The sequence below is a fragment of the Nocardia exalbida NBRC 100660 genome, assembly GCF_000308575.1.
GTDB classification, from domain to species: domain Bacteria; phylum Actinomycetota; class Actinomycetes; order Mycobacteriales; family Mycobacteriaceae; genus Nocardia; species Nocardia exalbida.
On the sequence record NZ_BAFZ01000116.1, the window covers coordinates 1 to 55,873 of the forward strand.

General features: G+C 68.3%; 57 protein-coding genes and 4 tRNA genes (1 of these 61 cut by a window edge). 21 read left to right on the top strand and 40 right to left on the bottom strand.

All coding sequences use genetic code 11. The features are described 5' to 3' along the window. The 25 genes from ON29_RS25835 to ON29_RS25955 all read right to left on the bottom strand — a co-directional run. Positions 1–1,902, bottom strand: a 1,902-nt coding sequence (locus tag ON29_RS25835) for an RNA polymerDNA-directed RNA polymerase subunit B (protein WP_040870433.1), incomplete at its 3' end; no start/stop codon positions are given. Between the two features lie 409 nt (positions 1,903–2,311). Next, entirely contained in the window at positions 2,312–3,043 is a 732-nt protein-coding gene (locus ON29_RS25840; RefSeq protein WP_040870305.1) for a hypothetical protein, read from the bottom strand. A gap of 10 nt (positions 3,044–3,053) precedes the next feature. Further along, complete coding sequence (locus tag ON29_RS25845) at positions 3,054–3,824, bottom strand: hypothetical protein (RefSeq protein WP_245549113.1); 771 nt, start codon at positions 3,822–3,824, stop codon at positions 3,054–3,056. A gap of 106 nt (positions 3,825–3,930) precedes the next feature. Next, positions 3,931–5,172, bottom strand: a complete 1,242-nt coding sequence (locus ON29_RS25850; protein WP_040870306.1) for an MCE family protein — start codon at positions 5,170–5,172, stop codon at positions 3,931–3,933. Next, entirely contained in the window at positions 5,169–6,407 is a 1,239-nt protein-coding gene (locus ON29_RS25855) for an MCE family protein (RefSeq protein ID WP_051175591.1), read from the bottom strand. Before ON29_RS25855 ends, ON29_RS25850 begins: the two co-directional genes overlap by 4 nt. After that, positions 6,404–7,636, bottom strand: a complete 1,233-nt coding sequence (locus tag ON29_RS25860; RefSeq protein WP_040870439.1) for an MCE family protein — start codon at positions 7,634–7,636, stop codon at positions 6,404–6,406. Before ON29_RS25860 ends, ON29_RS25855 begins: the two co-directional genes overlap by 4 nt. 37 nt (positions 7,637–7,673) lie before the next feature. Further along, positions 7,674–8,684, bottom strand: a complete 1,011-nt coding sequence (locus ON29_RS25865) for an MCE family protein (protein WP_040870307.1) — start codon at positions 8,682–8,684, stop codon at positions 7,674–7,676. Beyond that, the gene (locus ON29_RS25870; RefSeq protein WP_174371861.1) at positions 8,684–9,760 is read right to left on the bottom strand and encodes an MCE family protein; all 1,077 of its coding nucleotides are present in this window, start codon (positions 9,758–9,760) and stop codon (positions 8,684–8,686) included. Before ON29_RS25870 ends, ON29_RS25865 begins: the two co-directional genes overlap by 1 nt. Then, positions 9,757–11,106 carry an MCE family protein gene (locus tag ON29_RS25875; protein ID WP_040870309.1) on the bottom strand — a complete coding sequence of 450 codons (1,350 nt, stop codon included), beginning with the start codon at positions 11,104–11,106 and terminating at the stop codon, positions 9,757–9,759. Before ON29_RS25875 ends, ON29_RS25870 begins: the two co-directional genes overlap by 4 nt. Beyond that, positions 11,103–11,966, bottom strand: a complete 864-nt coding sequence (locus ON29_RS25880; protein ID WP_040870310.1) for an MlaE family ABC transporter permease — start codon at positions 11,964–11,966, stop codon at positions 11,103–11,105. Before ON29_RS25880 ends, ON29_RS25875 begins: the two co-directional genes overlap by 4 nt. A 3-nt stretch (positions 11,967–11,969) precedes the next feature. Next, positions 11,970–12,764: an MlaE family ABC transporter permease gene (locus tag ON29_RS25885; protein ID WP_051175592.1), complete on the bottom strand. Its 795-nt coding sequence runs from the start codon at positions 12,762–12,764 to the stop codon at positions 11,970–11,972. Positions 12,765–12,775: 11 nt separating this feature from the next. Then, complete coding sequence (locus ON29_RS25890; RefSeq protein ID WP_040870444.1) at positions 12,776–13,852, bottom strand: ABC transporter ATP-binding protein; 1,077 nt, start codon at positions 13,850–13,852, stop codon at positions 12,776–12,778. A 241-nt stretch (positions 13,853–14,093) separates the two neighbouring features. Then, complete coding sequence (rplL, locus tag ON29_RS25895; protein ID WP_039802004.1) at positions 14,094–14,474, bottom strand: 50S ribosomal protein L7/L12; 381 nt, start codon at positions 14,472–14,474, stop codon at positions 14,094–14,096. Positions 14,475–14,528: 54 nt separating this feature from the next. After that, positions 14,529–15,068 carry a 50S ribosomal protein L10 gene (gene rplJ / locus ON29_RS25900; RefSeq protein WP_040870314.1) on the bottom strand — a complete coding sequence of 180 codons (540 nt, stop codon included), beginning with the start codon at positions 15,066–15,068 and terminating at the stop codon, positions 14,529–14,531. A gap of 419 nt (positions 15,069–15,487) precedes the next feature. Beyond that, positions 15,488–16,027, bottom strand: a complete 540-nt coding sequence (locus ON29_RS25905; RefSeq protein ID WP_040870315.1) for an NADPH-dependent FMN reductase — start codon at positions 16,025–16,027, stop codon at positions 15,488–15,490. Positions 16,028–16,126: 99 nt separating this feature from the next. Continuing rightward, positions 16,127–16,840 (bottom strand): 50S ribosomal protein L1, encoded by a 714-nt coding sequence (rplA, locus tag ON29_RS25910; RefSeq protein WP_040870317.1) that lies wholly within the window; start codon positions 16,838–16,840, stop codon positions 16,127–16,129. Positions 16,841–16,992: 152 nt separating this feature from the next. Continuing rightward, positions 16,993–17,427 carry a 50S ribosomal protein L11 gene (rplK, locus tag ON29_RS25915; RefSeq protein WP_040870318.1) on the bottom strand — a complete coding sequence of 145 codons (435 nt, stop codon included), beginning with the start codon at positions 17,425–17,427 and terminating at the stop codon, positions 16,993–16,995. Positions 17,428–17,522: 95 nt separating this feature from the next. Then, positions 17,523–18,320 (bottom strand): transcription termination/antitermination protein NusG, encoded by a 798-nt coding sequence (gene nusG / locus ON29_RS25920; RefSeq protein ID WP_040870319.1) that lies wholly within the window; start codon positions 18,318–18,320, stop codon positions 17,523–17,525. A 120-nt stretch (positions 18,321–18,440) separates the two neighbouring features. Beyond that, complete coding sequence (gene secE, locus ON29_RS25925) at positions 18,441–18,839, bottom strand: preprotein translocase subunit SecE (RefSeq protein WP_040870321.1); 399 nt, start codon at positions 18,837–18,839, stop codon at positions 18,441–18,443. Positions 18,840–18,947: 108 nt separating this feature from the next. Then, positions 18,948–19,020, bottom strand: a tRNA-Trp gene (locus tag ON29_RS25930). A gap of 221 nt (positions 19,021–19,241) precedes the next feature. Further along, positions 19,242–20,309 carry a fused (3R)-hydroxyacyl-ACP dehydratase subunits HadA/HadB gene (locus ON29_RS25935; protein ID WP_051175603.1) on the bottom strand — a complete coding sequence of 356 codons (1,068 nt, stop codon included), beginning with the start codon at positions 20,307–20,309 and terminating at the stop codon, positions 19,242–19,244. Between the two features lie 183 nt (positions 20,310–20,492). Then, positions 20,493–20,663, bottom strand: coding sequence for a 50S ribosomal protein L33 (gene rpmG, locus ON29_RS25940; RefSeq protein WP_011211653.1), 171 nt, complete (start codon positions 20,661–20,663; stop codon positions 20,493–20,495). 43 nt (positions 20,664–20,706) lie between these two features. Beyond that, positions 20,707–20,782 (bottom strand) — tRNA-Met (locus ON29_RS25945). A 76-nt stretch (positions 20,783–20,858) separates the two neighbouring features. Continuing rightward, positions 20,859–20,931 (bottom strand) — tRNA-Thr (locus tag ON29_RS25950). A 658-nt stretch (positions 20,932–21,589) separates the two neighbouring features. Next, positions 21,590–21,672: transfer RNA gene (locus ON29_RS25955), tRNA-Tyr, on the bottom strand. 174 nt (positions 21,673–21,846) lie between these two features. Between ON29_RS25955 and ON29_RS25960 the strand changes: the two genes are divergently transcribed. Continuing rightward, positions 21,847–22,338: a YajQ family cyclic di-GMP-binding protein gene (locus ON29_RS25960; protein WP_040870325.1), complete on the top strand. Its 492-nt coding sequence runs from the start codon at positions 21,847–21,849 to the stop codon at positions 22,336–22,338. Here ON29_RS25960 and ON29_RS37680 read toward each other — a convergent pair. Continuing rightward, complete coding sequence (locus ON29_RS37680; RefSeq protein WP_063825379.1) at positions 22,329–23,354, bottom strand: nitroreductase/quinone reductase family protein; 1,026 nt, start codon at positions 23,352–23,354, stop codon at positions 22,329–22,331. The two genes, ON29_RS25960 and ON29_RS37680, sit on opposite strands and share 10 nt — an antisense overlap. A gap of 123 nt (positions 23,355–23,477) precedes the next feature. Between ON29_RS37680 and ON29_RS25970 the strand changes: the two genes are divergently transcribed. Continuing rightward, positions 23,478–23,942, top strand: coding sequence for a MarR family winged helix-turn-helix transcriptional regulator (locus ON29_RS25970; protein WP_040870326.1), 465 nt, complete (start codon positions 23,478–23,480; stop codon positions 23,940–23,942). A gap of 12 nt (positions 23,943–23,954) precedes the next feature. On the opposite strand, the gene htpX is transcribed toward ON29_RS25970, so the two are convergent. Next, a complete protein-coding gene (gene htpX / locus ON29_RS25975; RefSeq protein WP_040870327.1) occupies positions 23,955–24,836 on the bottom strand; it encodes a zinc metalloprotease HtpX in 882 nt (293 codons plus the stop codon). Positions 24,837–24,944: 108 nt separating this feature from the next. Next, positions 24,945–25,985, bottom strand: coding sequence for a polyprenyl synthetase family protein (locus ON29_RS25980; RefSeq protein ID WP_051175604.1), 1,041 nt, complete (start codon positions 25,983–25,985; stop codon positions 24,945–24,947). 223 nt (positions 25,986–26,208) lie between these two features. Here ON29_RS25980 and ON29_RS25985 point away from each other — a divergent pair, with 223 nt between their 5' ends. From ON29_RS25985 to ON29_RS25995, 3 genes are read left to right on the top strand one after another with little or no spacing between them, the layout of a single operon-like run. Next, positions 26,209–27,477 (top strand): geranylgeranyl reductase family protein, encoded by a 1,269-nt coding sequence (locus tag ON29_RS25985; protein WP_040870449.1) that lies wholly within the window; start codon positions 26,209–26,211, stop codon positions 27,475–27,477. 14 nt (positions 27,478–27,491) lie between these two features. Further along, a complete protein-coding gene (locus ON29_RS25990) occupies positions 27,492–27,920 on the top strand; it encodes a helix-turn-helix transcriptional regulator (RefSeq protein WP_040870329.1) in 429 nt (142 codons plus the stop codon). A gap of 58 nt (positions 27,921–27,978) precedes the next feature. After that, positions 27,979–28,416, top strand: coding sequence for a VOC family protein (locus ON29_RS25995; RefSeq protein WP_040870330.1), 438 nt, complete (start codon positions 27,979–27,981; stop codon positions 28,414–28,416). Between the two features lie 45 nt (positions 28,417–28,461). Here ON29_RS25995 and ON29_RS26000 read toward each other — a convergent pair whose 3' ends face one another. Further along, positions 28,462–28,968 carry a DUF2505 domain-containing protein gene (locus ON29_RS26000; RefSeq protein ID WP_040870332.1) on the bottom strand — a complete coding sequence of 169 codons (507 nt, stop codon included), beginning with the start codon at positions 28,966–28,968 and terminating at the stop codon, positions 28,462–28,464. 39 nt (positions 28,969–29,007) lie between these two features. Here ON29_RS26000 and ON29_RS26005 point away from each other — a divergent pair, with 39 nt between their 5' ends. The 5 genes from ON29_RS26005 to ON29_RS26025 all read left to right on the top strand — a co-directional run bounded on the left by ON29_RS26005 (position 29,008) and on the right by ON29_RS26025 (position 36,233). Next, a complete protein-coding gene (locus ON29_RS26005; RefSeq protein WP_083864084.1) occupies positions 29,008–29,463 on the top strand; it encodes a DUF3592 domain-containing protein in 456 nt (151 codons plus the stop codon). A gap of 88 nt (positions 29,464–29,551) precedes the next feature. Further along, on the top strand, positions 29,552–30,694 hold the full coding sequence (locus tag ON29_RS26010; protein WP_040870333.1) for a glycosyltransferase family 4 protein: 1,143 nt from the start codon (positions 29,552–29,554) through the stop codon (positions 30,692–30,694). Positions 30,695–30,767: 73 nt separating this feature from the next. Further along, positions 30,768–31,472, top strand: coding sequence for a demethylmenaquinone methyltransferase (locus tag ON29_RS26015; RefSeq protein ID WP_040870334.1), 705 nt, complete (start codon positions 30,768–30,770; stop codon positions 31,470–31,472). A 114-nt stretch (positions 31,473–31,586) separates the two neighbouring features. Continuing rightward, positions 31,587–35,777 carry a bifunctional nitrate reductase/sulfite reductase flavoprotein subunit alpha gene (locus ON29_RS26020; protein ID WP_051175605.1) on the top strand — a complete coding sequence of 1,397 codons (4,191 nt, stop codon included), beginning with the start codon at positions 31,587–31,589 and terminating at the stop codon, positions 35,775–35,777. Positions 35,778–35,882: 105 nt separating this feature from the next. Beyond that, positions 35,883–36,233: a hypothetical protein gene (locus tag ON29_RS26025; RefSeq protein ID WP_040870335.1), complete on the top strand. Its 351-nt coding sequence runs from the start codon at positions 35,883–35,885 to the stop codon at positions 36,231–36,233. 10 nt (positions 36,234–36,243) lie between these two features. Here the strand turns inward: ON29_RS26025 and ON29_RS26030 are convergent, their stop codons facing one another. Further along, a complete protein-coding gene (locus tag ON29_RS26030; protein ID WP_040870455.1) occupies positions 36,244–37,278 on the bottom strand; it encodes an aldo/keto reductase in 1,035 nt (344 codons plus the stop codon). A 113-nt stretch (positions 37,279–37,391) separates the two neighbouring features. Here ON29_RS26030 and ON29_RS26035 point away from each other — a divergent pair, with 113 nt between their 5' ends. Continuing rightward, positions 37,392–38,021, top strand: a complete 630-nt coding sequence (locus ON29_RS26035; protein ID WP_040870337.1) for a TetR/AcrR family transcriptional regulator — start codon at positions 37,392–37,394, stop codon at positions 38,019–38,021. On the opposite strand, the gene ON29_RS26040 is transcribed toward ON29_RS26035, so the two are convergent. Together ON29_RS26040 and ON29_RS26045 are read right to left on the bottom strand one after the other, a co-directional pair. After that, complete coding sequence (locus tag ON29_RS26040) at positions 38,018–38,620, bottom strand: TIGR03086 family metal-binding protein (RefSeq protein WP_040870456.1); 603 nt, start codon at positions 38,618–38,620, stop codon at positions 38,018–38,020. The two genes, ON29_RS26035 and ON29_RS26040, sit on opposite strands and share 4 nt — an antisense overlap. Positions 38,621–38,720: 100 nt before the next feature. Next, on the bottom strand, positions 38,721–39,179 hold the full coding sequence (locus ON29_RS26045) for a MarR family winged helix-turn-helix transcriptional regulator (protein WP_040870339.1): 459 nt from the start codon (positions 39,177–39,179) through the stop codon (positions 38,721–38,723). 63 nt (positions 39,180–39,242) lie between these two features. Here ON29_RS26045 and ON29_RS26050 point away from each other — a divergent pair, with 63 nt between their 5' ends. The 3 genes from ON29_RS26050 (at position 39,243) to ON29_RS26060 (ending at position 40,441) form a co-directional block, all read left to right on the top strand. Then, complete coding sequence (locus tag ON29_RS26050; RefSeq protein WP_040870340.1) at positions 39,243–39,743, top strand: SgcJ/EcaC family oxidoreductase; 501 nt, start codon at positions 39,243–39,245, stop codon at positions 39,741–39,743. Between the two features lie 92 nt (positions 39,744–39,835). Next, complete coding sequence (locus ON29_RS26055; RefSeq protein ID WP_040870341.1) at positions 39,836–40,084, top strand: DUF8836 family protein; 249 nt, start codon at positions 39,836–39,838, stop codon at positions 40,082–40,084. A 129-nt stretch (positions 40,085–40,213) separates the two neighbouring features. Beyond that, positions 40,214–40,441, top strand: a complete 228-nt coding sequence (locus tag ON29_RS26060; protein WP_040870342.1) for an Rv3202a family protein — start codon at positions 40,214–40,216, stop codon at positions 40,439–40,441. Positions 40,442–40,450: 9 nt separating this feature from the next. Here the strand turns inward: ON29_RS26060 and menD are convergent, their stop codons facing one another. From menD to ON29_RS26075, 3 genes are all read right to left on the bottom strand, one after another. Next, entirely contained in the window at positions 40,451–42,094 is a 1,644-nt protein-coding gene (gene menD, locus ON29_RS26065; protein ID WP_040870343.1) for a 2-succinyl-5-enolpyruvyl-6-hydroxy-3-cyclohexene-1-carboxylic-acid synthase, read from the bottom strand. A gap of 639 nt (positions 42,095–42,733) precedes the next feature. Continuing rightward, positions 42,734–43,180 carry a DUF6918 family protein gene (locus tag ON29_RS26070; RefSeq protein WP_040870344.1) on the bottom strand — a complete coding sequence of 149 codons (447 nt, stop codon included), beginning with the start codon at positions 43,178–43,180 and terminating at the stop codon, positions 42,734–42,736. 74 nt (positions 43,181–43,254) lie between these two features. Continuing rightward, a complete protein-coding gene (locus tag ON29_RS26075) occupies positions 43,255–43,911 on the bottom strand; it encodes a PaaI family thioesterase (RefSeq protein ID WP_040870345.1) in 657 nt (218 codons plus the stop codon). 94 nt (positions 43,912–44,005) lie between these two features. Between ON29_RS26075 and ON29_RS26080 the strand changes: the two genes are divergently transcribed. The 5 genes from ON29_RS26080 (at position 44,006) to ON29_RS26100 (ending at position 49,017) form a co-directional block, all read left to right on the top strand. After that, a complete protein-coding gene (locus ON29_RS26080; protein ID WP_040870346.1) occupies positions 44,006–44,899 on the top strand; it encodes a 1,4-dihydroxy-2-naphthoyl-CoA synthase in 894 nt (297 codons plus the stop codon). 1 nt (position 44,900) lies between these two features. Next, entirely contained in the window at positions 44,901–45,293 is a 393-nt protein-coding gene (locus tag ON29_RS26085; RefSeq protein ID WP_040870348.1) for a VOC family protein, read from the top strand. A gap of 338 nt (positions 45,294–45,631) precedes the next feature. Then, positions 45,632–46,792 carry an o-succinylbenzoate--CoA ligase gene (gene menE, locus ON29_RS26090; protein ID WP_040870349.1) on the top strand — a complete coding sequence of 387 codons (1,161 nt, stop codon included), beginning with the start codon at positions 45,632–45,634 and terminating at the stop codon, positions 46,790–46,792. 330 nt (positions 46,793–47,122) lie between these two features. Further along, positions 47,123–48,115: a daunorubicin resistance protein DrrA family ABC transporter ATP-binding protein gene (locus tag ON29_RS26095; protein WP_040870350.1), complete on the top strand. Its 993-nt coding sequence runs from the start codon at positions 47,123–47,125 to the stop codon at positions 48,113–48,115. Positions 48,116–48,183: 68 nt separating this feature from the next. Next, positions 48,184–49,017, top strand: a complete 834-nt coding sequence (locus ON29_RS26100) for an ABC transporter permease (protein ID WP_040870457.1) — start codon at positions 48,184–48,186, stop codon at positions 49,015–49,017. A 131-nt stretch (positions 49,018–49,148) separates the two neighbouring features. Here ON29_RS26100 and ON29_RS26105 read toward each other — a convergent pair whose 3' ends face one another. Then, entirely contained in the window at positions 49,149–52,484 is a 3,336-nt protein-coding gene (locus tag ON29_RS26105) for an AfsR/SARP family transcriptional regulator (RefSeq protein ID WP_040870458.1), read from the bottom strand. Between the two features lie 132 nt (positions 52,485–52,616). Between ON29_RS26105 and ON29_RS26110 the strand changes: the two genes are divergently transcribed. Beyond that, on the top strand, positions 52,617–53,081 hold the full coding sequence (locus ON29_RS26110; RefSeq protein ID WP_040870352.1) for an SRPBCC family protein: 465 nt from the start codon (positions 52,617–52,619) through the stop codon (positions 53,079–53,081). 57 nt (positions 53,082–53,138) lie between these two features. After that, positions 53,139–54,008 (top strand): 1,4-dihydroxy-2-naphthoate polyprenyltransferase, encoded by an 870-nt coding sequence (locus tag ON29_RS26115; RefSeq protein WP_040870354.1) that lies wholly within the window; start codon positions 53,139–53,141, stop codon positions 54,006–54,008. A gap of 56 nt (positions 54,009–54,064) precedes the next feature. Here ON29_RS26115 and ON29_RS26120 read toward each other — a convergent pair whose 3' ends face one another. The 4 genes from ON29_RS26120 to cds1 all read right to left on the bottom strand — a co-directional run. After that, positions 54,065–54,448, bottom strand: coding sequence for a phage holin family protein (locus ON29_RS26120; RefSeq protein WP_040870356.1), 384 nt, complete (start codon positions 54,446–54,448; stop codon positions 54,065–54,067). Positions 54,449–54,522: 74 nt separating this feature from the next. Further along, positions 54,523–55,104: a Clp protease N-terminal domain-containing protein gene (locus ON29_RS26125; protein WP_040870357.1), complete on the bottom strand. Its 582-nt coding sequence runs from the start codon at positions 55,102–55,104 to the stop codon at positions 54,523–54,525. Further along, positions 55,104–55,325: a helix-turn-helix domain-containing protein gene (locus tag ON29_RS26130; RefSeq protein WP_040870358.1), complete on the bottom strand. Its 222-nt coding sequence runs from the start codon at positions 55,323–55,325 to the stop codon at positions 55,104–55,106. The genes ON29_RS26125 and ON29_RS26130 overlap by 1 nt, the downstream gene beginning before the upstream one ends. Positions 55,326–55,449: 124 nt before the next feature. Then, positions 55,450–55,873: the final stretch of an L-cysteine desulfhydrase Cds1 gene (gene cds1 / locus ON29_RS26135; protein ID WP_040870360.1), read on the bottom strand. The gene runs 662 nt beyond the window's last position; only the last 424 of its 1,086 coding nucleotides appear in the window; its start codon lies off the right edge, out of view — the gene reads right to left on this strand; its stop codon occupies positions 55,450–55,452.

The window sequence follows — 55,873 nt, forward strand, 5'->3', positions numbered from 1 at the left end:
GGGCTTCTCGTTCACCACCACGTCACCCGCGTCCACGGCCGCGCGCAGCTCCATGCCGGTGCCCACGATCGGGGCCTCGGAACGGATCAGCGGAACCGCCTGACGCTGCATGTTCGCACCCATCAGGGCGCGGTTGGCGTCGTCGTGCTCGAGGAACGGGATCATCGCCGTCGCGACCGACACCATCTGACGCGGCGACACGTCCATGTAGTCGACCTCGTTGGCGGCGACGAGCTCGTTCTCCTCATTGCCACGCCGGCACAGCACGCGGTCCTCGAGGAAGCGGCCTTCGGCGTCGACCGGCGAGTTGGCCTGCGCGCGAACGTGCCGGTCCTCCTCGTCGGCGGTCAGGTAACGAACCTCGTCGGTCACCCGGCCGTCGACGACCTTGCGGTACGGCGTTTCGATGAAGCCGAACGGGTTGACCCGCGCGTACACCGACAACGAGCCGATCAGGCCGATGTTCGGGCCTTCCGGGGTCTCGATCGGGCACATCCGGCCGTAGTGCGACGGGTGGACGTCACGGACTTCCAGGCCGGCGCGCTCACGGGACAGACCACCAGGGCCCAGCGCCGAGAGGCGGCGCTTGTGGGTCAGGCCCGACAGCGGGTTGTTCTGGTCCATGAACTGCGACAGCTGGGAGGTTCCGAAGAACTCCTTGATCGCGGCGACGACCGGGCGGATGTTGATCAGGGTCTGCGGCGTGATCGCCTCGACGTCCTGAGTGGTCATCCGCTCGCGGACCACACGTTCCATACGGGAGAGACCGACCCGGATCTGGTTCTGGATCAGCTCGCCGACGGTGCGCAGGCGACGGTTGCCGAAGTGGTCGATGTCGTCCACTTCCACCGGAACCTCGGCGCCACCGGGGGCGGTCATGGTCTTGTCGCCCGAGTGCAGGCGGACCAGGTACTCGATGGTGTTGACGATGTCTTCCTTCGTCAGCACCGAACCGACGACCTGCTCGCCCACGTGGATGCCGAGCTTCTTGTTGATCTTGTAGCGACCGACGCGCGCCAGGTCGTAGCGCTTCTCCTTGAAGAACAGGTTCTCCAGCAGGGTCTGCGCGGACTCCTTGGTCGGCGGCTCACCCGGACGCAGCTTGCGGTAGATGTCCAGCAGCGCCTCGTCCTGACCGGCGGTGTTGTCCTTCTCCAGGGTCGACATCATGATCTCGGAGAAGCCGAAGCGCTCGACGATCTCCTCGGTGGTCCAGCCCAGCGCCTTCAGCAGCACGGTGACCGGCTGGCGGCGTTTGCGGTCGATGCGCACACCCACGGTGTCGCGCTTGTCCACGTCGAACTCCAGCCACGCACCGCGCGACGGAATCACCCGCACACTGTGCAGATCCTTCTCCGTGCCCTTGTCGACACTGTGGTCGAAGTAGACACCCGGCGAACGCACCAGCTGCGACACCACGACACGCTCGGTGCCGTTGATGATGAACGTGCCCTTGTCGGTCATCATCGGGAAATCACCCATGAAGACCGTCTGGCTCTTGATCTCACCGGTGTTGTTGTTGATGAACTCCGCCGTCACGAACAGCGGAGCCGCATACGTCATGTCCTTGTCTTTGCACTCATCGATCGAGGCCTTGACCTCCTCGAAGCGCGGGTCGGAGAACGACAGCGACATGGAGCCGGAGAAGTCCTCGATCGGCGAGAGTTCCTCGAGCACCTCCTCGAGGCCACCGACTAGGCCGACGTCGCCGCGGGCCGCGGCTTTCTCACGCCAGTCAGCTGAACCGATCAGCCAAGAAAACGAGTCCGTCTGTAGATCGAGAAGTCCGGGCACCTCCAAGGGTTCACGGATCTTCGCGAAAGACACCCGCAACGGGGCTCCGGGGATTCCGGCAACTGCCTTGGTCTGGGTGGAGACTGCCAAGATGCGTCCTTCCAGCACCTCACGCGCGTCGCGTGGTGGTCCGCGACCGTCGCTTGTCTGCTACGAATTCCGCTGGTTACTACCCGAACGAAACTCGAAACAGGCACCAACGGAAGTAACACCGGAAGGGTGAACTCACGAGTGCGATTCGAGGTATGGACAGGAGGCAGCCAGCGCAACGTCCAAACCTACACCCAAGTACACGGGGGTGTCAAAGTACCACCCGTGTGATCGTCCGCATGGCTGGCGCGCCGGGCCGAATTCGCTGGCTGCGTCGTGAGCCGCGGTGCGCTGGAAGCCACTGTGACAGCTGCCGCTGTTGTGAATAGCGTGACGGTTCGGGCGAAACTCGTCAAGTGGCAGGCCCGGTCCGGGCGCCGTCGAGATCGCCTGCCGCGCTGCGTCATCCCGGCCGTCGCGGTAGCGGCTACTGGTCGACGATGTCGCTGGCCAGCCAGCGTCCGTCCACCTTCTGCATGTGCAGGACCACGGGTCCGGCGACGCTCTGCTGCGCCACGCCGTCCTTGGTGGCACTGACCACCAAGTTGACGATCAGCTCCGCGCGATCATCCGTGAGCAACGTCACAGCAATCGGGTCAGCTTTCGCGTCGGCACTGGTCCGCGCCTGTTTGACGGCCGAAATCGTGGTGTCGGCGTACTTGTCCAGATCGGCGAGCATCTTTCCGGTGAGCACCTGCTTCGCGGTGTCCCGGTACCCGTCGATGTTCTTCACGTCATAGGCGTAGACGGTCCGCAGCGCGTTGTCGGCGGCCGCCCGCACCTCCTGGGTGGCCTCGTTGTCCACATACGCCTGATTCGACGTGTTCACCCCGGGCTGCTGCGCGGCGAGCCATGCGAAACCGCCCAGCAGGACCGCGGCGATCAGCATGGCCGCGCTGACGCCCCAGCGCGCACGCCCGGCGGGCCGCCGCCGCGGGCGGCCGTTCCCACGCGACGCGATCGTGCGCCACCACGACGAACCGGGCGCGGCCACAGACCGCTGTTCGGCGCGCAGGGTGTCCTGTCCCGCGGCGGTACGGGAAACTCCCGCCACGCGCGGTTTGCGGGCCGCTGCGGGCCGCGCGGACGCGGCGCGCGCCGTTTCGGTGGCGGGCCTGCGCTTGGAGGTGACCCGGTTGACCGGTCGGCGAGACGTCATGGGTGTCCTCCTACGATCCCGGCTTCGGCACGGCGGGCGACTGCTCGCCCGCCGGTGCGGACGTCTGCGCGGCGGGGCCGCCGCTCAGCAACACCGGCTGGCCGAGCGAGGAGATCTGCTCGGCCTTCCAGACGTCGCCATCCTTGGCCACGTCGACGGTCCAGGTGTAGCGGTAGTCGGCGGCGGGCTTGTCCTTGCCGTTCTCGGTGACTTGCAGCACGACCAGCGCCGATGCCTTGTCCTCCTCGCTGTTGAGCGAGGTGAGCGCGGCGCCGAGCACCTTCGAGTTCATCGCGACCCCGCTCTGCTGGGCCAGCTTCTCCGCCTGGTCCTTGTTCTTCGTGGCCGAGTCCAGCAGCGCGCCGGTCATCGAGGACCTGGCCAGCGCCAGCGAGCCGGGCACGTCGTCCAGGTTCATCGAGGTCATGTTGATCGCGGCTTGACGGGCGGCGTCCAGCGCGGTGTCGCGGGCGTCCGCGCGCGGGCCGTCGGTGAGCGCGGCCCGCACCCAGCCCGCACCGAACCACGCGGCGCCGGCCAACGCGATCACGAGCACCACGGCGGAGCAGACCAAGGCCACCCGGCCGAGCCCGGAGGCGCCGACCACGTGCTCGGACGCGCCGCCGGTCCGCTCGGCAGACTTCCGATCGCTCGCGTCCGGCTTCGCGGAGGGGCTCGCGTCCGGCTTCGCGGAGAGGGCGGACGTGTCCGCCGCTGTCGTCGCGGTGTCCGGCGTGTCCTGCGACGCCGAATCGGACCGCTTGGTCTGATCGGCGGTCACGACATCGCCTCGCCGTCGGTCGGCTCGGTCGCGCCCCAGGGCCTGATGGCCGTGGTTCGCTCGCTGCAGTCACTCACGCGAGACACCCTAACGTCATTGCTCCTGGTCACCGCTTCGGCGTGACCCCCAGCAGGGTCGACAGCTGCACGGCGGCAGGAGTCAGGTTCAGCTTTTCCGGATCGGTTTTGGGGTTGGAATCCCAGGGCTGGACGATGGCCGGATCGGCGTATTCGGCTCGCGCGCCACCCCGGACGGCGGTCGGATTACCGAACGGCACAAGACATCTGGCGTCTTTGTTGAAGGGGAACTCGTCGCGCGTGTCGTCGAAGTCCGGGTTCTGCGCCTTCATCTGTTCGAGAATCCGATGCGTGCCCTCGTAGCCCACGGTACAGGTGGGTGGGTTGTTCACCTCGAGCACCAGGCCGAAGTGGCTGGTCCCGTCGCCGGGCGCGGTGGAAGAGCCGCCGATCGACAACTGCGGGAGCATCTGCAGCAACGGCTTGATCGCGTAGAACTTCGGCGAGATCGCCTGCAGCAGCAGCCGCAGGTTGGCCAGGTCCTGGGTGAGCGAGCCACCGCTCTCGTCGATCAGCGCGCCGAGCTGCTCACCCGCGTCGGTTCCGGTGCCGATGAGCCTGCGCACATCGGGGTCGCTGGAGCGCAACTGGGCGGTGAGCTTGTCCAGGCCGTCGCTGAACTCGCGGATCTGCGAGGACTGCTCGGCCTGCGTGCCCAGGGCGATGCGGCCGTCGCGGATCAGCTGAACGGTCTGCGGCAGCGTCGCGTGGAAGGTCTCGGTGAATTTGTTCAGCGAGTCGATCAGCACTTGCAGATCGTCGCCCTTGCCGTCGAACGCTTTGCCCAGTTCGCGAACCGTCGTGTTGAGCGCGTTCAGGTCCACCGAGTGCGCGAAGGTGTCCACGCTGGACACCAGCTCCTCGACCGGCACCGGCAGGGTCGCCGAGGTGATCACGGAGTTGTCGCGCAGGTACGGGCCCGCGTCCGAGTCGGGCTGCAGGTCGACGTACTGCTCACCGATCGCGGACCGGTTGGCCACCACGGCTTTCGCCGACGCCGGGATCTTCGGTGAACTCGTGTCGATGACGAGATTCATCACGACGCCCTCACCGGTGAGTTCCAGCTCGCCGACCCGGCCCACCGGGACGCCGCGGTAGGTCACCTCGGCGCCCTTGTAGATGCCGCCGGTCTGGGCCGCCCGCAGCTTCACCGTGTACTCGTTGAGCCCGAACATGTGGTCGAGCCGGATGTACCGGCCGCCGACGTACACGACGCCGAGCACCGCGATCACCACGAACGCGATGAGCTGCCACCGCACCAGACGGGTCATCGCGGACCACTCCCTACGCCGAGTTGCTCGAGGATCGCCCCGACCGGACCGGGCACGCCGGGTGCGGGCGGCTGCGCCATCAGCGGCGGCAGCGGCAGGATCGACACAGTGGGCCAGCCCGGACGCGGGCCGTTGCCGTTGTAATACGGATTGGTCGGGTTCACCGGCACGGGCGGACCGACCGGCGGGATGTACACCGGATCGGGCTTGCCCACACCGAGATTGCTGAGCGTGACGCCGATCTGCTGATCCACCGACAACCACGTGTTCACGCTGCCGCCGAAGGTGCTCTCCAGCGCCGAGTCGGGGAACGGATAGGTCGGGATCAGCGGCACCGCCGTGACCAGATCCGGCGCGGCGCGCCCCAGCTCCTGCAATGTCGGCCGCAGCGAGGTGAGGTCGCGGATCAGGTCGTCCTTCGAGGTGTTCAGCACATCGAAGCCCGCCTGACCGAGCCGGTCCAGCTGGGCCAGCAGGGCGATCAGTTGCGGGCGCTGCTCCTCCAGGATCTTGATGCCCTGGGGCAGCTGGTCGAGGATCTTGCCGATCTGATCGGTCTGCCTGCTCACCCGGCTGCTGAGCACGTCGAGGCCGTCGAGCGCGCGGGTGATGTCGTCCACCTGCTGGTTCAGGCCGCCGATCAGCGTGTTCGCCTGCTCGATCAGCGAGCGCACCCGGTCTTCCCGGCCGCCGAATGTCTTGTTCAGTTCGGTGACGATCGGCTGCAACTGCGCGACGCCGCCGCCGTTGAGCAGCAGCGACAGCGCGCCGAGCACCTGTTCGATCTCGGTGGCGTGCCGGGTGCGGTCGACCGGGATCACCGAGCCGTCGGCCAGCCTGCCGGGTTCCGGATCGGCCGAGGGGCGGGACAGCTCGATGAACTTCTCGCCGAGCAGGTTCGACTGCCGGACCTCGGCGTGCGCGTTCGCGGGCAGGCTCACCGACGAGTTGACCAAGGCGCGCACGGTGGCGGTCCACTGATCCTTGCCGATGCTGATCTTCTCGACCCGGCCCACCGGCACGCCCTCGACCTTGACCGCGGACTGCGGGACCAGATCGAGGACGTCGTCGAACTGGATGTCGATGTGCATCGGGTGCTCGCCCACGTCGGCGCCGCCGGGCAGCGGCACGCTGTAGATGCCGTCGGAGGCACACGAGGTGACCAGCGTCGCGGACAGGCCGAGCGCCAGCACCGCGCCGAGACCGCGTGCGACGGAACGGATTCGAATGCTCATCGCTCCCCTCCCTGCGACGGCGGAAGCCGGTCCGACGGCGTGCCGGGCACGGTGCCCGGGACCGGGTCACGCTGCTGGTTCTCGCCGCTGAGGATGCCGAACGGCAGGTTCAACGTCGGAGTCTGCACCCCGGCGGTGATCTGGTCGGTGATCTCCTTGCAGTGGTCCAGGATCGGCCGCATCTGCTTGCCGAGCGCCTCGAACTTGGGATCGCCGGGCATCAGTTTGGACAGGTCCAGCATCTTGCACACCGCGCCGAACGGGTCCTGGGTTTCGGGGAAGTTCGCGCGCATGTCGAGGGTGCCCGATTCGGCATTGTGCACGTTGATCAGGTTGCTCAACGCCAACGGCAGGACAGGCAGCAGGGCTGCCACGTCGTCGCGCTGATCGGACAGCGTCTTGGTGAGCTGGATCAGCCCTTCGGCATTGCTCGCGATCAAGCCCCGGTTGTCGTCGATGAAGCGCGCGACGTCGCCCAGCGCGATCGACAGCAGATTCAGTGCCGCGCCGAGATCCTGCCGCTCGTCGGCGAGGAACGTCGACAGGTCGGCCAGCTGCGTGTTGAATTGCCGCACCTGCTGGTCGTTCTGGGCCAGCATGGTGATGAAGGACTGCAGGTTCTTGACCGTGTCGAAGATGTCGCCACGCGCGTCCGACAGGTAGCGGGCCGCCCGGGACAACTGGGTGAGGCTGTTGGCCAGCGCCTCGCCGTTGCCCGCCAGGTTCGCCGCGCCGGTGCGCACCAGGTCGTTCACCGCTCCGTCGGCGTTGGCGCCGTTGGGTCCCAGCGCCTCGGAGAGTTCGGTGATGCTCTTGTACAGCTGGTCCACTTCGACGGGCGTGGCTGTGCGCTCGCGGGGAATAGTCGCGTCGCGCGCCATCTTCGGGCCACCGGTGTAGACGGGGGTGAGCTGGATGTAGCGGTCCGACACGATGGAGGGCGTGATCTGCGCGGCCCGCGCGCCCGCGGGCACGTCGTACTTGCGGTCCACGCTCATCACGATCTTGACCTGATCGCCTTGGGGCTCCACCGAATCCACCGAACCGACCGGCACGCCGAGGATCCGGACGTCCGAGCCCTCGTAGATGCCGACCGAGCGATCGAAGTAAGCGGTGATCTTGGTGGTGGTCAGCCGGTTGAACAGCCACCACAGCACCACCGCGACCAGCACGGCGAGGACGAGGACCAGCGCGATGCCCACCTTGGCGCCGCGGCTGGAACCGCGCACCGCGCCGACCGGATCGCTACGCCAGTTGTCCGCCACGTCAGTTACCTCCCAGAGTGCGGATCGGCTGACGGTAGCCGGGGATGTCGGGCAGGGCGGGCGGCAGCACGTTGACGATCACCGCGTCGAACCAGCGTCCGGTGCCGAGCACGTTGGCGTAGAGGCTGTAGAACGGCGCCGCGAGTTCCAGCGTCTTGGAGACGTTCTGCTGGTTGGAGTTGAGCAGATCGATCGCGGCGCGCAGATTCTTCAGCGCCGGGCCGATCTGCTCCTCGTTGTCGTGCACGAGGGCGCTCAGTTCGGTCGACACCGTCTGCGCGCCGACCAGCAACTGCTTGATCGACTGCTGCCTGATGTTCAGCTCGGCCAGCAGCTGGCCGCCGTTGGCCAGCAGCCGCTCGAACTCGGCGTTGCGGTCGGCGAGGATCTGGGTGGTCTGCCTGGTCGCGGCGAACAGCTTCTTCAGCTCCTGATCGCGTTTGGCCAGCGTCTCCGACAGCCGGGCGACACCGTCGATGGACCCGCGGATCTCCGGCGGCGTCGTCTCGAACGCCTCCGACAGCACTTGCATGCTCTTGGCCAGCTGCGTGGTGTCGATCTGGTCGAGGGTTCGCGCGGCGTCGGTGAACGCGTCCACCACGTCGTACGGGGAGACGGTGCGCGAGAGCGGGATCCGCGAACTCGGCGTGGCCGGCTTGGAACCCCTCGGGTCGAGCGCGAGGTACTTCTGCCCGAGCAGCGTCTTGATCTGGATGGACGCGGTGGTCTCGTTGCCGATCCAGGTGTCCTTGGTGCGGAAGTCCACGAGCACGCGGTCCCCGTCGAGCCGGACATCGGACACCGAGCCCACCTTGACGCCCGCCACCCGGACTTCGTTGCCCTTCTTCAGGCCCGCCGCCTCGCTGAATTCCGCGGTGTACTTCGTCCCCGCCCCGATGATCGGCAACCGATCCAGGAAGAAGGCCGACACCGTCACCAACAGCACGACGGCGATGCCGAGCGCGCCCAGGAACGCCGGGCTGCGCTTGCCGAGCAGAATGCGGTCGTCCATCAGCGAGCCTTCCCGTGGCAGCGCGGCGCGGCGTTGGTGTACAGCGGCTGATTGATCGTCGGCATGCCCGCGGGCAGGTTGAGTTGCGGCGCGTCGACGGCGCCCGGTCCCACGACGATGTCGATGCCGCACAGATAGAACTGGAACCAGGAGCCGTAGCTGGCGGCGCGGCCGAGCTTCTCCATCTTCAGCGGCAGGTTGTACAGCGCTTCGTTCACCTCGTCCTGGCGCTCGTCGAGCGTGCCGGTCAATTGGCTCAGGCCCGCGATCGACCCTTGCAGCGTCGGGCGCACCGGGACGAGCAGGTCGGACGTCGCCGAGGTCAGGTCGGCGAGCGAGGTCACCGAGCGCCCGATCGTGTCGCGCTCGGCGTTCAGGCCGCTGATCAGCGCCTCGGTGTTCACGATCAACTGGTCGAACTGATCGTCGCGCTGGTTCACGGTGTCCAGCACGGCGGTCAGGTTGCGGGTCAGCTCACCGATCACCGCGTCCTTGTCTGCGATCTTGTTGGTCAGGTTCGCTGTGGTCGCCACCAGATCGTGAATGGTGCCCTGCTCGCCCTGGAAGACCTGGATGATCTCGAACGACAGCTTGTTGACGTCGTCGGCGGTCAGTGTGCGGAACAGCGGCCGGAAGCCGTTGAACAGCGTGGTCAGGTTCAGCGCGGGCCTGGTGTGCTCGAGCGGGATGGTGCCGCCCTCGTTCAGCTTGCGGCCCTGCTCGCCGGTCCCCTGCTCAAGCGCGATGTAGCGCTGGCCGACCAGGTTGCGGTACTTGATCGTGGCGGTGGTCGATGACGGCAGCCAATCCCGGTCGCTGAGTTCGAACTTCACCTCGGCCAGGCGCTTGTCCACGATCGAGACGTCGGTGACCTTGCCGACCCGAACGCCCGCGATGCGGACCTCGTCGCCGGGATTGAGCGCGGTGACGTCGGTGAACCTGGCCTTGAACCCGGTGCCGCCGCCGCTGTAGTTGGCGATGGACAGCGCGAGCATGACCGTCACGAACAGGGTCACCACGACGAAGATGACCAGCTTGGTCAGCGGGCCGCCCAGGCCGCGCAGATGCTGCTTCATCGCACGCTCACCTCGCTTCCGCGGAACGCGGGCGCACCGGCCCTGGTCACCCAGCCGGGCACCTGATCCGGAGCGACGCCATTGGCCGCGCCGTAGATCGCGCCGAGCGACTGCTGCTCCATGGGCGAACCGGCGATCGTCGGCATCTTGCTCGCCGGGTGGACGCCGAACTGCGGCGGTTCCAGATTTCCGATCTGCTGGTCACCGGGGTTGCGGCTGGGGACGGCGTAGGAGCCGTCGTTGTTCGGGCCGCCGGTGTATTGGCCGGGGTCGACGCCCAGCGGCATCTCTGGGATGCACCACGGCCCCCTGGGGTCCAGCCAGCGCGGTTCGTCCTGGTTGGGCAGGTACTTGCCGCGCGTGTTGGTGAGTTCGATGGTCACCCGCGAGCCGGGCAGGTCGGTGCCCTTACCGAAGATCCGATCGATGCGCGGCTTGAGCTGTGCGAAGTTCGCCAGCGAGCAGGCGTAGTTCGGCGAGTAGTAGGCCAGCTGCTCCAGCGCGGGCCGGGAATCGGCGGCCACGTCGATGATGTTGTCGCGGTTGGCGATCAGGAAATCGGTGGTGGTGGCCGCGGTCGGCGTCAACGTCGCGTAGAGGACGTCGATGTCGGTGCGCCGCTGCACGATGGTGGCGTTGGTCGTGCGCAGGTTGTCCAGTGCCTGGATCAGCTGGGGGGCAGCGTCGGAATAGGTGGCCGCCACCTCCGCGAAGCTGCGCAGGTCCGCCTGCAGGTCCGGCAGCACCACGTTGACCTGACGGAAGGCGTCGTCCAGCTTGTCCACGGTCTCGCCGAGCGCGGAGCCCCGACCGGCCAGCGCCTGCGACAGCGCGCCGAGGGTGGCCGCGAGATCCTGCGGCGGGATGGACTGCAGCAGCGGGAGCAGGTCGTCGAGCAGTTTGCTCAGCTCGATGGCGTTGCCGCTGACGTCCTGGTGCAGCGTCAGGCCGTCGGTCAGATGCTGGGGGCTCGGGTTCTCCGGGATCACCAGATCCACATAGCGCTCGCCGAACAGCGTCTTGGGCAGCAGGCGCGCGGTCGCGTTGGCCGGGATCTGCTGCGCCTTGTCCGGATTGATGGCCAAGTCCAAGGTCACCTCGCCACCCTCGGAACTGCTCGAGCGCACCTCGCCGACGGTGATGCCGCGCACCTTCACGTCGGCATTGCGGGTCAGCGCGTTGCCCACGCTGTCGGTGATCAAGTCGACGTGCACGGTGCGCACGAACTGCTTGTTGTAGATCGCGACGGTGGTCCAGAGGAACAACGCGACCACGACGAAGAAGGCGATCCCCAGCACTCGGATGCGTAGTTTCGCGGTCGAGCGCAAGGCCTGGGTGCGGCTCATCCGGCCACCCGCACCGTGGTGGTGGTGCCCCAGATCGCGAGGCTGAGGAAGAAGTCGAGCACATTCACCAGGACGATCGCGGCGCGGACCGCGCGGCCGACCGCGACGCCGACGCCTGCCGGTCCGCCGGTGGCGTGGAACCCGTAGTAGCAGTGCACCATGATGATCACGAAGGCGAAGACCAGCACTTTGAGGAACGAATAGAGCACGTCCTCCGGTGGCAGGAACAAACTGAAGTAGTGGTCGTAGGACCCGCTGGATTGCCCGTTGAACCAGATGCTGATCGCCCGCGACGCCAGGAACGTGCCGAGCAGCCCGACGATGTAGAGCGGGATCACCGCGAGGAATCCGGCGATCACCCGGCTGGTCACCAGGAACGGCACGCCCGGCACCGCCATCACCTCGAGCGCATCGATCTCCTCGGAGATCCGCATGGCGCCCAACTGCGCGGTGAAACCACAACCGACCGTGGCGGACAGGGCGAGCGCGGCGACCAGTGGCGCGATCTCGCGGGTGTTGATGTAGGCGGTGAGGAAGCCGGTGAGCACCGAGCTGCCGAGCGCGTCGAGGGCCTTGAAGCCCTGGAGCCCGACGACGACACCGACGGAACCGGACATGAACACGATGACGCCGATGGTGCCGCCGATCACCGCGAGAGCTCCGGTGCCGAAGGTGACCTCGGCGAGCAGCCGCATGACTTCCTTGCGGTAGTGCACCGCGGTCCGCGGGATCCACGCGATGGCTCGCGTGTAGAACGACATCTGCTCGCCCGCGCGATCGATCACGTTGAGCGGCATCCGAGCGATTTCACCCACCCGGCGCATGGACTTGGCGACCGGGGTTCGGTACGACGTGGCCATCGGTCAGGCGCCCTTGGCCGGAACGACCTGTAGGTACACCAGGGTCAGGATGAGATTCACGAAGAACAGCACCATGAACGTGATCACCACGGATTGGTTCACCGCGTCACCGACTCCTTTCGGGCCCCCCTTGGGATGCAGCCCCTTGTACGCGGCGATGACGCCGGCGAGCAGACCGAACACCGCCGCCTTGATCTCGCCGATCCACAGGTCTGGCAATTGAGCGAGCGCGGAGAACGACGCCAGGTAGGCGCCGGGCGTGCCGCCCTGCAGCAGCACGTTGAAGAAGTACCCGCCCGCGATGCCGACCACCGAGACCAGGCCGTTGAGCAGCAGCGCGACCAGCATCATGCCGAGCACGCGCGGCACCACCAGCTTTCGGACCGGATCGATGCCGAGCACTTCCATCGCGTCGATCTCCTCGCGGATGGTGCGCGAGCCGAGATCGGCGGCCACCGCCGACCCGGCCGCGCCCGCGATGATCAGGGCCGTCACGACGGGAGCCGCCTGCTGGACGGTTGCCAGCACACTGGTCGCGCCGGTGAACGATTCCGCGCCGAGCTGTTTGATCAGCGAACCGGTCTGCAGTGCCACGACCGCGCCGAACGGAATCGCGACCAGCGCGCTGGGCAGGATCGAGACACTCGCGATGAACCACGACTGCTCGATGAACTCCCGCCACTCGAAGGGGCGACGGAATGTCTTCCGCAAAACGTCGATGAGCAGCGCAAAGATATTGCCGGCCTGGGCAAACCCCGACTCCAGGGGAGTTCGCAATCGCGCCAGGGTCGAATTCACGATCGCAGATGTTACCCGTTAGTTGTGTTGTGTCGCACGGTGGTGTCGTACGAGCCGCCCTGATAATTAGCCAGGTCGCCGCTGTTGTACGCCATCACCTGCGTATCGTCGTTCTCCGCAAGTGATTCGCGGATCGCGACCTGGGCCGCATGCGGCAGCGTGTGCATGATTTCGCGCACACGTTCCTTGCGGCGAAGCACGCCCTGGCGCACCGGCATACCCGGGGTCGCGCGCATCTGCGGGATGATGCCCTCGACCTCCTCGGCGCCGCCGTGGTGGTGCCCGGCGTCCACGAGCGCCTGCTCGCGCGCCATCTGCGCCTCGTCCTTCTCCTCGGACATACCGATCGGGCCGATCATGCGGCCGTTGAGGAACTGCTTGACCACCGGCTCGTCCGAGGTGAGCAGCACCTCGCGGGGGCCGAACATGACCAGCTGGCGGCGGAAGAGCATGCCGATGTTGTCCGGCACCGTGCGCGCCAGGTTGATGTTGTGCGTGACGATCAGGATCGTGGCGTCGATCTGAGCGTTGATGTCGATCAGCAGCTGGCTCAGGTACGAGGTGCGGACCGGGTCCAGACCCGAGTCCGGCTCGTCGACGAGGATGATCTGCGGATCCAGCACCAGGGCGCGGGCCAGTCCGGCGCGCTTGCGCATACCGCCGGAGATCTCGCCGGGCAGCTTGCCCTCGGCCCCGAGCAGACCGGTGAGCTCCAGCTTCTCCATGACGATCTTCTTGATCTCGGATTCGCTCTTCTTGGTGTGCTCGCGCAGCGGGAAGGCCACGTTGTCGAACAGATTCATCGAGCCGAACAGCGCGCCGTCCTGGAACAGCACGCCGAAGAGCTTGCGGATCTCGTAGAGCTCCTTGTTGGAGCAGGTGGTGATATCGGTGCCGTCGATGTAGATCGAGCCGCGCTCGGGGCGCAGAAGTCCGATCAGCGACTTCAGGAACACCGACTTACCGGTGCCCGATGGGCCCAGCAGCGCGCTGACCTCGCCCGAGGGCAACGTCAGAGACACGTCCTGCCAAATTCGCTGGGAACCGAAAGACTTGGTTACACTCTCGGTCCTGACCTCGACGCCCACGCCAACCTCCACAATTCTCAGCGAGCTGCCCACCGGCGAACCGCGCGCTCGGATATCGCGGTGCGTCACGTCACAGTGGGTTCGGTCACTGTAACTCATGGGACAGATCGGGCACACCCCAACCTGACTGCGTAGTAACTCCGCAATAGTTTCGGTATCGACGATAGCGGCGAGATTGCCGGAAAACGCGAACGGGCGATCCCCCACAGGGGATCGCCCGTTCGGCGTGTTCGGTCGTGAATTACTTGACCGAGACCTTGGCGCCGGCCTCTTCCAGCTTCGCCTTGGCGGCCTCGGCGGCGTCCTTGGCGACCTTCTCCAGGATCGGCTTCGGGGCGCTCTCGACCAGGTCCTTGGCTTCCTTCAGGCCCAGGCCGGAGACGATCTCGCGGACCACCTTGATGACCTGGATCTTCTTGTCGCCCGCACCCTCGAGCACGACGTCGAACTCGTCCTGCTCCTCGACGGCCTCGGCCGGAGCGGCGGCACCGCCGACGGCGGCGACGGCGACCGGAGCAGCCGCGGTGACCTCGAACTTCTCCTCGAACTTCTTCACGAAGTCCGACAGCTCGAGCAGGGTCATGTTGCCGAAGGTCTCGAGCAGTTCGTCAACGTTGGCCATTGTTGTTTTCCTTTCGGTAGTGAATGTCTGAGCGGGGAGTCGTGCCACACGGCATTACTCGGCGGCAGATCCGCCTTCTTCGGCCTGCTTCTTCTCCTGCAGCGCGGCGGCCAGGCGGGCCACCTGCGAGGCGGGAGCGTTGAACAGACCGGCGGCCTTTGCGAGGTTGCCCTTGAGCGCGCCGGCCAGCTTGGCCAGCAGCACCTCACGGGTCTCCAGGTCGGCGATCCGCTCGACCTCGGACACGGACAGCGGCGCGCCGTCCATGTAGCCGCCCTTGATGATGAGCGCCTTGTTGTCCTTCGCGAAGGTCTTCAGGGCCTTGGCCGCGTTGACCGGCTCACCGGTGATGAAGGTGATCGCGGTCGGCCCGACGAACAGTTCGTCGAGGCCTTCCACGCCCGCCTCGGCGGCGGCACGCTTGACCAGGGTGTTCTTGGCGACGGAGTACGTGGCGTCGGCGCCGAGCGCGCGCCGCAGCTCGGTGAGCTTGCCGACCGACAGGCCACGGTATTCCGTGACGACGGTGGCCGTCGAGCTCTTGAACTGCTCCGCGATCTCCTCGACCGCGGTGACCTTCTCGGGTTTTGCCATACTTCGCCTCCTCTCTGATTGGTCGGTTCGTGTACGCGAACTACCGATCAGGGGCCGGCGACAAAACAAACGCCCCGAACGCAGAGCGTTCCGGGGCGCAACAGAAAACCGAGCCGGGACGTACCCGGATCAATTCCCAGCCTCGGCTCTCCCTGCGTGGGCCGCCGGCAATGTCGCCGGACCTTCGACCGAACCCATGCGGGCTCGGCGACCAACGGTCTTCGGTAGAACGGATTGGGTAGCGATCGAACTCGTCGATAACTGGTGTCCAATGTACCCGGACGGGTTCCCATCTGCCAAAACGGGCCCGGGCAGGACGCCTGACCGAAACCTGCCGGTCGTCGAATCGTTGTGCGGCGCCACGCCTTTCCGTCACGCCCGTTCGATGCCAGCCGCTCCGCACCTGCCGGTGACTCTTCTCACGGCGTCGCGCTTTCCGCGAACCGGGCGAGCCCGCGCAACGCGGCCACGGCGCCGGACCGGAATTCGGCGTCGGCGATCAGCCCGTCCGGGCCGACCTCCTCGCGCAGCACGGGCAATCGCCGGCAGACATCCGGATCGATCTCGGCCCCGACATAGCCGAGCACGCTGCGCAGCGTCGCGGTCGCGCCGTCACCACGCCCAGGGGCCGCCACGGTGATCCAGGCGACCGGCTTGCGATAGAGATCACCGGTCCCGACGGTCCAGTCCAGCAGGTTCTTCAGGCTGCCCGGCAAGGTGCCCGCGTATTCGGGGGTGCAGAACAGCACGGCGTCGGCGCGCGAAAGGTGTTCGCGCAGCGCGACGACCGAGGGATGAGCGGTGCCGTCGTCGTCCGGGTTGAACGCGGGCAAGTCCGCGAGACCGTCGTACCAGACGGTTTCGACGCCGTCCGGGGCGACGGCCGAGGCGGACCGGAGCGCGGCGGCATTGGTGGAGGCGGCGCGAGTGCTGCCGGAGATCAGAAGAACGACGGTCACACCGAACCCCAACCACGCCGCCGGGCGGATTAGTCCGCAAACGCGCGACGGCGGGAACGCATTACGCGTTCCCGCCGTCACGGTCGGCTCAGCCGCTGTTTACGCGTCCTCGTCGAGGAGGTTGCGGGTGCGGTTCGGGTCCACCGGGATGCCCGGTCCGGTGTTCGTCGAGACCGTCACCTTCTTGACGTAGCGGCCCTTGGCGGTCGACGGCTTGGCACGCAGGATCTCGTCCAGCGCGGCGCCGTAGTTCTCCACCAGCTTGGCGTCGTCGAAGGACGCCTTGCCGATGACGAAGTGCAGGTTGGCCTGCTTGTCGACGCGGAAGTTGATCTTGCCGCCCTTGATGTCGTTGACGGCCTTGGTCACGTCGGTGGTGACCGTGCCCGTCTTCGGGTTCGGCATCAGGCCGCGCGGGCCGAGAACACGCGCGATCCGGCCGACCTTGGCCATCTGGTCCGGGGTGGCGATCGCGGCGTCGAAGTCCAGCCAGCCGCCCTGGATCCGCTCGATCAGGTCCTCGGCGCCGACGGCATCCGCGCCAGCGGCCTCGGCTTCGGCGGCCTTCTCGCCCGCGGCGAAGACGATGACGCGGGCGGTCTTACCGGTGCCGTGCGGCAGGTTGACCGTGCCGCGGACCATCTGGTCGGCCTTACGGGGATCCACACCGAGACGCACGGCGACCTCGACGGTCGCGTCCGTCTTGGTGCTGGCGGTCTCCTTCGCCAGGCGCGCGGCGGCCAGCGGAGAGTAGAGCTGGGTGCGATCGACCTTCTCGGCCGCGGCGAGGTACGCCTTGCTTCGTTTTGCCATGATTCTCTGTCCTGTTCGATCCGCGGCGCTCCCGGGACTCTGCGTGGTCACGCAGGCTTCCGCCTGGCGAGTCCATCGCTCGCGCCGCTGTGTTGGTAGTTCAGACGTGGTTATCGGGCCTGGCCGGCCCTCCCACCGGGGAGCGAGTCCGCTCAGCCTTCGACGGTGATGCCCATCGAACGCGCGGTACCCGCGATGATCTTGGCCGCCTGCTCGACGTCGTTGGCGTTCAGATCTTCCTGCTTGGTCTTGGCGATCTCGCGCACCTGGTCCATGGTCACCTTGGCGACCTTGAGGCGGTGCGGCTCCGCCGAACCCTTCTGCACGCCTGCGGCCTTGAGCAGCAGCTTGGCGGCGGGCGGGGTCTTCAGCTTGAAGTCGAACGACCGGTCCTCGTACACCGAGATCTCGACCGGGATGACGTTGCCACGCTGCGACTCGGTCGCGGCGTTGTACGCCTTGCAGAACTCCATGATGTTGACGCCGTGCTGACCGAGCGCGGGGCCGACCGGAGGGGCCGGGTTCGCCTGGCCGGCCTGGATCTGAAGCTTGATGATCCCGGCGAGCTTCTTCTTCTTGGGGGGCATCTTTCTTTCCTAGGTGTTTGGTGTCCTTGCTCTTTGCAAGTCTGTGAATCAACCCGCCGCGCGGGCCGATTCATCCCGTCGTCGACGGAACGGATCTAGATCTTCGCGACCTGGGTGAACGCCAGCTCGACCGGGGTCTCGCGGCCGAAGATCGACACGAGCACCTTGAGCTTCTGCTGTTCGGCGTTGACCTCGGAGATGCTGGCGGGCAACGTCGCGAAGGGGCCGTCCATGACGGTCACCGACTCGCCGACCTCGAAGTCGACCTCGATGACCGGCTTCGGCGCGACCTCGCCACCCGCGGACTCGGCGGCCCCCGACGCGGCCGCGGCAGCGGGCTTCTTCTGCTGCTGGGCGGCGGGCACGAGGAACTTCACCACGTCGTCGATGGACAGCGGCGACGGACGGGAGGTGGCGCCGACGAAGCCGGTGACGCCGGGGGTGTTGCGCACCGCGCCCCACGACTCGTCGTTGAGCTCCATGCGGACCAGGATGTAACCGGGCAGCACCTTGCGGTTGACGTGCTTGCGCTGCCCGTTCTTGATCTCGGTGACCTCTTCGGTGGGCACCTCGACCTGGAAGATGTAGTCCTCCAGGTCCAGGTTCTGCACGCGGGTCTCGAGGTTGGCCTTCACCTTGTTCTCGTAGCCGGCGTAGGAGTGGATCACGTACCACTCGCCGGGGGCGCGCCGCAGCGCTGCCTTCATCTCGGCGACCGGATCGGCGGGCTCGGCATCGATCGGAGCGGCGGGGACGGACTCAGCGGGCTCAGCGGGCTCCGATTCCTCGACCGCGGGCTCGTCGGTCGCGAACTCCTCGACGGAGTCGGTGGGCTCGGCCACCGCGTCGTCGGCCGGGAACTTGTCGTGTGTGTCGTTCTCCGGGGTGCTCACTGGGGCACTCGCTTCCTGTGTCGTCACGTACATCCTCTGCGTGCCGGGGCCGGGCGCGCGGCGAAATCGCTTCCACCCGTGTCCGCCCCGGGATCGGCTACCGGCGTCGGCGTCGTTCAGCTAGCCGAACAGCCAGTTGACGCCCTTGATGAACGCCAGATCCAACCCGCTGATGTACGCGACCATGAAAATCACGAACACCAGAACAACGCTCGTATAGGTGACCATCTGCTTCCGGTTGGGCCAGATCACCTTGCGCAGTTCCGCGATGACCTCACGCAGGAACTTGAGCAAACGCTTGAACGGATTACCCGTCGTCTTGCGTTCGGCCCGGTCGGTTGTCTTGGCTGCCTTCCGCGACGGACGGTCGAGCGTGGCGACAGCGCCCGTATCGACCTGCGAGGACGCAGTGCGGGTCCGCCGGGCGGAACGCTTTCCGCTCGGTCGTGTCGCTGCGGCGGTGTCGTCGCCGTCGTCGGCGGCATGTGCGCCGCGGCGAGGGTCCCGCTCGTCGCTCACGCCTTCTCCTCGCTGCGCTCGGTGCCGCCGTGCGCGATGCGCGCTGTGCCAATGGCTCGCTCGCTACGCTCGCTCACGTCGGTCCTCTCTCGTCGCTGGCATCCAGGGCAGGGGCGACAGGACTTGAACCTGCAACCTGCGGTTTTGGAGACCGCTGCTCTGCCAGTTGAGCTACGCCCCTTTGGTCGGACGGTGTTGGCTGTCCAACCACTGTTCGATATTCAGTTGTTCCCTGGTGTCACACAACACGCGCGCCACTCCGGCAGTTGCCGGCCCCTTGGACGATCCTCACGGACCGCCTGGAACCAGCCCCTCAGAGCAGCGCGCAGCGGCTGGCGACCCCAGAAACCTGAGTGTACGTTACCGTGCGCGGCATTAGCCAATCCGGGTCGCTGTCCCTGGTCAGGCCAGTTGCACAGTCGCGGTGGCGCGGCCGAAGATCTTCTTGCCCGCCGCCTTCGCCACGATGGCCACGACCGCGGTCCTGGTCTCCGGATCGACCGATTTCACCTTACCGGTGTACTCGACCTCGGCGGCCTCGTCGGAGCCCACGTAGACCGGGCTGGTGAAGCGGACGTTGTACTCCTTGATCGCGCCGGGGTCGCCGAGCCACGAGGTGACGAATCCGCCGCCTAGGCCCATGGTGAGCATGCCGTGCGCCACGACGTTGTCCAGGCCGACGAGCTTCACGACCTCGTCGCTCCAGTGGATCGGGTTGGCGTCGCCGGAGACGCCCGCGTAGTTCACCAGATCGCCGCGGGTGAGCCGGACGATGCGCGCGGGCAGTTCGTCGCCGGCGGAGACGTCCTCGAAGCGGATGGCGTGCTTCGTGCGCACCCCTTCCGCGGACGGCACGACCGGAGTCGGCGATTCGGTCACCGCGAGCGCGCTGCGCGGGTGATGCCCCGGCGCGTCCTCGCCGATGCCGTGCATGAGCACGTTGCGGACGGCGGCGTTGAGGTTCGGGTCGATGTCGCCACCGCTGCGCCCGACGAGGGTGGTGTAGGTGGTGAGCACCAGTTCGTCGTTCTGCGCGGTGACGATGTTCTTGGTCACGATGATGTCGCCGCCGAAGGCCTGCCGGAACGAGTGCAGGTGGACATCGCAGGTGAGCTGGTCGCCGACCTTGATCGGGCGATGGAATTCCAGGATCTGGTCGGTCTGCATGATCTGGCTGAGGTCGTAGCCGGTGACGACCTCTTCGAACAATTTGCGCTGCGCGAGAATCCCGACCAGGGAGATGAAGGTGACCGGCGCGAGCAGGTTGTCGTACCCGTACTCCTGCGCCGCGTCCTCGTCCCAGTGCACCGGGTGGTAGTCCTGCACGGCGCGGGCGTACTCACGCACCTTTTCGCGGCCGACCTCGTAGTAGTCGTCGACGCGGTAGTGGTGACCGACCATCGCCGCGGCGTTCGCCGCGGGGTCGAGCTGCTCGCCCGTCTGGACCGCTTCGTCTGTACCGGTGTTGATTGTCACGGGAGGACTGTACCTATCTGACCCCGTCACCCGGAGTCTGCGGAGCGCTCACCACCGCACCCACACCGTGAAAATGCGTCAGGGCCGGACAGTTGTCCGGCCCTCGCGGTGCCACGGCCCGAGATACCGGGATGCGACTCCCGGCGCTACACCACGCGGTAGTTCACGCGTGGAGGACTAGCGGGATTCGCGGTGCGCCCGGTGCGTGCCGCAGTTCGGGCAGAACTTCTTCAGCTCCAGCCGGTCCGGGTCGTTGCGCCGGTTCTTCTTGGTGATGTAGTTGCGGTGCTTGCACTGCTCGCAGGCCAAGGTGATCTTTGGCCGGACATCGGTGGACTTCGCGGCCACGATATGCCTTCTTTCCGGTACCTGATGGTCTTGTATCGGGTTGTGGTAGCGATGGCCGGACTTGAACCGGCGACACAACGATTATGAGTCGTTTGCTCTACCGACTGAGCTACACCGCCACGGCGTCGCATTGCCATGGTGCCGAGCCCGCACTACGGGAGCGATGCCGAGTCGGTCACCACCGGCAATCCGGCGAGCCCCCTAACGGAATCGAACCGTTGACCTTTTCCTTACCATGGAAACGCTCTGCCGACTGAGCTAAGGGGGCATGACTACTTCCGCACCGAGCCCCGAATACTCGACCTCAGCGCGGTGAAGTCTTGAACGAGGTTACACACTCACCGGTCTTCGTACCAAACCGCGTGGTCAGAGGGTTGTTTTCCACGCACAATCGCAGCGATTCGGCGCACCTCACGGCCCTCTGGAGTAACGCCTGCTCGCGAGATACGGCCCGTTCCCCCACAAACCTGGCCACTGCGACGCAACGTGGCCGAGGAACGATCACAAGAAACACGCTGCAAGTGGAGACAAACTGCGCACTGCGCGTGGACACGAACTGCGCGTCCCACGCCAACCCGAAAATGTGGCGGCCTCGAGCGAGCACGCCGTGCGCCTTCGACCGAACAGCGGCCGGTTCGAGGCCGGAACCGAAGCGGCCGACCGACGCGGTGACGACCGAAGCGACCGGCGAATCGCCGTGAAACAGAGCCCGGCCGCACCAAAACGCGATCCGGCTCGACAAGGAACGTCGGCCATCGACGCGCCCGTGCGAACGACCAGCGAAACACCCGCGACCAACGCGACCACTGGAAGGGGGGTCCGGGGGCGAAGCCCCGCCGGGCGGGGCGTGGGGGTTGCACCCCACGAAACACAAAGTGAGCCCTGTACGCGCTTTCCGCGTACAGGGCTCACTCAGCGAACGACGGTGGCAGGTGTAGGATTCGAACCTACGTAGGCTTTCACCGACAGATTTACAGTCTGCTCCCATTGGCCGCTCGGGCAACCTGCCGTTCGCGCATTGTTTCACGCGCTGAGCAGAATACATCGAACCCGCACCCTGAATGCAAACCGGCTGGCTATCGGCCCTGCGACGCGACTACCCTCGGTGCTCCGGGTAGAACTGACGATGGCTGGAAGCGTCCCGCTCAGCTCACCCGTCGGACCGTCAGAACAGGAGCGCAGCGTGGCTGATTCGTCTTTCGATGTTGTGAGCAAGGTCGACCGGCAGGAGGTCGACAACGCCCTGCATCAGGCGGAGAAGGAACTCGGCACCCGCTACGACTTCCGCGGCACCGGCGCGACGATCGAATGGTCCGGCGAGGACAAGATCGTGCTCACCGCGGAGGCGGAAGAGCGCGTCAAGGCCGCGCTGGAGGTGTTCAAGGAGAAGCTGATCCGCCGCGACATCTCGCTGAAGGCGTTCGACGCGGGCGAGCCGGTCTCCTCCGGCAAGGTGTACAAGATCACCGGCTCGCTGGTGCAGGGCATCGACTCCGAGCACGCGAAGAAGATCTCCAAGAAGATCCGGGACGAGGGCCCCAAGGGCGTGAAGGCGCAGATCCAGGGCGACGAGCTGCGGGTGAGCAGCAAGAAGCGCGACGATCTCCAAGCGGTGATCGCGCTGCTGAAGGGCGAGGATTTCGGGATCGCGCTGCAGTTCGTCAACTACCGCTGACCGGGCCGGAGCGCGGCCGGATCGGTCGCGTTCAGCGTGTCCAGGAGCGTGTTCTCCTCGTAGGTGAAGTGGGCTTCCAGTTCCGTTGCGAGGCGGTCGAATTCGGCGAGCAGCCGCGCCGGGTCGCCCGGTTCCGCGGCGTGCAGGAGCGTCCGCAGCTCGGTCAACGCGCCCGCGACCACACCGTGCTCGCGATTCAGCCGGTCGATCACCGGCACGAGTTCGGGGTGCAGCCGGGCCAGGGCCGGGAAGACGCCGTCCTCGCCGGTGTGATGTTCGCCGAGCGCGCCGCAGAACGCGAGACAATGGGTGCGCAGATCCTGCGGCAGTTCCGGCTTGCCCACCCCGTCCGGCGCGCGTACGTGCTGCTCGAGGCCCGTTCGGACGTCGGCGAGATCGCGGCGCAGCTGGGCATGGACGTGACGGAGGTGGTCGCCGATCGCCGCCGCGCGCTGTTGCCCGGGCGCGGCCGCCTCAGGCGAGCCGGCCAGGGCCGTCGCACCGGCGACACCCGCCGCCGCGGTGACGGTGGCACCCGCTCCCACCAGGAAGCGGCGCCGGCCCAGCCCGGCAGGTGTCACCCGCTCCACCGCGACCACGGGGATGGTCCGATCGGTCGCCGCCTGATAGGCGGCGAAGGCCGGATCGTCGCTCGCTTGCGCGGCGTAGTGCCGGTCCCGCTCCGCGCCCTGCAGAATTCGAGCGTCGGCCACGTAGGTCTCGATCCGGTCCCCCGCCCTGATCTCCACGGTGACCTGCGGATTCGCCCGCACATTGTGGAACCAGGCGGGATGGATGTCCGCGCCCGCGTTGGATCCGAACACCAGCACGCGGGCACCGTCGCGGCGGTAGACGACCGGCACGGTATGCCCACGTCCGGTTCTCGCTCCGACGGTGGTGAGCAATAGCAGCGGCGCCCCCTCGAACATCCCGCCGACTTCGCCCCCGTTCGCGCGGAACTCCGCGATGATCGCCCGGTTGAACTCTCCCGGCTGGATCCGCTCCGGTTCGGTCATGTCCATGCCCCTTCCACGACGTGCCGCGCACCGCGACCGCCGGTTATAGCCTGATGACGAGAGGGAGTTTTGCTTTGAAAGCAAAACTATTTTGTAAACAAAGGCTATTGAGAGGCGGTCGGCATGTCAACCGAGGAGCGCAACGGGCTCGGCGTGGACGACGGCATCCGCATGCTGCTGCTGCTCATGCCGCGTGTCGTCGGACGGGCCAAGAAACTGGGGGTGCCCAAGGAGCTGGAATCGTTCTCGCTGGCGCCTCGGCACCTGTCGCTGCTGGCCAACCTGGTGTTCGACGGACCGACCACGGTGACGGATCTGGCCGCCCGCCTCGAGGTGGCGCCCACGACGGTGAGCTTGATGGTCGGCGAACTCAGCAAGCAGGGGGTGCTCGACCGCGGCGCGGATCCGGACGACCGCAGACGCACGATCGTCGCCATCGCACCGGCGCACGAGAAGTCCGTGCGCAAATGGCTGGGGCGCAGTGCCCGAGCCTGGCGTACGGTCCTCGAGCCGCTCACCGCGCAGCAGCGGAAGTTGTTCGTCGATACGTTTCGCGCGTACGAAGACCAGCTGGCCTCGGACGACTGACCCTGCCGGGACTCAGTACCGGTGCGGGCCGCCTGCCATCTCCTCCAGCCGGGCGATGCGTTCGTTCATCGGCGGATGGGTGGAGAACCAGCGCGCGACCTTCTCGCCCGGACGGAACGGGTTGGCGATCATCAGATGCGACTGCGCCGCCAGCCGGGGCTCGGGCGGGAGCGGGGCGGCGTGCACGCCGCGTTCGATCTTCCGCAGCGCCGACGCCAGCGCCAGCGGGTCGCCGGTCAGTTCGGCGCCGGACTGGTCGGCCTGGAATTCGCGCGAGCGCGAGACGGCCAGCTTGATCAGCGACGCGGCGATCGGACCGAGCAGCGACACCAGCAGCACGGCGAGCACGTTCGGGCCCTCGCCGTTGCGGTTGCCGCCGAACATCGACAGGTACACCGCCAGGTTCGCCACGCCCGAGATGACGGCTGCGAGCGCGCCCGCGATCGAGGAAATGAGGATGTCGCGGTTGTAGACGTGGGAGAGTTCGTGCCCCAGCACGGCCCGCAGTTCCCGTTCGTCGAGAATCTGCAGGATGCCGCTGGTGCAACAGACCGCGGCGCGGCGGGGATTGCGTCCGGTGGCGAAGGCGTTGGGCGCGTTCGTCGGGCTGATGTACAGCCGGGGCATCGGCTGCCGCGCGATGGTGGCCAGCTCACGCACGATCCGGTACATGACCGGGGCTTCCAGCTCGCTGACCGGCTGCGCGTGCATGGCCTTGAGCGCGATCTTGTCGCTGTTGAAGTACGCGTAGGCGTTCATGCCCACCGCGAGCACGATCGCGACGACGAGGATCGTCGGGTTGCGGAACAGCGCACCGATGAACACGATCATGGCGGAGAGGCCCACCATCAGCGCGAAGGTTTTCAGCCCGTTCGCAAACCCGTGCCCGTGCATACGTCTCCCTTGCCGCTCCCCCGTTCACCGAGTTGCCTTACAGCAGCTCAACGATAGAAGCGGCGAGCAAAGTTCCGGGGCAGCCCGCGCCGCGCCGACAACGCACCCTCACCCCACGCGTTCGATGGTGTAGCGGACCAGCCGCTCGAGCGCGTCGTTGGCCGGGCCGTCGGGCAGGGCGGACAGCTCGGCGTAGGCGAGGTCGGCATAGCCCTGGAGTTTCTCCTTGGCCAGCGCCATGCCCCGGGAATCGGCGAGCAAGGCGAGTGCCTCGTCGACCTCGTCGTCGGTTTCCAGCGGACGGGCCAGCAGCTTGCGCAGGCGGTCGCCGTCGGCGCCCTGCTCGCGCAGCGCGTACAGCACCGGCAGGGTGTGCACACCCTCCCGCAGGTCGGTGCCGGGGGTCTTGCCCGATTGCTCGGACGCGGAGGAGATATCGATGATGTCGTCGGAGATCTGGAAGGCGGTGCCGACCGCGTCGCCGAGGCGGGCCAGCCGTTCGACGTGCTCCGCGTCCGCGCCCGAGAAGGTGCCGCCGAAACGCCCGGCCGCGGCGATGAGCGAACCGGTCTTCTCCCACACCACGCGCAGGTAGTGCTCGACCGGGTCCTGGGATTCGCGGGCGCCCATGGTCTCGCGCATCTGACCGGTGACGAGTTCGGCGAAGGTCTCGGCGATGATGCGCACCGCGTCGGGGCCGAGGGTGGAGGTGAGCCGGGACGCGTGCGCGAACAGATAGTCGCCCGCGAGGATCGCGATGTTGTTGCCCCACCGCGAGTTGACGCTCGGGGCGCCGCGGCGCATGGTGGCCTCGTCCATCACGTCGTCGTGGTACAGCGTGGCCAGGTGCACGAGTTCGACGACGGTGCCCGCCGTGATCAGGGCGGGATCGGTGGGGCGCGGGCCGAGCTGTCCGGTGAGGATGGTGAAGAGCGGACGGAAGCGCTTGCCGCCGGCCTTGGCCAGGTGCAGCGCGGCTTCCTGGAGGAATTCCGCACCGTCGGACAGCTCCTCGACCAGGAGTTTCTCCACCTCGGCCAGGCCGTCGCGCACCGTGTCGGCGAGCCCGGCGTCACCGAGGTCGACCCCGGCCACGACCGTGCTCACGTCGCCCGCGGCTCCGCTGTGCCCGCCGTGCGCCGTGTCCATGATTCGCTCGCTGCGCTCGCTCATGGCCGATGTGCTCATTTCTTCTCCCAGCGATGCGTCCGACCCCACGGTAGAGAACCTAGCGTGTCCCCGGCGGATGGCCCATGAACACCGTCACTCTGTGGTGTATCGGCCATTCACGCGCCGCGTCGCCGGTGATCATCCACGACGCGCACGCGGCCGCCGTCGACATGGATGAGACGGCCCTGCGAGTATGGACCGCATGGGTGCACCGGAAGCGAGTCCCGCGCGCGACGAGGACGCGTTGCCCAGCCGAGCCGAGGTGCTGGTCGTCGGCGCGGGCCCGGCCGGGTCGGCGTCGGCGGCCTGGGCGGCACGGGCGGGACGGGACGTGGTGCTCATCGATTCCGCCGTCTTTCCCAGGGACAAGACCTGCGGCGACGGGCTGACCCCGCGCGCGACCGCGGAACTGGAGCAGCTCGGCCTCGGCGAGTGGGTACGCGCGCACGTGGTCAACCACGGCCTCCGGATGACCGGCTTCGGCCGCGAGGCGCTGCTGAGCTGGCCGGGCGGATCCTTCCCGACCTACGGAAGCGCGGTTCCTCGAACCGAACTCGACGACAAACTGCGCGAGACGGCGGTGAAGTCCGGCGCGCGCATGGTGGACGGGACGAAAGTGGTCGACGTCACCCGCGAGGGTGACCGGGTCACGGGCGTGACGGTGCGAACAGCCGACGGCACGCGCACGATCGGCTGCCGGACGCTGGTGGTCGCCGACGGGGTGCGTTCACCGATCGGGCGGCTGCTCGGGCGCGTCTGGCATCGGCAGTACGCGTACGGCACCGCGGCGCGGGCCTACATCAAGTCGGGACGCAGCGACGATCAGTGGATCACCTCGCATCTGGAGTTGCGCGACGCCTCCGGCGAGCTGGTTCCCGGCTACGGCTGGGTGTTCCCGCTGGGCAATGGCGAGGTGAACATCGGGGTCGGGTCACTGGCCACGGAACGCCGGCCCTCGCACATCGCGTTGAAGCCTTTGCTGGCGCACTACACCGCGCAGCGCAGGGAGGAATGGGAGTTCGAGGGCTCGCTGCGCGCGGTGGCCTCGGCCCTGCTGCCGATGGGCGGGGCGGTCTCGAACGTCGCCGGGCGCAACTGGGTGCTGATCGGTGACGCCGCGGGTTGTGTGAACCCGCTCAACGGCGAAGGCATCGATTACGGCTTGGAGGGCGGTCACCTACTGTCGGAGCTGCTGGACGAGCCCGACCTCACCGCGATCTGGCCGCAGGTGCTGCGCGCCCGCTACGGACGCACGTTCTCGGTGGCCCGGCGGATCGCGGGCCTGGCCACGCACCCGCGCATGGTGCCGCTGGGCGGTCCGCCCGTGATGCGCTCGCGGTATTTACAGCGCACCGCGGTCCGGGTGATGGGCAACCTGGTGACCGACGAGGACGTCGACCTGACCGCGCGGGCTTGGCGGATGGCGGGGCGGGCGTCGCTGCGTTTCGACGAGCGTCCGCCGTTCGCCTAGGAACGGGTGGCGCGATGGGCGAACAGCGAGCGCGCGGACTGCCCGCGCTGTATCTGCTGCCACATCTGCGCCGAGCGAAGGACGTGGCGGACCGTCACTACGCCGACCCGCTGAATCTGGATGGGCTGGCGGCGGCCGCGGGGGTGTCGAAATACCACTTCCTGCGCGCGTTCGCCGCGGTCTACGGCCTGACCCCCGCCGCGTACCTGGCCGAGCGGCGCATCGAACGCGCCCAGGATCTGCTGCGCGCGACCAATCTCACCGTCACCGAGGTGTGCATGCTGGTCGGCTACAGCAGCCTCGGCTCGTTCAGCAGCAAGTTCCGGCAGCTGGTCGGTGTGACGCCGTCGGAGTACCAGGCGAAGTTCGCCGACGGCGCGCCGCGCATCCCCGGCTGTTTCGTCTTCATGCACGGGCTGTCCGACCGCAAGCCGCCCGGCTGAGCAAACGGCGCAATTTCGGAGAAGCCGGTGGCACGGCGCGGGCCATAGCCTGGCCCGCATGACGACGATTACGAACGTTTCCCTGGTCACGGTGTACGTCACGGACCAGGACGCGGCCAAGGAGTGGTACATCGACAAGCTGGGATTCGTGGAGACCGCCGACGTCACCATGGGCGACAACGGTTTCCGCTGGGTGACCATCGCCCACCCCGCGCACCCGGAGCTGGAGATCACGCTGATGATCCCGGGCCCGCCGCTGGACGAGCACTACGCCGAGGCCGTCCGGCGCGCGCTGGCCAACGGCACGCACGGCTCGCTCGGCCTGCGAACCGAGAACTGCCAGAAGACCTTCGAAGAGCTGACCGCCAAGGGGGTGGAGTTCGTCCAGCCGCCCGCCGAGCGGCCCTACGGGACCGAGGCGGTGGTCCGGGACAACTCCGGGAACTGGCTGGTCCTGGTGGAGCGGAAGGAGTACTCGCCGCAGGACTTCGCCTAGGACGCGGCGATGTTGCCCCAGCTCCTGCCGGGGCAACACCCGTGCTCAGGCGGTCGGCTTCGCCGAGAGCCACTCCTCGATGAATTTGCGCTCGCTGTTGAGCACCCGATGGTGCAACTGCTCGGCGAGCGGCTCGATCGCGCCGCCGACCACGGGCACCTTCACCTGCACGGTGCCCGCGACCTCGATCTCGGATCCTTCCGCGGTGGAGCGGATTTCGTAGGAACCGGACATCACGGTGTTGATGCCGCCGGTGGTGGCCTCGAAGGTGCCTTTCGCGACCTCGCCGACCAGCGGCTGCCAGTCGTCGGTGCGGGAGAACGTGAGTTCGCTCTTGAGTACTTTGCGGACCAGCGCGGGTACCTTGTCTTCGGCGGCCTTTTCGGTCATATGGATGCGAATGGTGCCCGCGCCGCCGGGATGCGACACCTCCAGCGTGGCGGTGGGTGCGTCGGCGAAGCGGGCCCGCCAGACGTCATCGGTGGTGAGTGCCCGGTGGAGATCTTCGACCGGGACTGCGTACGGCACGGTGAAGCTGAATTTTCGGGACATGGCCGCCACCGTAGCCGAGCCGGTCGGTAGCCTGTGGCGGTGTCGGAAACCAGCCAGTCCAACGGGCGGCCGATCCGCCTGCGGCGGGCCAGGATCGGGGTGCTGATCGCCGCGACGGCGGTGAGCGTGCTCGTCGGGCTGCTGGTGCTGGCCGCGTGGCGCAACGACTATCTGATCAGCTCCGACAAGGGCAGCACCACGGCCGAGGTGCTCTCGGCGGGGCGGCTGCGCTCGGCGGTCATGTACGTCACACCGGACGGTGAGACGCACAATCCGAAGGTCGGCGTCCTGTATCCGACGAACCTGACCGCGGGTGAGCGGATTCGCGTGGAATACAGCCGCAGCGATCCCGACCTGGTGCGCGTGGAAGGCCGGGACGTGCGCGTCGCCGTTCCGCCCGCGTTGTCGGTCATCGTGGTGGTGTGGCTGCTCGCGCTGCCCGCACTGTGGTTGCTGTCCCGCGTGAACAGGCGTGGCCCGACGCCGGTGGGTTGATCCGCGCGCCCCGACAGTTCGCCGGATCTTTCCGCGCCCTTCACTTCGGTGTGGCGGGACGGCGCGGTGCACCGGTCAGGCTGGGAATGTGCGTGTAGCGATCGTCGCGGAGTCGTTTCTGCCGAATATGAACGGCGTCGTCAACTCCGTGCTGCGGGTGCTGGAGCACTTGGACCGGCACGGGCACGACGCCCTGATCATCGCGCCCGACACGCCGCGCGGGCAGCCTGCCGCGCCGCGGGAGTATCACCGTTTCCGGGTGCACCGAGTCCCCGCGGTCATGGTGCCGAAGATCAGCTCGCTGCCGGTCGGGCTGCCGCAGCCGGGCATCGTCTCGGCCATCGACGACTTCGACGCCGACGTGGTCCACCTGGCCTCCCCGTTCCTGCTCGGCGCGGGCGGACTGGGGGCGGCGCTGCGGCTGGACCTCCCGACTGTCGCGGTGTATCAGACCGACGTCGCGGGCTTCGCCAAGAGTTACGGGCTCGGGCTGACGAGCCGTGCCGCCTGGGCCTGGACCCGGCGCATCCACGAGGGAGCCACCCGCACGCTCGCGCCGTCCCGGGCGGCGGCGGAGGACTTGGCCCGGCACGGCGTCCCGCGCGTGCACCGGTGGGGGCGCGGCGTCGACATCGCGCGGTTCACGCCCGACGCCCGCTCCGCCGAGCTGCGCGCCGCCTGGCTCGCCGGCCGCGACCGCCTGCTGGTGGGCTTCGTGGGGCGGCTCGCGCCGGAGAAGCACGTCGAGCGGCTCGCGGTGCTCGGGACCGACCCGGATGTCCAGCTGGTGATCGTCGGCGACGGGCCGGAACGCAGGCGGCTCGCCCGGCTGATGCCGACCGCGGTGTTCACCGGCGAACTCGGCGGCGACGAGCTGGCGCGGGCGTACGCCAGCCTCGACGTCATGGTGCACGCGGGCGAGCACGAGACGTTCTGCCAGGGCGTGCAGGAGGCGCTGGCGTCGGGCGTCCCGGTGATCGGCCCCGACGCGGGTGGGCCGCGCGACCTGATCGCCCACTGCCGGAACGGCTATCTGCTTCCGGTGGACCGTTTCGGCGAGTTGCTGCCCAGTGCCGTCGGGGCGTTGCACGATCCGCGGCTGCGGACCCGGTTCGCCGGGGCGGCCAGGAAGTCGGTGCTGTCGCGGACCTGGCCCGCCGTCTGTACCCAGCTGATGGGCCACTACGCCGAGGTGTCGGGCGCCCGGACCTCCTTGCCCCATACGGCCTGAACCGCGCTCCGGCGTGACGGAAGTATCCCGCGCCACGCTCGGTTCGTAACAGACCGCGAGTTAGGGTCTTCGCGTGGCGAAAACGCAATCGAACCGGGCCTCCTTGGACAAGCAGCCGCACGAAGTCGCGGCGATGTTCGACGGCGTCGCCCGGCGATACGACCTGACCAACACCGTGATCTCCGCGGGGCAGGATCGCTACTGGCGCTGGGCGACCCGCAAGGCGCTGGCGCCGCGGCCGGGTGAGCGGCTGCTCGATCTCGCCGCGGGCACGGGTGTCTCGACGCTGGAGCTGCGGAAGTCCGGCGCCTGGTGCCTCGCGGCCGACTTCTCCAAGGGCATGCTCAGCGCGGGCCGGTTCCGCGACGTGCCGATGGTGGCCGCCGACGCGATGGCGCTGCCGTTCGCCGACGACTCCTTCGACGCGGTGACCATCTCGTTCGGGCTGCGCAACGTGGCCGACACCGACCTCGCCCTGCGCGAGATGCTGCGGGTCACCAAGCCCGGCGGCAGGCTGGTGGTGTGCGAATTCTCCGCGCCGGTGCTCCCGGTGTTCCGCACGGTGTACCTGGAGTATCTGATGAAAGCGCTGCCGAAGGTGGCGCGCGTGGTGAGCAGCAACCCCGACGCCTACGTCTACCTCGCCGAATCCATCACGGAGTGGCCCAATCAGCGCAGGTTGGCGATGCGGATCGCGGCGAACGGGTGGTCGTCGGTGAAGTGGCGCAACCTCACCGGGGGCGTCGTCGCCCTGCACCGGGCCTACAAACTCGGCTGAACCGGAGACCCCGGTCACACCTCACCGCCGGATTCGAGCACGGTGAGGTGGAATGTCACCTGGCGATAACGCGGGGTAAATCCCGCGCAATCGGCGGTCCGCATGATCGAAGGCATGTCCGACCCAGCGACCGGCCACAGCGACGGCACCGCCCGAACGGCATGCTCGTACTGCGGCGTGGGCTGCGGGATCACCGTGACGACCGCCGCGGACGACGCGGGGAAACCGGTGATCGCCAAGGTCAGCGGCGACAAGTTGCACCCGTCCAACGCGGGCAGACTGTGCACCAAAGGCGCGACGCACGCGGAGCTGATGCGCGCCACCGGACGGATGGAGACCGCCTACCGGCGCTCGGAGCGCGGCCAGGTCCCGGTGCCCTTCCCCGTGGACGAGGCGGTGCACGAGGCGGCCACCCGATTGCGGGCGATCCTGGACGAGCACGGTCCCGACGCGATCGCGCTCTACGTTTCCGGGCAGATGTCGCTGGAGGCGCAGTACCTCGCCACCAAGCTCGCCAAGGGTTACCTGCGCACGGTGCACATCGAGGCGAACTCGCGGCTGTGCATGGCCAGCGCCGGGACCGGGTACAAGCAGTCGCTCGGCGCGGACGGACCGCCCGGCTCTTACGACGACTTCGAACACGCCGACCTGTTTTTCGTGATCGGCGCGAACATGGCCGACTGCCATCCGATTCTGTTCCTGCGGATGGCCGACCGGCTCAAGGCGGGCGCGCGGCTCATCGTGGTCGACCCGCGCCGCACCGAGACCGCCGCGCGCGCCGATCTCTTCCTGCAGATCGCTCCCGGCACGGATCTCGCCCTGTTGAACGGGCTGCTGCACCTGCTGGTCGAGGGCGGCCACATCGACGAGGAGTTCATCGCCGAGCACACCGAGGGCTGGGAGGCGATGCCGGAGTTCCTGGCCGACTATCCGCCGCAGCGGGTGGCGGATATCACCGGGCTGGCCGAGGCCGACATCCGCACCGCCGCGCAGTGGATCGGCGAAGCAGGCAAATGGATGTCGCTGTGGACGATGGGACTCAACCAGTCCACGCACGGCACCTGGAACACCAACGCGCTGTGCAACCTGCACCTGGCCACGGGCGCCATCTGCCGTCCCGGCAGCGGGCCGTTCTCGCTCACCGGGCAGCCGAACGCGATGGGCGGCCGGGAGATGGGGTACATGGGCCCCGGCCTGCCCGGCCAGCGCAGCGTGCTCTCCGCCGAGGACCGCGCGTTCGTGGAGACCGTGTGGGACCTCGAGCCCGGCACGCTGCGCACCGAAGCCGGGCCCGGGACGGTGGAGATGTTCCGCAACCTGTCCGAAGGCACGATCAAAGCCGCCTGGATCATCTGCACCAATCCCGTCGCCACCGTGTCGAACCGCAAGACCGTGATCGCGGGCCTGGAAGCCGCCGAACTGGTGATCGCGCAGGACGCCTACACCGAGACCGCGACCAACGCCTACGCCGACCTGCTGCTTCCCGCCACGCTGTGGGCGGAAGCCGAGGGCGTGATGGTGAATTCCGAGCGCAACCTCACCCTGATGCGGCAGTCGGTCCCGCCCACCGGCGACGCGCGGCCGGACTGGCGGATCATCGCCGACATCGCCACCGCCATGGGGTTCCCCGGTTTCGGCTTCGCCTCCGGTGCCGAGATCTTCGAGGAGATCAAGCGCTTCGCGAATCCCGCGACCGGCTACGACCTGCGCGGCGTCAGCTACGAGGCGCTGCGTGACGGGCCGATGCAGTGGCCGTGCGCCGAGCCGGAGCGCAGGCGCAATCCGATCCGGTACCGCAACGACGGTGTCAGCCAGACGTTGTTCGTCGACGCCCACGGCCACCGGCCCCGGCTGGCGTTCGCCACGCCGAGCCGCCGGGCGGTGTTCTGGCCGCGCCCGCACCTGCTGCCCGCGGAGATGCCGGACGACGACTACCCGTTCCTGCTCAACACCGGACGCCTGCAGCACCAGTGGCACACGATGACCAAGACCGGCAGGATCGACAAGCTGACCAAGCTGACCGGCGCTCCGTTCGTCGAGGTGCACCCGGCCGATGCCGAGCGCCTCGGTCTGCGCGAGGGCGACCAGCTCGAGATCGCCTCGCGCCGGGGTCGAGCGGTGCTTCCGGTCCAGATCGGCGACCGTGTGCGGCCGGGCGATTGCTTCGCGCCGTTCCACTGGAACGACGAGCAGGGCGAATACCTGACCATCAACGCCGTCACCAACGACGCGGTCGATCCGGCCTCGCTGCAACCGGAATTCAAGGCGTGCGCCGTGGCGCTGCGCAAGGTGGCCGTCGTGCCGCGGCCCGAGACGCCCGCCACACTGCCCGCCGCGGACTCGGCGCATCCGCTGGCGGCCGTGCTCGGTCTCGACAGCGGCAACGCCCCCACGCTCAGCGAAACCGAGCGGATCTACCTCAGCGGATACCTGGCCGCGCTGCAAGCGCTTCCGGTGACCGGTCAGCCGGTGCTTCCGGACTCGGCGCCGATGTCGGCGCACAGCAGGCTGTGGGTCGACGGGTTGCTGGCGGGGATGTATTCCCGCGGTGCGGCGGGCCCGGCGCCCGCGGTGGACGAGGGTGCGGCCGCCCGCGCGATCACCGTGCTGTGGGCCTCGCAGACCGGCACCGCGGAGGAATTCGCGGCCACCGTCTCGGCACACCTCGCCGGGCACGGCTTCACGCCGCGACTACTGGACCTGGACTCCTGTGACCTCAGCACGCTGCAGGGCGACGTGCTGGTGGTCAGCAGCACGTTCGGCGACGGAGGGCCGCCGGACAACGGAGCCGATTTCTGGGATCGCCTGGCCGACACCGTCGTGCGGCTGACCGGTGTGCGCTACGCGGTGTTCGCCCTCGGCGACTCCTCCTATGACGACTTCTGCGGTTACGGTCGCAAACTCGACGAGAAATTCGCCGAACTCGGCGCGACCCGATTGCTTCCGCGCGTCGACAGCGAACCCGACTACGAAGACGCGGCGCAGCGCTGGCTCGACGACGTGCTCGCCGCGTTCGGCGCCGAGGAACCCGGGGCACCCGCCGATCCGCCGGTGCGAGGAGCAGGCGGCACCGGCCGCGCCACGCCCCGGGGCGGCGGGGTCGCGACGCTGGAAATGCCAAGTGCCGCACCGGCGCCCGGGCGCACCCGCACCGCTTCCGCGCCGTTCACCCGCACCGCGCCGCTGCGTGCCCCGCTGCTGCGCAACGAGCTGCTGTCGACCGGAGGATCGACGAAAGAGGTGCGCCGCTTCGGGTTCGATCTGCGCGGCCTGGACGCCACCTACGAGGTGGGCGACTCCTTGGGCGTCTGGCCGGTGAACAGCGCCGCCCTGGTCACCGAATGGCTGGACGCCACCGGGCTGGACGGTCGCCGCGTGGTCGAGGTCGACGAGCGCGAACTCTCACTGGCGGAGGCGCTGCGCACGCACTACGACATCACCAAGGTCGGTCAGGATCTGCTCGGCTTCCTCGCCGAGCACAATCACAGCGGCAAACTCGCCAAACTGCTGCGCCGCGACAACCGCAACGAACTGGCGAGTTACCTGTGGGACCGGCAGGCCGTGGACGTGCTGCGCGACTTCCCGATTCGAGCCGATCTGGTGGAGTGGCTCGGCACGCTGAAGAAGCTGCAGCCGCGCCAGTATTCGATCTCGTCGAGTCCGCTGGTCAGCCCGGACGAGGTGGAGCTGACCGTCGGCATCGTGCGCTACGGCGATCCGGCCGCCACCGGTTCGGCGGCGCGGCGCGGCGGAGTGTGCTCGACCTTCCTCGCCGATCGGGCGGCCGCCGATTACACCGGCGCGGCGGTGCCGATCTTCCTGCAACGCGCACCGCACTTCCGTCCTCCGGCCGACCCGGCCGCGCCGATGATCATGGTGGGCCCTGGCACCGGCATCGCGCCCTTCCGTGGGTTCCTGCACGAGCGCAGGGCCCTCGGCTGCACCGGGCGCAACTGGCTGTTCTTCGGCGATCAGCATGCGGCGCAGAACTTCTACTACCGCGCCGAACTGGAGGACATGTTCCGTTCCGGCTTCCTGACCCGCCTCGACCTGGCCTTCTCCCGGGACCAGCGGGAGCGGATCTACGTACAGCACCGCATGATCGAACACGGCGCCGAGCTGTGGTCCTGGCTGCGCGACGGCGCCCACTTCTACGTCTGCGGCGACGCGAGCCGCATGGCCAAAGACGTCGACGAGGCCCTCCTGCGGATCGCGCGCATCCACGGCAAGCTCGACGAGGACGGCGCACTGGCCTTCAAGAAGCAGCTCGTCGCCGAAAAGCGCTACGTCCGCGACGTCTACTGACGGCCCCATTTCACACCGCTTGCCTCGATCAGTGATCGCGGTCACAATCCGGAACCGGCCGGTGCCGAACGATCATCACCGCTTACTTGGGAGGAAAGGCTTGCCGTGCATGAGCCGACCTACGAAGAGCTGACGGACTCCATCGTTCGAGCCGCGAACTGGGAAGGGCTCGAAACTCGCATGAGGGACGGCATTCCGTACATTGTCGAACGCGATGGCGCGGCGCTGACTCCTCCGGTCGCCATGCGCTTCACGCCGGACACACTGCACGAGTACTACCGCAAGATCGCGGAGGATGCCCTGCGTGGCAGACCCGAATCCCCTTGGGAGTGGTGGATGGACTTGATGTCCACCCACCTCGGGGAGGCGATGTACGACCTGGACCGCGTGGGCGGTCCGGCCGTGATCACCATCGGAAAGTTCGGCTTCACCGCGACGCCGACCCGAGCGGATTGACGGCCGCGGCTCACACCGCGGGTGGGTTCAGGCGGGTGAAGTCGGGGAGGCGGTAGTACGGGTAGTAGGGGTAGGGCGGGGTGGTGGCGCTCGCTTTGTCCAGGCGGGCGATCTGGTCGGCGTCGAGTTCCCAGCCGATCGCGCCGAGGTTCTGGCGTAGCTGCTCCTCGTTGCGGGCGCCGACGATGACGGTGGCGACGGTGGGGCGGCGCAGCAACCAGTTGAGGGCGATCTGCGGCACCGTCTTGCCGGTTTCGGCGGCCAGCTCGTCGAGGACGTCGACCACGTCGTAGAGCTTCTCCTCGTCCACCGGCGGACCGGCCTCGGCGGTCCGGTGCAGGCGGCTGCCTTCCGGAAGCGGTTGGCCGCGACGGATCTTGCCGGTGAGCCTGCCCCAGCCGAGTGGACTCCAGACCACCGCGCCGACACCTTGGTCGCGGCCGAGCGGCATGAGCTCCCACTCGTAGTCCCGCCCGACCAGCGAGTAGTAGACCTGGTGCGCGACGTACCTGGTCAGTCCGTTGCGATCCGCCGCGGCAAGGGATTTCATCAGCTGCCAGCCCGCGAAGTTCGACGCGCCGACGTAGCGGATCTTGCCCGCGCGCACCAGATCGTCCAGGGCCGCGACGACTTCCTCCACCGGCGTGCCCGAGTCGAAGGCATGCAGCTGGAACAGATCGATGTAGTCCGTGCCCAGCCTGCGCAGCGACGCCTCCACCGCACCGATCAGCCTGGCCCGGCCGGAACCGGCGTCCGCCGGGCCGGGGCCGGTCGGCAGCGTCGCCTTGGTGGACAGCAGCACCCGATCACGCCTGCCCCGGACGGCGGCGCCCAGCACCTCCTCCGAGGCGCCGTCGGAGTAGACGTCGGCGGTGTCGAACATGTTCACACCCGCGTCCAAGCTGATGTCGACCAGTCGCCGCGCCTGTTCGGCATCGGTGTCGCCCCACGCGCCGAACAGTTCACCCCGGCCGCCGAAAGTTCCCGCGCCGAAGCTCAAGGCCGGGACGTGCAGACCTGATGCGCCGAGCCGCCGGTACTCCATCTGCGTGTCGACCATCCGAATGTTCACTGGACAGCCCTCCTAAAGGGTCTATAGTTCCGTTAACCCTTCGGACGGTACACCCGTTCGCCGATAAATGAAACTGGAGTGCCGTTATGGAGCCGGAAGAGACCACGCCCGGATCGGTTCGACCCGGTGGGCGGACCGCGCGGGTCCGCGCCGCCGTCCTGCGCGCGGCGGGCGACCTACTGGCCGAACACGGGTTCGCCCACCTCGACCTCGCCGAGGTCGCGGCGCGCGCCGAGGTCGGCAAGACCACCGTCTACCGCCGCTGGCGCACGCCCACCGGCCTGATCGCCGACCTGCTGACCGACATGGCCGAGCAGTCGCTGCCACACGCCGACACCGGCTCGCTGCTCGGAGATCTCACCGCCAACGCCCGCCTGGTCGCGAAAACGCTGTCCGACCCCCGCCAAGGCAAACTCTTCCGCGCCGTGATCGCCGCCGCCACCTGCGACGAGTCCGCCGCGGCCGCGCTGCGCCGCTTCTACGACGTGCGGCTCACCGAGTGGTCGGCGTGCGTAGCGGCCGCCGTCGCGCGCGGCGAAGCGCCGGAGCGCACCGACGCACGCGCGGTGCTGTCCGCGGTGTCGGCCCCGCTCTACTACCGGCTGCTCGCCAGCGGCGACCCGATCGACGACGCCGCCGCGGATACCGCCGCGCACGCCGCGGTCGATGCCGTGCGCGCGGGCACTTTCGTACTCCCCGATCCGCCGCGCGGCTAGCCGAGCACCGCTCCCCTGACGTCCGCGGTCCAGTCGGCGCGGCGGCCGGTGTAAGCGAGCGTTCGCGTCAAGGCCGGCGCATCGGGTGCGACCGGCACCACCGGCCCGAACAGACCGGGCACCCCTTCGGCCGGGGTTTCACGCAGCATGTCCAGCAGGATCGCCAAGTGCCCGTCGTCGCAGGCGAAGGGCTGCCCCGTGGCCTTCGCGAGATCCCAGCCGTGCACCACCACCTCGTCCAGGGCGATCCTGGCCATCACCGTGGCCGGTTCGCTCACGCCGCCCGCCTCGGTCACGCCATCCCAGGCCACGGGCTCCCGCCACGCTGCCACCAGGGCATCGAGCTGGGCCGGAACGCGCTCGCGCCAATCCTCCGGCAAGGCGCGATCCACCGGCGGAGGCGGCGCGACCGAGCCACCGACGGCCTCCTTGGTGGCCGCTTGACGAAACGCCTCGGTCAGATCGAGCACGTGCGCGAGCAGATCACGCACCGTGGTGTCGGCGCACGGCGTCGGCGCGGCGAGCTGGTCGTCGGTGATGCGGCCGACCACGGACGACAGAGCGACAGCGGCGGGTTCGAAATCGAATTCCGGATTCATCGAATCTCCTGAGCTGGGGACAGGTTCACCCATGCAGACGGCCCAGCCGGGCCGAACTCATCGGTCCGAAAGAACGCGAAGTCGGGAGGTAGCGCTCCGGTCAGCTCTGCGAAGTGATGCGGTCGGTCTGCGCGCGATGCACATCCAGGGCCGTGTGCAGGAAGTCGAGAATCAGCGAGAGCTGGTCGGGGTCGTAGCGACCGAGAGCGCGCGCACCCTCCCTGCCGACCGGCTCGAAGATCCGCTCCGCCACGTCGTGCGCGGCGGCAGTGGCGGCTACCAGCACACGGCGCCGATTGGCCGGATCCTGACCGCGTGTGACGAATCCCGCCCGCTCCAGTCGATCGATCACCGCGGTGGTGGCCGCGGGGCTGAGTCGCACCGCCGCACTCAACTCACCCGCGGGCAGCGGGCCACGGCCGAGCACCACATCTAGGCAGCGAAGATCGGTGCGGTTCATGCCCAGGTGCGCGGCCACCGCCTCGTCGAAGACGTCGAAGCTCTGCTGGAGCAGTCGCAACTGCGTGCCGATGGCACCGATAAGAGTTTCTTTCGACATTCGAAACTTTCTGCTATCGTATCTTTCGTTCATCGAAATAATAGCACGCACAAGGACGCTGCCATGCACGACACCGAAATCGACGACGCCGAGATCCGCACGCTGTTCCGCGACCTCATGCAGGCCTGGACCGACAACGACGCCGAGGCCTACGCCCACCACTTCACCGCCGACTCCGACTATGTGTCCTATGACGGCACTCGCGCGATCGGCCGATCGGAGCACCAGCGCAATCACGACAAGCTCTTCCGAGGCGTGCTGGCAGGCTCCGCACTGGTCGGCGACCTGGAGTCGATTCGCTTCGTCACCCCGGACGTGGCGATCCTGCACGGCACGGCGTCGGTATTGATGCCGTGGCGCTCGCGGCTGCCCGAGCGCAGGCGATCGCGCCAGACGCTGGTGCTGGTACGTACCTCCGAGGGCTGGCGGATAACCGCGATCCACAATGGCCGGATCCGCCCGGTGACGGTTCCCGAACCGGATTCCTTTCCGGCCGGAATGTCTCGCCTCATGGGCCGGGCGGCACGCAGGCTGGGAATCGGACCGCGCCGGCCCGCTCGGTGACCGCGCGACCGGGCCGTCTCGACCGGCGCGCGAGGTACCGCCGTTACGCACTCGTAGCGGCGAAATGCGCTGGAAAAGCGGATAGTTGGTAGATGAAGGGTGATCGGGTGGAGATCGTCGTCGACGTCGGCGACGGATCTCGCAGTTACGAGATCGCGGCTACCCGGGCGGGGCGGCGCGTCGAGGTCAGGATCGCGCGTGGCGTGGTCGAAGTCAGCGAAGTGACGCGATCGGGGACGGCGGTGCGGACCGCGCGGTTCATGGCCGGGCGCACGCTCGCACTGGTCGAGCACCCCGCCGATGCCGCGGCGGCGCGGGCCGACGAAGAGCGACAACGCTGAGGCGAAAACGCTTGCCGTCCGTCCCGGCCACGGGCATCCTCGATGCAGTCGGAGTCGATCGTCCGCCTCGATTGCGGCATCCCGCGACGGGTATGCCCATCGAGACGCCTACGCGGAGAGGAGCGCACGATGTCAGATCCCCTTGCCGACGCGGTCCCGGAGGCGGATCTCGCCGAGCAGTCCGTCCCGGCATATCCGGAGGAGCCGGTGGTCGCCGACGACCTGCCGGAGCAAGACGATGCCGCCGGACGGGCGATTCCCGAGCGCGACGTCCTGGAGGCGAATCCGGCGGACGTGCTCGAGCAGTCCATCGTGGTTCCGATGGACGACGATCCCGAGGAGGAATTCGGCTTCTGACCTCAGGGCTCAGGGCTGGATCTTCGCCCGCACCGTCGCGTGCAGTTCGCGCAGGCTGGACCGCTCGGTAGCCACCTCGAGCACCCGCATGCCATGGGCGTGCCCGGTCAGCTCGACGGCCAGCTGTTGCGGGTCCACCTGCCGGTGCGGGATGCGGTAGGCGGCGCACAAGGCGGCGAGATCCATGCCGTGCGGGGTGCCGAAGACCCGTTCGAACACGCCCGCGTACTGCGGGTCGCCCTGCTCGAGCAGCTCGAAGATGCCGCCGCCGTCGTCGTTGGCCACCACGATGGTCAAGTCGGCCGGTCGCGGTTCGCCGGGGCCGATGAGCAGACCGGACGCGTCGTGCAGGAAGGTCAGGTCACCGATCAGCGCGATGGTGCGCCCCTCGTGGTGCAGGGCGGCGCCCACCGCGGTGGACACCGTGCCGTCGATCCCCGCCACGCCGCGATTCGACAGCACCTTGATCCCCGGCCGCGGATGCGACACCAGCGCGGCGTCCCGCACCGGGTTCGAGGCGCCGAGCAGCAGTTGGTCGCCGTCCCGCAGCGCGTCCATCACGACCGCGGCGACGTGCAGCCCGGTGGGCTTCGGGTGCCGCGCGAGTTCGGCGCGCACCACCTGGTCGGCTTTCGCGTTCAGTTCACGACAGTGCTCCAGCCATCGCGCGCTGGGGGCTCCGCTGATGACGGCGCGCGTGCCGGTACCGACCACGTTGCCGGACACGTCCGGCCAGCGCGGACCCGTGGTGAGCGCGTAGACCCGGACGTCCGGATCGGCGAGCACCTTCGAGACCTGCCGGTGCAGGGTCGGGCGGCCGGTGATGATCGCCTGCTTCGGCCGCAGCAGCGACAGCACCAGCGGATGCAGCGCGGGCCCGTGCATGGGGGCGGTGGGCTCGGCGACGGTCGGCAGATCCGCCAGCTCCGGGCGCAACCCGGCGCCGTGTCCGGAGATCACCACCGTGTCCGGTGTGAGGTCGAGATCGAGCGGCACGTCCAGGGTGGCGTACTGGGTCTCGGTCCAGGCGCACTCGCCCGCGCGACCCGTAGGAGCCGACTCACCCGGCGCCAGGTCGGGGACCAGCGGCTCACGCAGCGGGACATCGAAGTGCACCGGGCCCGCGTTGCCGGAGCGGGTGCCGCGCGCCGCCGCCAGCACCCGGCACACCGCCGAACGCCACTGGCTGTTCTGCTGGCCGTAGGGCGGGTGCTCGGCGTCCCCGGCCTCCTCCTCCGCCAGCCCGAGCGAGATGGTGGCGCGGACCTGGCTGCCGAACAGGCCGAGCTGTTCGACGGTCTGGTTGGCTCCGGAGCCGAGCAGTTCGTAGGGCCGGTTGGCGCTGAGCACCACCAGCGGTACGCGGGCGTAATTCGCCTCCAGCACGGCGGGCCCGAGGTTGGCCACCGCGGTACCCGAGGTCATCACGACCGGGACCGGGTGCCCGCTCGCGATCGCGAGCCCGACGGCCAGAAAGCCCGCCGTTCGCTCGTCGATCCGCATGTGCAGCCGCAGCCGCCCCACCGCGTCGGCAGCCTGGAGGGCGAAGGCCAGCGGAGCGTTCCGGGAGCCGGGGCACAGGACGACATCCCGCACGCCCCCGCGCACGAGTTCGTCGACGACGACCTGCGCTTGTGCTGTTGACGGGTTCACGTCTCCAGACTGGCAGACAGTCAACTAGAAGTCGCCGCCGGGAGGCTCGCAATCACACTGTGTCCTCGGACACTGCCTCCGGGACGCAGGGGTGGTTCGCTCCCGAGGAGCCCGCGTGGCCCGGCTGGCGTCCGAGCATGCCGCAGGGAGGCCGCTATCGATAGGTGCTCAGTCGCATTCCAAGGAGGGACCCGCAACACTGCGGCCTCGCAGGCGCACACCACCCAGCTCACGTCCAAACCGTCCGAACCCCGACTAGGTCCGCAACCAGCAGGGCCAGCGGTCACCACTCGGACACGACCGTTGCAGGGCAGGGCTCAAATCGCGGCCCTGCCTACTCACTCGACCACACCGCTCAGCTCCCGGTTTCGAGCGAAGCGAGACCGAGCATGCGCCGTTCGCGGCCCGGCTCGCGTCCGAGTGGCCGCCGCGTACGCGACGAAGTCGCAAGCGGTGGTCGCTCGGACGCGAGCCAAGAGGGGGCCGCGAACACGCCGCGACGAAGTCGCGGCAAAACCAACACAGCCCGGCTCGCGTCCGAGTGGCCGCCGCGTACGCGACGAAGTCGCAAGCGGTGGTTGCTCGGACGCGAGCCATGAAGGGGCCGCGAACACCCAGCGCCGCAGGCGCTGGAAAAACCTACTGAGCGTGCTTCTGGATCAGGTCGCCCAAGCGCGGCAGCGCCTCGATGACGTTCTTCTTCGCCGAGGAACGCATCGAGGAGTAGACCTTCTTCAGGGCCGGGCGAGTGGAGGATTCGGCCCGAGCGTCGGTGACGGCGAGCAACGCCTCGGCGACCTCGTCCGACTTGGCGACGAGCAGATCGGCGAACTTGCCGGAGCCCGACGCCGTGTACTCCTGCCAGAACGGCTCCAGCTGCGCGACGAACTTGGGCGCCAACGACTCCAGCGCATCGGGCACGATGGACGGGCTGATCTTCTTGACCGCCGCGTAGCCACCCTTCACAGCCAGGCCGGACGCACCACCCTTGTCCGAGACCTCGGCATCGAGAACCTCGACGGCATCGGCAAGGAAAGCCGGGCGCTTCGCGTCGTCGAGCAGGGATTCAGACAGTGCTGCAACCACTTTCAGGTTCCTCCGGATCGGTATCGATGAACGAGCGAGGGCAACTATACGCACCCGCGCCAGCATTCACCCGGCTACGGCTGCCACGGCAGCAACTCAACCATCAGACCTTCGCAGTCTGCGAGCAGATCGCCCTGCTCATCGAGCAATTCGGCCGCGATGAAAGTTTTGCGCCCTTCGATCCGGTCGACCCGTCCGCGAACCGTCAGTTGTGTTTCCAGCGGAGTGATCTTGCGGTAGTTCACATGAAGGTACGCGGTGCGGCTGATCGGCCGTCCGGCGTAGTGCACGATCATGCCGAGCAGATCGTCGAACAGCAGCGGCAGCACACCGCCGTGCGCGGCGCCGTTGCCGCCGAGATGGAAACGGCGGAACACACCCGTCATCTCGATGCCGTCCGGCCCCGCCTCGACCACCTGCCACGGCAGCAGCAGAAGGCTTCCCCGTCCCGGCAGTTCGACGGCGCGGCCCGCCGGTCCCTGCAACTCGGGCGCGCGGTAGGGCTCCAGCAGATCGATCAGCTCGCAGGCTTTGGCCTGCGCGGCCCCGAACACGTCGTCGGGCGCGTCCACGGACACGGCGAGATCCTGCAATGTCCGCATGGCTTCCACGAATCCGCCGAAGTTCGGTCCGACCCGCGCGGGGGTGACCTTCGGAAATCCGCCGTGCTTCTCGTACCGGGACCCGTCCACCGCGCTCCGGTCGATAACCGGTTTCACTTGCTCGCTCATAACTTGCACGGTAACGCGTATTTTTACACCGTCAAATCGAGATCCCGCTGCCCGCTCACGACTTTCGGGCGCAGCGCGACCTAGCATTGCCCGGGTGACGTTCAATCCGAAGCTGTGGCGTCCCGTTCCGGGATTCGAGAACCTGACCGACATCACCTATCACCGGCACATCGAGCAGGGCACCGTGCGTGTGGCGTTCGACCGGCCGGAGGTGCGCAATGCGTTCCGCCCGCACACGGTCGACGAACTCTTCCGGGCACTCGACCACGCGCGGATGACTTCGGATGTCGGCGCGGTGCTGCTCACCGGCAACGGCCCCAGCCCCAAGGACGGCGGCTGGGCGTTCTGCTCCGGCGGCGACCAGCGCATCCGCGGCCGCAGCGGATACCAGTACGCCAGCGGTGACACCGCGGACACGGTCGACCAGGCCCGCGCGGGCCGCCTGCACATCCTGGAGGTGCAGCGGTTGATCCGTTTCATGCCGAAGGTGGTGATCGCCCTGGTGAACGGGTGGGCCGCGGGCGGTGGTCACAGCCTGCACGTGGTCTGCGACCTCACCCTGGCCAGTCGCGAGCACGCCCGCTTCAAGCAGACCGACGCCGACGTGGGCAGCTTCGACGGCGGCTACGGCAGCGCCTACCTGGCCAAGATGGTCGGCCAGAAGTTCGCCCGCGAGATCTTCTTCCTCGGCCGCCCCTACACCGCCGAGGAAATGCACCAGATGGGCGCGGTGAACAAAGTCGTCGACCACGCCGAACTGGAGGACGTCGCACTGGAGTGGACCGCCGACATCAACGGCAAATCCCCGCAGGCGCAGCGCATGCTGAAGTACGCGTTCAATTTGCTGGACGACGGTCTGGTCGGCCAGCAACTCTTCGCGGGCGAGGCGACCAGGATGGCCTACATGACCGACGAAGCCGTGGAAGGCCGCGACGCGTTCCTGCAGAAACGCGAGCCGGACTGGTCGCCCTACCCCTGGTACTTCTGACATGGACATCCTCAGCAGCCGGATCATCCTGCGGCCCGCCGATTACCAGGCCACGCTCGCGTTCTACCGCGACGGCCTGGAGCTGGCCATCGCGCGGGAATATCCGGGCGGCACCGTCTTCTTCGCGGGCCAGTCGCTGATCGAGGTGGCCGCGCACGGCGGGTCGGGGGAATCGTCGTCGTTCGAGGGCGCCATCTGGCTCCAGGTGCGCGACGTGTCCGCCGCCGCCGTGGAACTGGCGCTGAAGGGCATCGCGATCGACCGCGCACCGGTCGAGGAGCCGTGGGGCTTGCACGAGATGTGGGTGCGCGATCCCGACGGCGTGCCGATCGTCCTGGTGGAGGTCCCGCCGTCGCATCCGATCAGGCGGGATTCCCGCTGGTCGCCGTCGTAGCAACGGCTCGGATCGGTGGTTCGGCGGGCGCCACCGAGTTGCCAACGCGAGAACCGGCGAGGACGATAACGCTCGGACGGCCACCCGACCGCCGACGTCCGGGCCGGCTGTGTCCGTGTCCCGTCCGACCGAGTGAATCGCAGTCTCGATGTCTGTCGTACTTGAGCCCCGATCCGACCGGGTGACCGCGCCGCGGGTGCGCCACTCCGGCATACCGACCCGTTCCGCACGCGGTTACGCGGGCATGACACGATCCCTACCGTGAGGGAGTGCAGCGAGCGAGCCATGGGGACAGCGGCTCTGGGCACGACCGGGCCTGGCGAGCGGCGAGGCACGGCATGAGTAAGACACTGCGCACCTTGCCGATGCCCACCGGGTCCGGTCTCGGCGATGTCATGCCCCATCTGCGCGCGGCGCTGGAAGGTAGCGGGGCCGCGTGGCTGCCCGTTCCCAACAGCGATCGACGCGAGTCGAGACGCCTGAGTGACGCCCTCTCCCCCGGCGAGCCGATCGACGAGGAAGTCGCTCTGGTGGTGACCACCTCCGGCACCACGGGTGTGCCGAAGGGCGCGATGCTGAGTTCGGCGGCCCTGCGCGCGAGCGGCACCGCCACACACGACCGGCTCGGCGGTCCCGGCAACTGGTTGCTGGCCTTGCCCACCCATCACATCGCCGGTATCCAGGTGCTGCTGCGCAGCATCCTGGCGGGAACCGAACCCACCGTGCTGGACGTGTCCGGCGGATTCCTGCCCGAGGCGCTGGCCGGCGCGATCACGGGTATGCGCGGTGAACGGCGCTACACATCCCTGGTCCCGACCCAGCTGATCAAGGCGCTCGAATCGCCGGTGGCCACCACCGCGCTGGCCGAACTCGACGGCGTGCTGGTGGGCGGCGCGGCCACCCCGCTGCCGGTCTACGAACGCGCGAGAGCCGCGGGCATCACCGTGGTGCGCACTTATGGCATGAGCGAGACCTGCGGCGGCTGCGTATACGACGGCGTGCCGCTGGAGGGCACGAAGGTCCGGATCGAAGACGGCCGGGTGGTGCTTGGCGGCGCCATGATCGCCACGGGCTACCGCAATCAGCCCGACCATCCCGCCTTCGCCGAACCGGGCTGGTTCCGCACCGAGGACGCGGGCACCTTCGACAACGGCCTGCTGAGCATCACCGGACGGCTCGACGAGGCGATCACCACCGGCGGCCTGCTGGTGATCCCGCAGGTGGTCGAGGCCGTGCTGATCAACCACCCCACGATCAGCGAGGTGGTCGTCGTCGGCCTGCCGGACGAACGCCTCGGCCAGCGCGTCGCCGTCGCCGTGATCCCGGCCCCGGGCGCCACCCCCGACCTGGCGGAACTGCGCGAATACGTCGCCGACGAACTGGACTCCATCGCCGCTCCCCGCGAACTCGCCGTTCTCGACGAGTTCCCCCTCCGCGGCCCCGGGAAGCCCGACCGCGCCGCAGTCCGCGAATACCTCTTGGCCGACTCGACCCACTAGCGACAGCGGGGCAGCGCCCGCGGCACAGCGCGCCGAGTCGCGCCACCGGCGACCGCGTACCCCGAATCAGGCCGCCACCATCCCACGCTCCCAACACACCCCAACTCCCGGTTTCGAGCGAAGCGAGACCGAGCATGCGCCCGTTCGCGGCCCGGCTCGCGTTTGCGCGGCCGTCGCGTAGGCGACGAAGGAGCAAGCGGCGGTCGCGCAAACGCGAGCCACAAAGGGGCCGCGAACACCCAGCGCCGCAGGCGCTGGAAAAACCAACACAGCCCAATGCGACAGCGCCGTGCAAGAGCCGTGCAAGTCTCGGTGTCCACAGTTGTCCACATGACTTCTTTCGCACCAACTTCAGCGCTCGCCGTCGAGGCGGACGGCCTGGTCAAGGTGTTCGGGGAACAGCGTGCCGTCGATGGGGTGAGCCTGGCGGTGCCGCAGGGCTCGGTGTACGGCGTGCTCGGTCCGAACGGCGCAGGCAAGACCACGACCATCCGCATGCTCGCGACCCTGCTGCGACCGGACGGCGGCCGCGGCCGCATCTTCGGCCACGACGTGGTGGCCGAGCCGACGGCGGTCCGCTCGCTCATCGGCGTCACCGGCCAGTACGCCTCCGTCGACGAGGACCTGACCGCCACCGAGAACCTGATCGTCTTCTCCCGCCTGCTCGGGCTCAGCAGCATCGACGCCCGGCGCAAAGCGGCCGACCTGCTGGAGGAGTTCGATCTCACCGAGGCGGCGAACAAGCCGCTGCGGAACTTCTCCGGCGGCATGCGGCGCAGGCTCGATCTGGCGGCCAGCCTGATCGCGACGCCGCCGCTGCTGTTCCTCGACGAACCGACGACCGGCCTCGACCCGCGCACCCGCGCCCAGATGTGGGAGACCATCCGCCGCCTCGTCCGCGAAGGCGCGACGGTGCTGCTCACCACCCAGTATCTGGACGAGGCAGATCAGCTGGCCGACCGGATCGCGGTGATCGACCACGGCAAGGTGATCGCCGACGGCACGGCCGACGAACTGAAGGCCTCCGTGGGCGGCTCCAGCCTGCACCTGACCCTGGTCGATCGCGGCAGACTCGATGAGGCACGCCACATCATCGGCGATTTCCTCGGCGTCGAAGCGCAGATCACCCCGGAGGCCGGGCGGCTCACCGCGCCGCTGACCGACGCGGGCGTCACCGCCGATCTGCTGATCCGCCTGCGCGAGCGGGAGATCGGCGTCGACGAGATCACCGTGACCAAGCCGAGCCTGGACGAGGTCTTCCTCACCATCACCGGCCACCCCGCCGACGACAGCACCGACGAGTCCGAGAAGAGCGCGGCGTGAACGCCCGGCCCGCAGGCGGCAGCCTGCGCGACCACGAAGCGCCCGCGCACGCCGATAAGGAACCCAGCATGACCACCATCACCACGACCGCGGCGCGCCATGCCGCGCCGACGAAGATTCCCGAAGTCAGCAACCACGTTCCGCTGGGCCAGGCGGTATCGAATTCGTTCACCATGGCCTACCGCGGCCTGCTGAAGATCAAGCACAAGCCCGAGCAGCTGTTCGACGTGACGATCCAGCCGATCCTGTTCACCGCCTTGTTCGCCTACATCTTCGGCGGCGCCATCGGCGGCAGCGTGCACGACTATCTGCCGGTCCTGATCCCCGGCATCCTGGTGCAGACCGTGGTGCTCACCTCGGTGGTCACCGGCACCCAGTTGCGTGAGGACATGGACAAGGGCGTCTTCGACCGGTTCAAGTCCCTGCCCATCGCCCGCATCTCGGCGCTGGCGGGCGCGCTGCTGGCCGACATGGTGCGCTACGTCATCGCGACCGTGCTCACCATCGTCGTCGGCGTCGCCATCGGCTATCGCCCGGAGGGCGGTGTGCTCGGCGTGGTCGCGGCGGGTCTGGTGATCGTGGTCTGCTCGTTCGCGATCAGCTGGATCTGGGCGCTGGTCGGGGTCACCGGCAAGAGCGCCGCGGGCGTGCAGGGCATCTCGATGATGATCATGTTCCCGCTGACCTTCATGTCCGGTGCCTTCGCCATGGTGAGCACGATGCCGGGTTGGATGCAGGGGCTCAATCACGTGAACCCCGTGTACTACATGGTGAACGCGTGCCGCGGATTGATGAACGGCGCCGGTTTCGGCGGCGACCTGGCGTGGTCGTTGATCGGCGCGCTGGTCGTCATCGCGATCTTCGCACCGCTGACGGTCAAGGCGTACATGCGGCGGGCGTGAGCCCTCTCCACACACGAGCAGGCCGGGTGACGACTGTTACCCGGCCTGCTTTCGGCGTATTTCGTACGACACCGGAATCCCTCGCGCACGCCGGAGCGTCGGCGAAGAACGAATGACGTGAGCGAAGACCGTCAGTGGGTGGCGCTCAGGCTGTGCAGCATTCGCAAGATGCGGTCGGCGGATTCACTGCGGCGCAGGTGGCCGAGGCGGCGGCTGGCTTGCGCGACCTGGTCGGCACCGAGCTTCGCGACTGCCGCGTCCAGGTGCCGTTGCCAGCGCATGGAGGGGAAATCCTGACGGCAGAAGACGTTCGGCGCCAGCATCAGCAAGTCCAGACCCGTGCCGGCCTCGCGGTCGACGGCGATGAGATACGACCCGACCGCGCAGGCGACGCCGCCGATCTGCGGCAGGTCCCGGTACTGGGTCATCATCGGCACGGTGAGTTCGGCCAGCTGTGCGGCCAGGACCGCGCTCGAGCCGACGCCGCCGTGGAGTACCTGCGCGGCGAGCGCCGCCGCGGCGAGCATCAGGGCGCCGGGCCCGGGACCGAGCGCCTGGTCCGGCCAGCCGAACAGCTCCAGTGCCCGCTCGTAGCGCGCGAAACCGCCTGCGATGTCACCCATCGCGAACGCCACTTCCGCGGAACTCTGCATCACCGTGGACAGCAGCCGATTCTGTCCGAGAGACGAGGTGTCCAGGTCGGGCGTCCCCAGCGCGAGGTCGAGTTCCCGCCGGGCCTGCTCCAGATCGCCGGCACCTACCAGCGAAGCCACCAGCAGGCTGCGGATCTCCACCGTGTCCTCGTAGGCGCCGAGCCGCTGCAGCAAGTCGAGCGAGCGGCGGTAATAGGTCACCGATTCGGCGTACTGGGCGATCTGTCCACAGACCTGTCCGAGGTGCCTGCTCACCATGGCCACGCTCCAGACGTTCTCGCGCCCGAGGACATCCAGCGCGTTGATCGCGTCGATGGTGGAGCCGCGCACGTCACCTTGGTTCTCGCGCATGTTGGCCCGCAACAGCAGCGCCGTGCCCCGGGTTTCCGGATCGGCCGATCGCGCCGCCTCCGCGAGCAGCCTGCTGAGTCCGCGTGTGTCGGCCCTGGTGAGCACCACCCGGGCGATGAATCGGTTGTTCTCGCTGAGTTCGACGGAGCGACGAAGCAATCGGCGCACGCGCAGGCGCAGCACGGCGATCTCCCTGGCGCTGCCGTTGGTGTAAGCGAGATGCAGGAACGTCATCTGGTAGGTGACGAGCACGAGGTCCGGACGCGGACCTTCCCGGCCGAAATCGGCCGGCTCCAGTTCGATGACCCGCTGGGCCCAGGCGATCACTTCCATGTGCGATCCGCGGATCACCCACAGCGTGGCGACGACCGGGAACACCGTGTAGGCCGTCGCCGCGTCCCGTCGTTCGATGCCACAACGCAGCGCGGCGAGCAAGTTGTCCAGCTCCGCCGCCACGGAGAGGGCGAGGTGAACCTGATCGCCGGTCATATACCGGCTCGCCGCGTCGTCGGCGTAGTCCTTGGCCCACCGCATCATCCGAGTGTCGACCGCCTCCGGCTCCCCCGCCGTGGCGGTCAGCCGCTCTTCACCGAATTCCCGCACCGTCTCCAGCATGCGATAGCGGGTGCCGAGCAACTCGTCGTCCAGCACGGTGAGCAGCGATTGGTTGACCAGACCGTCGACGGCCGCGGCGACATCGGTCACGTCGGCTCCACCCGCGACCGCCTCCGCGGCCGAGAGCGTGAAACCGGCCGGAAAGCGGCACAACCGGCGCAGTGTCGCCTGCTGTTCGGTATCGAGCAGGTTCCAGCTCCAGTCGATCACCGCGTGCAGCGTGCGATGCCGTTCGGGCGAACTGCGGTCGCCGTGGCGCAGCAGCGCGAACCGATCGGCCAATCGCTCGTTGATCTCCTCGACGCTCATCGTCCGGACGCGGGCGGCGGCCAGTTCGATGGCCAGCGGCAGCCCGTCGAGTGTGTGGCAGAGCTGGGCGACGATCTCGGGGTCGAGCCGGACCGCCGGGCGCACGGCCCTGGCGCGGGCGGCGAACAGCTCCGTGGCGGGTGAGCCCGCCGGATCGATGGTCAGCGGCGGCAACGGATACACGGTCTCCGCGGTGATCGTCAGCGGCGATCGGCTCGTGGTGAGCACGGTCAGCCGTGGCGCGACGCCGATCAGGTCGGCGACCACCACGGCGACCGCGTCGACCAGATGCTCGCAGTTGTCCAGGATCAGCAGCATCGAGCGCGCCGACACCGCGTCGCGCAACCGCCTGCGCAGATCGACCGTCTGCCCGGAGCGCAGCGTCGCCGTGTCGAAGGTGACCTCGCTGAGCCCGAGCACCGCGGCGATCGCCGCCTCGATCTCGACCCTGGCGTCGCCTCCTTCGGCACGCACCGAGGCCAGTTCCACCAGTGCCACCGGGCGGGTGTGCGCCACCCGCGCACCGAGCTCGTTCGCGACCCTGGTCTTGCCCGCGCCGCCCGGGCCGAGCACGGTCACCACCCTGGAGTCGTCCAGCAGATCGGTGAGCGCGGCGAGGTCGTCCGTCCGGCCGAGCAGCGCGTTGGGGGCGGCGCGCAGCCCCATCGCGGCGGGCGGCGGTTCCGGGGCCGCTTCGGCCGAGGGCGTGGAAGTAGCCGGGAACCCTGGTCGGTATCCCGCGCTCGTTATCGGCGTCGGGGCACGCGGCGGCGCGGTGGGCCCGATCGGCTCTCCGCGCAAGATCGCCGTGTGCGCCGCGGAAAGCGCCGGTCCGGGATCGGCGCCGAGCTGGTCGGCCAATCGCGAACGGAACGCCGCGAACGATTCCAGCGCCTCGTTGCTCCGTCCCGAGGCGGCGAGCAGACGCATCAGGGTCAGCTGCGCGGGCTCGTCCAACGGGTCCGCGGCGGCGCGTAGCCGAGCGAGGTCCAAGGCGCCGTCGATGTCGCCGCCGCCCTCGCGTGCGGCGAGTTCGAGCTCATCGAGTTCGGCGCTTCGCCGCCCGGCCGCGTGGCGTAGCTCGTCGGCGAGGTCACCCCGTGGCAGGTCGGCGCCGGGATCCCCGCGCCACAGCGCCCGCGCGTCCGCGATCTGCGCCAGGCATCCGGAAAGGTCACCCGCGGCGTGCAGCTCGCGCGCCCGCGTGACGCGCTCGCCTACCGAGGACAAATCGACCTGTTCGGCGGCGAGCGTCAACCGGTAGCCCGCCGGGCCGATTTCCAGCGCGCCCTCCGGCAGCGCCGAGCGCAGCCGGGAGACCTGGGTGTGCAGCGCGTTCATCGGCGACCGCGGCGGCTGTTCGCCCCAGACATCCTCGATCAGGGCGTGCGCGCCGCGGCTGCGGCCGGGTCGCAGCGCGAGGGCGGTGAGCAGCAGCCGGGATCGCGCGCCTGGCAGCGGCGTCAGCAGGCCGTCCCGGCGCAGCGCGACCTCGCCCAGCAGGGCCACCACGACCGATTCGCCTGCGGGCGTCGTCACTGCTCGACTGTGGCCGTGCGGGCCGCTGCGCTCCGGAAACATCCCGCGGTCATCGTAGGCGAGCCGACCCCACGGGGCCGACACGATTTCTTTGCCGGGACTGTGAGCGGTCGGTGGCATAGTCTGACCCCCATGGCTGAGTTCGAGGTGGTCCGATCGGCCGTGGTCACGGCCGAGCCCGCGCGTGTGCACAGGCTGATCAACGATTTCCACAAGTGGGTCGAGTGGTCGCCGTGGGAGGACCTCGACCCGCAGCTGCAGCGCAGTTATTCCGGCGCGGACTCCGGTGTCGGCGCGCGCTACGCCTGGAGCGGCAACCGCAAGGCCGGCGCGGGCAGCATGGAGATCATCGGCAGCGCCGACCGCGAGATCGGCGTTCGCCTGGATTTCCTGAAGCCGATGAAGGCGACCAACATGGTGACCTTCATTCTGGACCCGGTCGAGACAGGCACCGAAGTGACTTGGCGGATGACCGGCAGGCAGACCGGCCTGATGGGCGTCATCGGCAAGTTCATCCCGATGGACAAATTCGTCGGCCGGGACTTCGAAAAGGGGCTCGCGCGGTTGCAGCAGGCGGCGACGACCGAAACGGCTTGATCGCCGCGCGCGAGCTGAGGGCGGACCGTGTCCGAATGCGCCCATTATGCTGCGGACATGGCTACTGCAGCGCAATGGATCGAGGGCGCGCGACCCCGCACCCTGCCGAACGCGATCGCCCCGGTGCTCGCCGGAACCGGAGCCGCCGCGTCCGTCGACGGTGCGGTGTGGTGGAAAGCGATTCTCGCGCTGCTCGTTTCCCTGGCGCTGATCATCGGCGTGAACTACGCCAACGACTACTCCGACGGCGTCCGCGGCACCGACGACATCCGGGTCGGCCCGTTGCGCCTGGTCGGGCAGAAACTGGCCTCGCCAGGCGCGGTGAAGACGGCCGCGATCGTCAGCCTGGTCATCGGCGCCGTCTTCGGCTTGGTGCTGGTGTTCACCAGCGCGTGGTGGCTGCTGCTCATCGGCGCGGCCTGCCTGGCCGGGGCTTGGTACTACACCGGTGGCAGCAACCCGTACGGCTACAGCGGATTCGGCGAAGTGGCGGTGTTCGTCTTCTTCGGCCTGGTCGCGGTGCTCGGCACCCAGTTCGTGCAGGCGGACCGGATCGACTGGGTGGGCGCGCTGCTCGCGGTCGCGGTGGGCGCGTTCTCCAGCGCCGTGCTCGTCGCGAACAACCTGCGCGACATTCCCACCGACACCGAGTCCGGGAAGGTCACGCTCGCGGTGAAACTCGGCGACCCGCGCACCCGCACGCTGCACCTCGCATTGCTCGCCGTGCCGTTCCTCGTGACGTTGGCGCTGGTCGCCCGCACACCGTGGGCACTGGCCGGCTTGATCGCGATCCCGCTCGCGGTGCGCGCCAACGCGCCGGTGCGCGGCGGCAAGGGCGGCCTGGAACTGATTCCCGCGCTGCGGGATTCCGGACTGGCCCTGCTGGTCTGGTCGGCGGTCACCGCGCTCGCGGTCGGGCTGGGCTAGCGCGCGTGCCGACCGACGCGGCCCGGTGACGAGTTCCGCACGAGCGGCGTGGCGGACTAGTCCTCGTCCGGCACCAGGATGCCCAGCACCCAGTTCACGATCGAGACGATGATGCCGCCGATCACCGCGGCCCAGAAACCTTCGACGCGCAGGCCGTAATCGGTGAACGCTTCGGTGATCTCGGCGGTCAGCCACAGCATGAACGCGTTGATCACGAGCAGGAACAGGCCGAGCGTCACGATCACCAGTGGCAGTGACAGCAACTTCACGATCGGCTTGACCAGCGCGTTCACCACCGTGAACACCGCGGCCACCGCGAGGACGACCGCGATCTTGGCGCCGTTGCCGCCTTCGGGAGCGAGGATGTCGATCTTGTCGACCCAAAAGGCGGCCAGCCAGATGGCCACCGCGTTGATGATCAACCGAATCACGAGCTGCATGGCCCAATGCTAGGCCCAGGGTGCGGACATGCGCCGCTGGAAGACATGAACTCCGCCTGCGCATGTCCGCGGGCTCAGGCGGCACGGTCGAGCAGGGCGTGCACCTTGGGGCGCAACTCCTTGATCACGGTGGGCCCGCCGAACAGGCGCACCGTCGTCTCGTTGGGGGCACGCAGGATGCCGAGCAGCATGTGCCCGGATTCGATGCTCTTGTCCTTGCGGCCGAGCGCCTCCCGCAGGGATAGCTCGAGCACTTTCTTCGCTTCCCTGGTGAACGGGATGTGCCCGTAGTACCCGCCGCGACCCCACGGGAACGACCCACGTCGCGGATCCGGCGCGGCGCGGTCGAGCGCGTCCTCACCGAAATGCGCCTCCAGTGACTCCCGGACGGCGTCCAGATCGATGCCGATGGACCGCAGTGCCTCGGCGTCCTCGGGTCCGAGGGGAACCCCGTTGCCCTGCTCGGCCAGCGCGCGGCGCACGCCGTCGCGCGTGAGTCCCGCCTCCGCGAGCAACGCTGCCAACTCCGGCTCGGCTTGGCCGAGCAATCCGAGCAACACGTGTTCGACCTCGATATTCGACGCGCGGAGTTCGCGCGCGTCCTCCTGGGCGACGACGATCGCCGTGCGCGCCGACCTGCTGAACCGTTCGAACATCAGCGGCTCCTGCCTTTCCGGTTGTATTTCTGATGGACCGCCTGCTTGCTCACCTCGAGCGCTTCCGCGATCGCCTGCCAGGACCAGCCCTGGGCGCGGGCGTTGGCCACCTGGATCGCTTCGAGACGTTCGAGCAGCCTGCGTAGCGCGAGCACCGCGCGCAGCCCGACCTTGGGATCGGGGCTGCCCGCGGCGGCCGCCAGGGTGGTTGCTTCTGTCATGTCGTCAATTTTTATTGACGCTTGCGCGCGATGTCAACAAAAATTGACACGCGAAGGCATGGCAGAGCCCGATTCCACGCTCGGCGAACAAGAAGGCTTCGCGCTCAGGCGAGGCCTGAACCGATCAGGCGTCCCAGATTCCGGTCGCCACGAACTTCTCCAGGACCGCGGTGGGCTCGGCGAGATCCAGCCCTTGGGCCGCGACCCACGCATCGTCGAAATACGTTCCGGCATAGCGGTCCCCGCCGTCACACAGCAGGGTGACGACGCTGCCGCCGCGCCCGTCGGCGAGCATCTCGGCGATCAGGGCGAACACGCCCCACAGGTTGGTCCCGGTCGATCCGCCGACCCGGCGGCCCAGCCGCGCGCTGGCGAACCTGGCCGCCGCTATGGACGCCGCGTCGGGCACCTCGAACATGCGGTCCACCACTTGGCCGACGAACGAGGGCTCCACCCGTGGGCGGCCGATGCCTTCGATCCGCGAGGACATGCCGGTCTGATAGCCCGCGTCCCGCGTCTCGTAACCGCCGTAGAAAGCGGAGTTCTCC

What these genes read in the sequence shown, in the direction of transcription:
- ON29_RS25840 (WP_040870305.1), bottom strand. Translation starts at nt 3,043, where the DNA reads ATGACGTCTCGCCGACCGGTCAACCGGGTCACCTCCAAGCGCAGGCCC.
- ON29_RS25850 (WP_040870306.1), bottom strand. Translation starts at nt 5,172, where the DNA reads ATGACCCGTCTGGTGCGGTGGCAGCTCATCGCGTTCGTGGTGATCGCG.
- ON29_RS25855 (WP_051175591.1), bottom strand. Translation starts at nt 6,407, where the DNA reads ATGAGCATTCGAATCCGTTCCGTCGCACGCGGTCTCGGCGCGGTGCTG.
- ON29_RS25865 (WP_040870307.1), bottom strand. Translation starts at nt 8,684, where the DNA reads ATGGACGACCGCATTCTGCTCGGCAAGCGCAGCCCGGCGTTCCTGGGC.
- ON29_RS25870 (WP_174371861.1), bottom strand. Translation starts at nt 9,760, where the DNA reads ATGAAGCAGCATCTGCGCGGCCTGGGCGGCCCGCTGACCAAGCTGGTC.
- ON29_RS25875 (WP_040870309.1), bottom strand. Translation starts at nt 11,106, where the DNA reads ATGAGCCGCACCCAGGCCTTGCGCTCGACCGCGAAACTACGCATCCGA.
- ON29_RS25880 (WP_040870310.1), bottom strand. Translation starts at nt 11,966, where the DNA reads ATGGCCACGTCGTACCGAACCCCGGTCGCCAAGTCCATGCGCCGGGTG.
- rplL (WP_039802004.1), bottom strand. Translation starts at nt 14,474, where the DNA reads ATGGCCAACGTTGACGAACTGCTCGAGACCTTCGGCAACATGACCCTG.
- rplJ (WP_040870314.1), bottom strand. Translation starts at nt 15,068, where the DNA reads ATGGCAAAACCCGAGAAGGTCACCGCGGTCGAGGAGATCGCGGAGCAG.
- rplA (WP_040870317.1), bottom strand. Translation starts at nt 16,840, where the DNA reads ATGGCAAAACGAAGCAAGGCGTACCTCGCCGCGGCCGAGAAGGTCGAT.
- rplK (WP_040870318.1), bottom strand. Translation starts at nt 17,427, where the DNA reads ATGCCCCCCAAGAAGAAGAAGCTCGCCGGGATCATCAAGCTTCAGATC.
- ON29_RS37680 (WP_063825379.1), bottom strand. Translation starts at nt 23,354, where the DNA reads ATGACCGAACCGGAGCGGATCCAGCCGGGAGAGTTCAACCGGGCGATC.
- ON29_RS25970 (WP_040870326.1), top strand. Translation starts at nt 23,478, where the DNA reads ATGTCAACCGAGGAGCGCAACGGGCTCGGCGTGGACGACGGCATCCGC.
- htpX (WP_040870327.1), bottom strand. Translation starts at nt 24,836, where the DNA reads ATGCACGGGCACGGGTTTGCGAACGGGCTGAAAACCTTCGCGCTGATG.
- ON29_RS25980 (WP_051175604.1), bottom strand. Translation starts at nt 25,985, where the DNA reads ATGGACACGGCGCACGGCGGGCACAGCGGAGCCGCGGGCGACGTGAGC.
- ON29_RS25985 (WP_040870449.1), top strand. Translation starts at nt 26,209, where the DNA reads ATGGGTGCACCGGAAGCGAGTCCCGCGCGCGACGAGGACGCGTTGCCC.
- ON29_RS25990 (WP_040870329.1), top strand. Translation starts at nt 27,492, where the DNA reads ATGGGCGAACAGCGAGCGCGCGGACTGCCCGCGCTGTATCTGCTGCCA.
- ON29_RS25995 (WP_040870330.1), top strand. Translation starts at nt 27,979, where the DNA reads ATGACGACGATTACGAACGTTTCCCTGGTCACGGTGTACGTCACGGAC.
- ON29_RS26000 (WP_040870332.1), bottom strand. Translation starts at nt 28,968, where the DNA reads ATGTCCCGAAAATTCAGCTTCACCGTGCCGTACGCAGTCCCGGTCGAA.
- ON29_RS26020 (WP_051175605.1), top strand. Translation starts at nt 31,587, where the DNA reads ATGTCCGACCCAGCGACCGGCCACAGCGACGGCACCGCCCGAACGGCA.
- ON29_RS26030 (WP_040870455.1), bottom strand. Translation starts at nt 37,278, where the DNA reads ATGGAGTACCGGCGGCTCGGCGCATCAGGTCTGCACGTCCCGGCCTTG.
- ON29_RS26035 (WP_040870337.1), top strand. Translation starts at nt 37,392, where the DNA reads ATGGAGCCGGAAGAGACCACGCCCGGATCGGTTCGACCCGGTGGGCGG.
- ON29_RS26040 (WP_040870456.1), bottom strand. Translation starts at nt 38,620, where the DNA reads ATGAATCCGGAATTCGATTTCGAACCCGCCGCTGTCGCTCTGTCGTCC.
- ON29_RS26045 (WP_040870339.1), bottom strand. Translation starts at nt 39,179, where the DNA reads ATGTCGAAAGAAACTCTTATCGGTGCCATCGGCACGCAGTTGCGACTG.
- ON29_RS26050 (WP_040870340.1), top strand. Translation starts at nt 39,243, where the DNA reads ATGCACGACACCGAAATCGACGACGCCGAGATCCGCACGCTGTTCCGC.
- ON29_RS26055 (WP_040870341.1), top strand. Translation starts at nt 39,836, where the DNA reads ATGAAGGGTGATCGGGTGGAGATCGTCGTCGACGTCGGCGACGGATCT.
- ON29_RS26060 (WP_040870342.1), top strand. Translation starts at nt 40,214, where the DNA reads ATGTCAGATCCCCTTGCCGACGCGGTCCCGGAGGCGGATCTCGCCGAG.
- ON29_RS26075 (WP_040870345.1), bottom strand. Translation starts at nt 43,911, where the DNA reads ATGAGCGAGCAAGTGAAACCGGTTATCGACCGGAGCGCGGTGGACGGG.
- ON29_RS26085 (WP_040870348.1), top strand. Translation starts at nt 44,901, where the DNA reads ATGGACATCCTCAGCAGCCGGATCATCCTGCGGCCCGCCGATTACCAG.
- menE (WP_040870349.1), top strand. Translation starts at nt 45,632, where the DNA reads ATGAGTAAGACACTGCGCACCTTGCCGATGCCCACCGGGTCCGGTCTC.
- ON29_RS26095 (WP_040870350.1), top strand. Translation starts at nt 47,123, where the DNA reads ATGACTTCTTTCGCACCAACTTCAGCGCTCGCCGTCGAGGCGGACGGC.
- ON29_RS26100 (WP_040870457.1), top strand. Translation starts at nt 48,184, where the DNA reads ATGACCACCATCACCACGACCGCGGCGCGCCATGCCGCGCCGACGAAG.
- ON29_RS26110 (WP_040870352.1), top strand. Translation starts at nt 52,617, where the DNA reads ATGGCTGAGTTCGAGGTGGTCCGATCGGCCGTGGTCACGGCCGAGCCC.
- ON29_RS26115 (WP_040870354.1), top strand. Translation starts at nt 53,139, where the DNA reads ATGGCTACTGCAGCGCAATGGATCGAGGGCGCGCGACCCCGCACCCTG.
- ON29_RS26120 (WP_040870356.1), bottom strand. Translation starts at nt 54,448, where the DNA reads ATGCAGCTCGTGATTCGGTTGATCATCAACGCGGTGGCCATCTGGCTG.
- ON29_RS26125 (WP_040870357.1), bottom strand. Translation starts at nt 55,104, where the DNA reads ATGTTCGAACGGTTCAGCAGGTCGGCGCGCACGGCGATCGTCGTCGCC.
- ON29_RS26130 (WP_040870358.1), bottom strand. Translation starts at nt 55,325, where the DNA reads ATGACAGAAGCAACCACCCTGGCGGCCGCCGCGGGCAGCCCCGATCCC.